The organism is Cohnella ginsengisoli (assembly GCF_029525555.1).
GTDB classification, from domain to species: domain Bacteria; phylum Bacillota; class Bacilli; order Paenibacillales; family Paenibacillaceae; genus Cohnella; species Cohnella ginsengisoli.
The window spans coordinates 453,710-511,380 of the sequence record NZ_JAPDHZ010000006.1 but is presented as its reverse complement, the minus strand read 5'-3'; the positions used below and the strand labels follow the sequence as shown (position 1 = coordinate 511,380).

Genomic DNA, 57,671 nt, shown 5'->3' with positions numbered 1-57,671 from the left:
CAGTCCGATCGCGACGTCGGCGCCGTAGATGAGCGGGTCCCCCGTCACGAAGAAATCGGATAGCTTAGTAATCTTCAATCGGGTCCCCTCCTTAATGTTGATGCGCGGCGCCGCTATCGCCCGCGTCGGACATGTCCATTTCGCTCATGTCCATCTCGCTCATATCGTGTCCGGCTTGACCGTCCGTGACGGCCGCGCCTTCGCTTGACGAAGCCGCTTCGCCGCCATGATGATGGCCGGATTCGCCTGCCACGACGTACTTGTTGACGATATTGTCGAACATTCCGTTCGGGAAGGAAGAGAACGAACGCACCAGCGAAGTCGCGGGTTTCGCGAGCTCGTTGTAGCCTTCCTGGTTCATCGCCGGGTACGACTGCTTGACGTCCTGCACCCATTTTTCGAAGTCGGCCCGCGACGTCGCCTTGGCGTTGAAGGTCATCTTGCCGAAGTATTCGCCGCTGAAGTTCGCGCCCGTGCCGAAGTAATCGCCCGGCTCGTCTGCGATCAAATGCAGCTTCATCGCCATGCCCGACATCGTATAGATCTGGCCCCCGAGCTGCGGGATCCAGAACGAATTCATCGGCGCGTCCGCGGTCAGCTGGAATTGAACCGGAACCTTCTCCGGGAACTGTACGTAGTTAACCGTTGCGATGCCCTGCTCCGGATAGAGGAACAGCCATTTCCAGTCGAGCGCCACGACTTGAATCGTGATCGGCTTCTCGTCGGAAGCGAGCGCCTTGGAAGGCTCCAGCTTGTAGCTGTACTGTACCGTGACGATCGCGATCAGCAGAATGATCAGGATCGGGATCCCCCCACCAGACGGCTTCCAGCTTCGTGCTGTGATCCCACTCGGGCTGGTACGCTTCTTTCTTTTTGCTCTTCGCCCGGTACTTCCAGGCGATCCAGAACGTCAATATAAGGACAGGTACGATAATGATGAGACAAAGCCCCGTCGTAATGTAGATGAGATCAAGCTGCTGCTTGCCGATCTCCCCTTTGGGATCAAGGACGACCACATCGGCGCAGCCCGACAGCAGGAACGTCATCAGCGCCAGCGGCAGGAACGCCGCCGCCCGCATGAACCACCCTTTGTACTTCATTTGCTCACACTCCTTGATTGCGGCTTGGCGCCGAGCCCACGGCTGCTCTCGTCAGAACGCCGCGCTATGTCATTAACATATCAAAAACCGAAGGCCGCGGCGCTGCTGTTAACAAATGCGTCAATGTTTGTTTGATATTTAGCAATAAATTGTTCACCAATTCGACCTTTGTTCAAACAAATGCAACAAAAAAAACTGCCTCGCGCGGAGAAGTCTCTCTGCACAGGCAGTCTTTGGCTGAATATAATCCTTCCGGCGGGCGCCGTATCAGGCGAGGTCTTCGACCTTGTCGAGACCTTCGGGCTCGAGATCCGACTTCTTCATCATCAGCGGCGCGGCTACGCCGAACAGCAGAATCTGCAGGCCGCCCACGAGGAAGCCGATGCCGATCATCAGTCCCAGGTTGCCGTCGTTGAACTCGCTCATATTCAATGCGCTGCAAATGACGCCGAATGCAATAATAACAGCCGCCGTCCATTTCAACGCGATCGTCATGTCTTTTCTCATCGTGAACAGCTCCCTTCAGTGGAAACGCTATCTGTGAACATTCTATCACAGAAATGTGACAAAATATAGTCTAAATCGGCCTAGATTCAAAATTCTCCTGGCGCAGGACGGCTTCGATTCAAATTTCAAGCTGCGTCATGCTCGCATTTTCCTCTTACCCGACCGAAAAGGCTTCCAAACGAAATATATTTCGCATGCTTCCCAGATCCCGCCATATTCCTGGACCTGAGGCGGAGCCGCCGTCCAACCGGCGTCCGTTCCCCAGACGCGCCTGTTCATTCTATAATGAAGCGGCAGGCTTGGAATTATGCAGGCCGCTTAACGCGCAGAAATGGGGAACGAAAGTGAACGACAACAACAGATCGGCTCATCCGGCGGCGGTCGCGCTGCTCTCGCTGCTTGGCATCTTCGCCATTCCGCTCGGACTTGCGCTTTGGGCCGTACTCTCCGCCCTGGCCGCAGCCAATATCGCGCTCATCGCCGCCCCGGTTGCGGTTCTGCTGGATTGGACGTTCAACGGCGACCGCTACCCGGCGACCCTGTTCATCAGCTTGGCGGTGACGGGCTTCGGCATGCTCGCCGCGCTCGGCACGATCGCCGCGTTCAAAGTCGGCATTCGCTTGACCGCCGGCGTGCTGGCCTGGTCCGGCCGTATTCGGAAAGGAAGGTCTTCATCATGAAAAAAGTATCCTGGGTGACGATCGCGATCGGCCTCATCCTCATCGGCTTGGGCGGCGCGGCTTATTACAAGTTCCACTTCTCGGATTCGCTGAAGGCGCATTCGCAGACGTGGACGTTCGGCGAGGGAGAGCTTCGGTCGTTCGAGATCGAAGGTGAAGCGAAGAGTTTGGACGTCCGCTTCGTCGCGAGCGCGGACGGCAAAAACAGCGTCACGCTGAACGGCGAAGAAGAGCAGGAGGTCATCGACCGGCTGTCCGACGTGACCGTGCAGGACGGCAAGCTGAAGCTCGATCTCGACGCCAAGGACAGATGGTTTAACATGGACTTCGACTTCGGCAGCCACAAGCAGACGATCGTCGTCGCGCTGAGCGGGAACGGCAAGCTGGACGAAGTCACGGTCAAGTCGGATTCCGGTTCCGTGACCGTGGACGGTCCCAAAGCGCAGCAAGTCGAGATCGGATCGGACTCCGGCTCGCTGCGGGCTTCGAATATCGACGCCGGAACGGTCGAGCTCAAGTCCGACTCCGGTTCGGTGAGGCTCGCCGCCGTTCAAGCGGAGCAGCTGAAGGTGAAGACGGACTCCGGCAGCATCCAGGCAGACGGCGTGACGGCCGAAGCGACGGCCTCGTCGGACTCCGGCTCGGTCCGGTTCGCTTCTTTGGCCGGCACAGCTTCGATCAAGACCGATTCCGGCAGCGTCCGGCTGTCCAAGACCGACACGTCCTCCGCCGACGTCTCCAGCGACTCCGGCAGCGTTCGCATCGAAGTGCCAGCGGCCTTCGCCGGTCACTATGACCTCCGCTCGGACTCCGGCTCGATCCACTCGCCGGATTCGCCGGGTCAGTCGAACGACACGATCAAGGTGCGTACGGACAGCGGCAGCATACGGGTATCGACGGCAGAGTAAAGCACTCCAATACGAAAGGCTGTTCCCCGGTCATGAAAATGACGGGAAGAACAGCCTGTTTTTGTACGCATTAAAGCGTTTGAGCGATCGCGCGAAAAGCGGCTGCGCGCCATCATGCCGGATACGGCTGCGACGGCGACGGCGCGGACGCCAGCGCTTCCTCGGTAATCTTGCGGATGTCGACGGGCGACATCGACTCCTCGCTCACGAGGTCCGGCAAGATGCTGTCGAAGAAGTAATCGACGCACTTGAGCGGTATGCTGCGAATTTTGAGGAGCGCGTGCCGGTACATCGAGACGAATTCTTTTTCCGTGTTGCCCCGCTGGAGCTCGGAAAATGCCTCGTACACTTGATCGAGTTTGTCGGCCGCCTCCAGGATCAGTCCCTCGATCGATTGGTCCTTCCCTTCGCGCAGCTGCTCTTGGAAGATCGCCTTGAACTCGCGCGGGATATGTTCCTCGATAAAATTATGAATCATGCCCTCCTCGACGCGCTGCAGGAGCGTGCGCAGCTGCATGGAGGAATGCTTGACGGGCGTCTTGATATCTCCGATAAAAATTTCTCCGTAATCATGGCTGCTCGTGATCCGGTAAAGCTTCTTCCAGTCGATGACCGCGCCCTGCTGCTCCTCGATATCCGCGAAGGTCTTGGCATACTGAACGACCTTCCAGGAGTGCGCGGCGACGCTATGCTCCTCGAACTTGAATTTGCCCGGGCAGCGAATGATCCGGTCGAGCACGTCCAGCGATCTGAAGTAGGCGTGAATTCCCATGGCGGGCTCTCCTTTTTTTGATCGGCGATTGTCCGGCTTTGCGTAAAATGACGTCGGGCCGCAACTCTATTGTAGCCGGACGTTGTAAAGCGTGAATTAACGGAGCGTTAAAACGCCTGCCCGTTCATCCTCGCGAGGACGATATTCGCCGAACGGCAAAAAAAACCGCGATGCGGCATCGCATTCGCGGTAAGCATGGGCGGTCATGGGGGGCCGCTCCCGTCAACGGGACGGGAGACGCGCTCTTGATGTCAATGCATGGCAGTCTGGTGGCTCTCGCCCCATTCCTTCAGCATCAAGATGACGGGCACCAGCGTATGGCCGTAATCGGTGAGCCGGTAGCCGATCTTCGGCGGCGTCTCCTGATAGACGATGCGCTGCACGAGGCCCTCGCGCTCAAGGTCCCGCAGCTGCAGCACCAGCATGCGCTGCGTAATGCCGGGAATCATCCGGCGAAGCTGATTAAACCGGGCTTCCTGCTGGATGAGCTGATAGAGAATGACGCCCTTCCACTTGCCTCCGATGACGCTCATTGCCGTGCCCACGGGATTGGTTGCCGTTTCGTTCGCTTCGAATTTGATCGTTTGCAGCATGATGGTGCCTCCTTGTTTCGGTACTCGGCCGTTTACATACTCTTTTTATATCACTTGTTACTGAACAAATTCTGAAAAAGTCGGCGGATGCGAAGTTTGGGTTTGTTGCATACTATTGTCAACGACCGCGGACAAGGAGGAGGCACCACCGGCATGCTCAAACGTCTGATTCGGGCCTGGCTCCGGCATTCTCTCCAGGGACGTCCATCCGGGCCCGCGTCGGGCGGCTTCAGCTTCGGCACCCGGCCTGCTGCGCAGGGCGGCGTCCGCCCTGCTTCGGGCGATCCGCTGGCCGCCATTCTGAAGGCATTCCGGCATTCCGAGGATCTGGTATGCCAGCCGATCTCGGCAGGCGGCGTAGCCTGTACGCTCGTGTACTTCGAGACGATCGTGGACAAAAAAACGCTGTTCGCGCATCTGATCCGGCCGCTCCGGGAGTCGTCTCTCGAAGCAAAGGATCTGCTCGACGGACTGCTCGGCGGCGGACTCGTCTCTATCCAGGCTACCCGTTGCCAGGATACCGACCAAGCCGTCTCGGCGATGCTGCAGGGTCAGGCCGCGCTGCTGATCAATGCCGGCCGGGACGGCGTCTGCCTGTTTCCCGTAACGCAATACAACGACCGCGCCGTCACGGAATCGCAGCACGAGACGGTCATCGTCGGGCCGCAGGAAGCGTTCGTCGAAAATATCAGAACCAATCTCGCGCTCGTGCGCCATAAGCTGAAGCATCCCGATTTCAAAGTCGAAAAATATACGTTCGGACGGTTCACCAAGACGGAGACCTACCTGGTCTACATTCAAGGCGTCTGCAACGAGAATGTGCTGCGAGATGTAAGGGAGAAGCTCGCCCAGACGGACGTGAGCAGCGTGCTCGGGGCCAGCTATATCGCGGAACGAATGCAGGATATGCCGTTTTCTCCTTTCCCCATGGTCCAGTATTCCGAACGTCCGGACACGCTGGCCGCCGCGCTGATGGAAGGGCGAATCGGCATGATGATCGACGGCACGCCCCAATCGCTGATCGTGCCCGTTACTTTTTTTTCGCTCATGCAGTCGGCGGAAGACTACTATCAGAATTTCATGGCCTCGACATGGATCCGGTGGATCCGCCTGTTTTTCGTCGCGATGTCTTTCCTCGTGCCTTCGGTGTACGTGGCGGTCACGACTTTCCATCCGGAGATCGTGCCCGCGAACCTGCTGCAGACGATCACGGCCGCGAGAGAGAACATCCCGTTCCCCGCGCTCGCGGAGGTTCTCATCATGGAGCTGATCTTCGAAGGACTCCGGGAAGCCGGCATCCGAATTCCGAGACCGCTCGGTCAGACCGTATCGATCATCGGCGCGATCGTCATCGGACAAGCTACCGTGCAGGCCGGCATCGTGTCCGCGCCGACCGTCATCGTCGTGTCGATAACGGGGATCGCCTCCTTCGTCATTCCGCACTTTGAGCTTGGCCTCGCGTTCCGCCTGCTGCGGTTCCCGCTGCTGCTCCTGGGCGGACTGCTCGGCATGGCCGGCCTCGTGACCGGGCTGTTCATCCTTTTCTGGCACCTGGTGTCGCTGTCCTCGTTCGGCGTGCCTTACATGCATCCCGTCGCGCCGCTGTCCATACGAGATTGGAAGGATACGTTCATCCGCATCAATTGGACGCGGCTGAACCTGCGCCCCGAAGCTTATCGCAAGGCGGATGACGCGGAGAGGCTGCCCGGCCATGAATAAAAGCGCCCGGACGATGCTCGCCGCCGTCTTGCTCGTTCTGCCGCTCGCCGGCTGCTGGTCCAAGATCGAACTTAACGATCGCAGCTTCATCACGAGCGCTTATCTCGATCTGGGCGAACGGCCGGGCGAGATCGTGCTGACGATCGGCTCGCCGCTGCCCAACCGGATCGGAACGATCGGCAATACAGAATCCGCCGCCCAGCAGGGCAAGTCCTACACGTCGAACACCGCATCCGGCTTTACGATTCCGGAAGCGCTCGACAAGATTCAGAACGATCTGACGCGCAAGCTCACCTGGGGACAGACCCGCGCCGTCGTCGTCAGCGCGGACTTCGCCGCGCAAATGGGCCTGCAGGACTTGCTCGAATGGGCTTCGCGCAATCCCTATTTCCCGTTTCGGACGTTCGTGTTCGTGTCCGAAGGCCCCGCCAAGGACGTGATGGGGCTGACGCCCGTCTACGAGAGAGCCCCCTCCGAGGTGCTGCGCAAATACGGCAACCGCAAGTTCGTCGGACAAGCGACGATCAAAGACCTGGCCGTCGACAGCGCCGCCGGCGTCGGCACGACCGTTCCGCTGCTGCGGACCGGCAAAAAATCGCTGATCAGCGAAAATGACAAGGTCAGTCCCTGGACCGGCATTGCGGGCACCGCGATGATTCAGGACATGCGCATGAAGGGCAGGCTGAGCATTGAAGAGGCCAAAGCCGTCAGCTGGGCGGAGGGCAATCTCTCGGAGCCGATGTACGACGTGCTGTCGGAGAATGGGAAGTTCGACTACAGGCTGAACCGTCTGAAATCGAAAATATCTCCCGTCATCTCTCCGAAAGGCGATATCTTGTGCCGGGTTCGGCTCAGCGCCGAGGCCACGCTCGAATCCGCATTAACCGACGAGGATATCTCCGTCTCCGCTGCGCTGCACAAGCTGGAGGGGAAAATGAGAGAAGCCGTCTCTTCAAATCTGCAAAGCGCGCTAGAAAAATCCCAAGCGGCAGGCGCGGATATTCTGGAATTGGGCCGCCTGTTGGAATGGCGCTATCCCCGCTTATGGGCACGCCTGGAAAACAGATGGACGCAAGCGTACGGCAAGGAAGTTCGTTTCAAAGTAGAGACCGACATTCGCGTGACCCATATGAATGCGGAACATAAACCGCTGTGGACGATCCGGGAGGCGAATACCCCATGAAGGCGGCATGGCTCATCATGGCAGGAATCGCAGGCTGCGAACTGTACGGGCTTCGCTCGGGCAACAAGCGGGCCCGTTTGGCTACGACGGCCGTATGGCTGCTAAGCGTCGGCTACGCAGCAACCGCGGTATTCGCCAATTGGTTCCCGCTGCCGGTCTGGATCATCCGGGTATTGTTCGGTTGGGCGGACGCGCTCTCGCGGTCCAGTTAAGCAGTTGGGAGTCGAACGAAGCATGAAACCCCTAAAATTCGTTCATCTTTGGCGCATATACGCCTTGTACCTGATCGCGGCGCCGATCGTCTTCATGCTGAGCCCGATGTACGTGCTCGGCGGATACTTGGGCTGGCTCGCCATTCCCTGCGCCAGCCTGTTCAGCATGCTGTTCGCTTTCTTTTCCATCCGCGTCGCCTATGCCTTCAAGGGACGGGAGTGGGCCGAATACGGCGGCGTCATCGTCGGCCGCTGGCTTCACTTCTTTTTTTTCCGCGCTTGTGCTGCTGTATTGCCTTACGGTCGCGACGCTTTGCGCTTCCGCTTATTCGGACCTGTTCATCTCGGTCTATCTGGAGGGGACGCCCACGCCGGTGATGCTGGGATGTTTTCTGATTTGCGCCGCGCTTGCCGCGCGCTCCGGCATTCGCTCGATCGCGCTGCTCAGCGACGGTTTTTTCCTCTCCGTATTCGCGACGATGGTGCCCGTCCTGTTCGTACTGCTGTTCAAAATGGATTACGGCATGACGGTCGCGCTTTTTTACGCATTGGTCGGCAGCCAAATTGGTTTCTTCCACGTTTTTCGCCATCGGCTGGCTGAACGATCTGTCCCTGCTCTTCTTGCTCGCTCCCTTTTTTGAATCGGCGCCGAGGCCCCTTCGCAAGCTTGGTTCCATGCAGGCGCTCATCGTCGTCGTCCTGGTCGCCTATTGGCTGTCCAGCCTGCTGTTGTTCGGCCCGAAGTTCGCGGGCAACATGGCCTATCCGCTGCTTGAGGCCGTCCGCTTCATCTCGTTCGGAGAGGTCCTGGAAAATCTCGATCCGCTCCTCATCGGCATCTGGTCCGCTACGCTCCTCATCAAGACCGCCGTCCTGCTGTTCATGGCGAGCCGCATCGCCATGCGGTACGCAGGTCTTCAGTCACACCGGCCGCTGACGTTTGCTTTGACGGCTTTCGTTTTTTCCTGCGCCTACCAGCTTTCCCGCTTCCCGGCGGAATTCCAGGAGTTGACGATGATGCCTTCGTTTCTGGCATTCACCTGGCTGGTCTTTCTGACGCCGGCGATTCATTGGACGATCGCCAAGCTCAGAGGGATGCTCGGCGCGGGACGCGCGGAGGGCGGGGGAGCCGGAGAAAAGCAACACGGAGGAAAGCAACGCGCAGGACGGCAGCCGCGCCAAGACCCGGGCGGGTGAAAAAAAGCCCCCGCCGGCCGTGATCTGCGGCTGCAGGGGCGTTGCGGATTTAGGAAAAGCGATTAGTCGCGCTCCTGTTCGAGTCTGAGCTTGCCGAGCGCCTCGGCCGCCCGCGAACGCGCTTCGAGCACGGTGTCCGCGGATGCCAGCGCCACGGCCATGCGGCGGCCGGGCTTGGTCACCGGCTTGCCGAAGATGCGCAGCTGCGTGTCCGGCACGGCGAGCGCTTCCGCGGCGCCCGCGAGGCGATATCCGTCCCACGCCTCCAGCGCCTTGAGCGGACGGCTCGCGCCCGGCGACGCCAGCTTGATCTCGGGGATCGGCAGGCCGAGGATCGCCCGCACGTGCAGCGCGAACTCGGACAGGTTCTGGCTGACGAGCGTGACGAGGCCCGTGTCGTGCGGGCGCGGGGACACTTCGCTGAAGTAGACTTTGTCCTCGGCCAGGAACAGCTCGACGCCGAACAGGCCTACGCCGCCTAGCGCGTCCGTGATCGCGAGCGCGATGCGCCGCGACTCCTCCAGCTGCGAAGCGGTCATCTCGTGCGGCTGCCACGACTCGATATAGTCGCCGCCCTGCTGGACGTGGCCGATCGGCGGGCAGAACTGCGTTCCCTGGGCGGTACGGACGGTCAGCAGCGTGATCTCCGATTCGAACCGGATGAATTCCTCCACGATGACCCGTCCCTGCTGAACCCGGCCGCCCTCCATGGCGATCCGCCAGCTCTCCGCCAGCTCTTCCTCGGAGCGGCAGACGCTCTGGCCCTTGCCCGAGGAGCTCATGAGCGGCTTGACCACGCAAGGGAAGCCCATCGCGCGCGCGGCTTCGGCAAATTCGTCGAACGTGTCGGCGAAGCGATACTTCGCCGTCGGCAGGCCCAACGTCTCCGAAGCAAGCCGGCGAATGCCCTCGCGGTCCATCGTCAGCTGCGCGGCGCGCGCCGTCGGGATGACCGTGAAGCCTTCCTCCTCCAGCTTCACGAGCTCGGCCGTCGCGATCGCTTCGATCTCCGGCACGATCAGGTCGGGCTTCTCGCGCAGGATCAGCTCCCGCAGCGCCTGCCTGTCCAGCATGTCGATGACGTAGCTGCGGTCGGCCACGTGCATGGCCGGCGCGCCCTCGTACCGGTCGACGGCGATCGTCTCGGCGCCGAGGCGCTGCGCCTCAAGTATGACCTCTTTGCCCAGCTCGCCCGAACCGAGCAGCAGCACCTTTTTCGTATGGAACATCTTCTTCATCCAGCTCCTCGCACCCTCAGATGTGCCCATTATACAACAAAATGAAGGGCGGGTTGAACGCGCGGTGCCGCAACTTAAGCTAGCTGCACGAACCGCTGCGTTCGGCGGTCCGCCCCGAACCGAATCTGGCGCGTTCGCGCATCAAGCCTCGTCGAACCTGCGCAGCACGATGACCGCGTTGTGTCCGCCGAAGCCGAAGGAGTTCGACAGGCCGACTGTCAGGTTCTGGCCCCAGCGCGCCTCGTTCGGCACGTAGTCCAAGTCGCAGGCCGGGTCGGCGCGATCGAGATTGATCGTCGGCGGGACGATCCCCTCGCGCAGCGTCTGGACGAGCGCGATCGCCTGCGCGCCGCCGGAGGCGCCCAGCATATGCCCGGTCATCGACTTGTTGGCCGTCACGGGCACTTCTCCCGCGCGTTCGCCGAATACCTGCTTGATCGCGAGCGTCTCCGTCGCGTCGCCGAGCTCGGTGCTCGTCGCATGCGCGCTGACGACATCGACGTCCGCAGGCGCGATGCCCGCGCTGCGGAGCGCCGCGCGCATCGCCAGGACAGCCCCTCGCCCCTCGGGATGCGTGGCGACCTGGTGATAGGCGTCGGAGCTTGCGCCGTAGCCGATCACCTCGGCGAGCGGCTGCGCGCCGCGCGCCAGCGCGTGCTCGAGCGACTCGAGCACGACGATGCCCGCGCCCTCGCCGAGCACGAAGCCGTCGCGGTCCGCGTCGAACGGGCGGCTCGCCCGCCCGGGCTCGTCGTTGCGCCGGGACAGCGCCGTCGCGTTGCCGAAGCTCGCGAGCGACAGCTCCGTCACGGCCGCTTCGGCGCCGCCGGCGATGACGACGTCCGCCTCGCCGTCGCGGATGAGCCGGAACGCCTCGCCGATCGCCGTGTTGCCGATCGAGCAGGCCGTCACCGGCGACATCGTCGGCCCGTACGTGCCGTACCGGATGCTGATCTGCGCCGCGGCCATATTGGCGATCATCATCGGCACGAGCAGCGGGCTGACCCGGTCGGGACCGCGCTCGCGCAGCAGCGACTCGTTGTCGCTCAGCGTCCTCAGGCCGCCGGTGCCCGATCCGACGTAGACCGCGACCCGCTCGCGGTCCGTTTTTTCCATATCCAGTCCCGACTGGGCGATCGCCTGATCCGCCGCCGCGATCGCGAACTGGGTGAAGCGGTCCATGCGCCGCGCTTCCTTGCGGCCGAACATCGCCTCCGCATCGAAGTCCTGCACCAGTCCCGCGATCCGCGTCTTGTAACCCGACACATCCATATGTTCGATCGTCCGAACGCCGGAGCGTCCTTCGACGAGCCCCTTCCAAAACGAAGCCACGTCCGCGCCAAGCGGCGACACGACGCCCATTCCCGTGATGACCGCTCTTGCCATGCCGATCTCCTCCATTCGGTGTACCCTGCTATAGTCCTATCATTTCACATGCCAATATCCTAGTACAAGTTATAGGTTATACTGGTATAAAGAGCACCTGAATAACAGGCGACGCGAGGAAGGACGGGGGAGCTTGAACAAGCACGCACGATTGCAGGCGTTGTCGGCTTTTTTTGAAGGCGCGTCGGGCGAAGCTGTCTCCAGGGGGAAGTCGGCTTGCCGGATATCGGCAGGCGGCGGACGCCGGGTCTGCGGCGGGAAGAAGTGGCGCAGCTGGCGGGCGTGAGCAGCACGTGGTATACCTGGCTGGAGCAGGGACGCGACATTCAGGCTTCGCACGCCGTGCTGGAGTGCGTGGCCGAGGCGCTGCGGCTGACGGCCGACGAGCGCAAGTACTTCTATTCGCTGGCCGAGAACGGCGGCGCGTCGGGCGCGGTCGACTACGAGCAGGAAGCCCCGCCGGTCATGACGCCCTCGCTGTCGCGCGTCGTAGACGAGCTGCGCCAGTGCCCGACGATCGTATCGGACAGGCGCTGCCAGATCGTCGGCTGGAACGAGGCCGCCGCCCGCGTCTTCGCCGACTTCGGCCGGATCGCGCCCGAGGATCGCAACATGATCAGGCTCGTATTCACGCGCAAGGAATTCAGAAGGCTGGCCGTCAATTGGGAGTCGTTCGCGAGCGGCTTCCTCGCGATCTTCCGGGCGTACTACGGACATTACGTGGAGGACGCTTGGTATGAGGCGTTCCTGGCTGAAATGAAAGGCGCGCATCCCGACTTCGAGCGCCTCTGGAACGACAGCCGGGTCAGCAGCGCGCCCGAGGTCGCCCTCGAATTCAGGCACGCCAAAGCGGGCAAGATGCTGTTCCACCTCACCTCGCTCCAGGCGCACGGCAGCGCGGATCTTCGTCTGAGCGTCTATACGCCGGCGGCCGACTCGCGCACCGAGGAGAAGCTGCGGAAGCTGCTGGATGCCTAGGAGCGGAGCTCCGGCACCTCGCCCAAGGATCGGCAGCGCCTATCGGGCGTCAGCGGCAGGCGGCCGTTTACCCTCCGGCAGCCGCACTCGCTCGCCGAAAAAAAGGACCGTCATGGGCTCGCCCTGACGATCCTGTTTCTGCTGCAAAACGATGCAACTTTATTGCTCGAAACAGCGATATGGCACATGCCTTATTCGGACCGAGAGCGATCCCCCTCGCGAGATAACGATGCGCCACATCCTTATTACGACTAGACACACGACCCATCACCGAATAGCGATGCGGCACATCCTTATGTGCGACGGTGTCGGGGCGGATACGACACGTCTGCACGGACCGCGCACTCCCCGGGGTGAAGCCGATGAATGGCAGAACAGGCGCTCCTCAGCCGATCGTGTACAGCCGGCACGTCTCTTCCCAGACCTCGCCCGGCGACAGGGCGAACAGTCCCGCCTGCTCCTTCTCCTCCGCCGTCAGCGCGATGTTCGGCGCGTTGACGAGGTTAACCTGCGGTTCCGGGCAGAAGTACCCGCCCTTGGCGCCGTCGTTCCAGATCATCCACTGCTTGTAGCCCGTGCCCACGTCGTAGACGAGCTTGACGCCCGTGCGGTTGTCGGTCAGCTCCATGCGGTTGCGGCCGTTCTGCGGCACCGCCGTGTAGTGATTGTCCAGCGACTCGAAAAACGGCGACTGCGTGCCGTCGCGCATGCGCGCCTCGGCCTCCGTGAGCGGCAGCTTGCGCTTCGTCGGCAGCATTCGGCCGTCGGCGCCCATCTCCCAGCGTTCGCCGACCGTCAGCTTGAACGTGCAGTCGTCCGTCGAGCTGCCCGGCGCGAACGGCGCATTGACCGCCGTGTGGAACGCGAGCAGGCACGGCATCGTGCCCTCGCCGTCGTTGCGGACGCTGACGCGCTGGTGAAGGCCTTCGCCATTCAGCGTATATTCCAGACGGACGGTGAACGCGAACGGAAACCGCGCGTACACCGCGTCTCCTTCTGCCACCTTCACGCTGAATACCGCACGCGCGCCAAGCGCGTCGGCGCTGAAGCCGTCGACCTGCCAGGGAATGTTATAAAGGAAGCCGTGCAGATGGTTATTCCGATCGGTCTCGTTGACGGGCAGTTCGAGCACGCGGCCTTCCCAAGGAAACTTGCCGTCCTCGAAGCGGTTCGGCGGGAAAAGCACCGGAATGCCGTGCACCATCGGGCGTTCCGTGAACCCCTGCAGTTCATCCGCGGCCGGCTCCCGCAAGAAGGCGTATCCCCGCTCCGTGTCCCGGAACGCGATCAGGTTCGCGCCGATCTCCGGCAGCACCGCCGCCTCGTAAGGGCCCGATTTCAGCCATACTGCCTTCAAACCCTGGTATTGACCTTCGTAAGCTTGCGCGTTCGCTGTCATCGTATCCTCCTAGGCTATGATCATGACTTTTACGTATATTTATCCTAGCATATCATACACCCCTCAGCGGGGAACAGAAGCAAGAACGGGGCAACGCTTCCTCGCTAGAGTGAAGGACTGAATAAATTCAGCCCCTCCTCATCAAACCGTACGTGAGGTTTTCCCTCATACGGCTTTCCGATGTTCGTCATTCATGCGCGTGCGACTTTCAAGAGTGTTTTGAGTCCATGTACTTGGCTTAGAATCTTAATTTCGTTTCCGGAACCGCGCCAGCGCCTTCGTTGGCGCTTCTTTGCGTACCACTTCGTCAGCCTTTGCCGGATGTACCAATCGAGCTTAGCCATCCACTTCGTGCTGTAAGGCGTTGTGTAGTAATTCTTCCAGCCTTGGATTTTCGGATTGAGCCATTTCACGTGTTCTTCAAACGATGCGCTCCGCATACTTGGCGGTGCCAGTCGCTCTTTCACCACTTCCCGGATGTGCATCTCTGCTTTCTTGCAGAGCCATTGCCGGGTCGTGTAGTACACTTGGCTTCGTCCCGTTTCGGCTTTCGTTTTCCGGTGGTGCATGCCGAGGAAGTCAAATCCTTCTTCTCCCGTCCATAGCCCCACAATCCGCGTCTTCTCCGGGTGCAACGTTAATTCCAGACGCGCCATAATCGCCTGAATAAGCTTATGCGCATGAAGGGCATCCTTCCTTGTCTTGCACACCACGACGAAGTCGTCGGCATACCGCGTTAACGCTCCAACCGCTTTCCCATGCTTTTCCCATAGCCCGTCGAAGTAATTCAGATAGATGTTGGCGAGCAGAGGCGAGATCACGCCGCCTTGCGGCGTTCCCAGATCGCTTCTTCTCACCTTGCCTTCCTCCATGACTCCGGCTCCGAGCCATTGCCGGATCAGCTTGAGTACGCGTCTGTCGCTGATTCGCATTTCCACCAGCTTCATCAACTTCTCCTGGCCCAGGTTGTCGAAGAACCCTTGAATGTCGACGTCGACCACCCAATTGCCCTTGCGGTTGCACGCTTTGCGGATTCGCTCCAGCGCCTGTTTCGCGCTGCGCTTCGGCCGAAAGCCGAAGGAACAATCCTGAAAATCCGCTTCGAAGATCGGTTCCATCACCAGTTTTAACGCCATCTGTACGACCCGGTCCTGAATCGTCGGAATGCCGAGCGGGCGCTTACGCCCGTCTTTCTTCGGGATATAGTGGCGTCGTACGGGCTGAGGACGGTATCGTTTCTGGAGTAGACGTTCTCGGCATTCCTCGACGAAAAGGGACTCGCCCTTTTTCTCGATATCCGCCAGCGTTTCACCATTCACGCCTGCTGCCCCCTTATTGGCTCGTACGCTTCTCCACGCTTCCCACAGCACGTCCAGCCGACATACCTTGTCGTACAGCGCATGGAATCTTCTCCTCTTGTTTGTCTTGGCCGCATGACCTAGCTTTTCTCGGAGTTGTTGAACTTTTTCTTTGGGTGTCGTTAGCCGGTTGGCATTCACTCACTCGTACCTCCTCCAAAAACTTGAACAAAGCAGGGCTCCTTCCCTCCCGCAGGTTGTGTTGTCCTGCGTTCTCAGGTACTATGAACCCCTCGGACTCCCTTCCTGCAGATGGCTCGCTTCGCCTTTTGACTTATAGAGCATCTCGCTACGAAAAAAAAACTTCGTGCAGGGGAGGGTCTCCCCAGTTCACTGCATCTTCTTTCAGACCATGCCGCTCCCTCTACGCCGGAGGATTCTTCGCTGCCGCTCCAAGTTCTAAGCAGCTTCCTTGGCCTTCGTCCAGCTATGCAAGACTCGGCTTCCTCTTTTCCCTCTTGCGAGGCCTTTTTGACGACGCGGCAGGATTCACTTCATGTTACGGCCTGGCCTGTTGCTCGCACCGTCTCTGACGGTTACTTTCGTCGATGCGCTTCTGCGCACAGATTTCGCCGTACGCAGGCATCCTAGCTACGCGGGGGCTTGGCCCCTCCCGCGACCGGACTTTCACCGGCAAGAAAATACGTGCTTACCTGGGCACGCCATCGTGAAAAGGCGCCCGCCCGGATTACCGGGCGAACGCCAGCGCAACGATAAACCTCTTTAACGATCATTCCGCATACCATACTGTCCGCAGCGGGGCTATCTCCTTTTTCGCCGCGCCACGACGTGCCCGACGGCTCTTTTCATCATAGCTCCCGCCCTGCCCCAGCTAAGACGGGCGGCATCCAGGCGGGCCCGCCTTCCCTTTTGCCGGCACAGCCCCGGGTTCAGATAGGCTCTGCGCATCTGCCGCACCAGGCTTCCCTCGTCCGCCTCGGCCCACCGTTGTCCGGAACCGTTGAACAAATATCGAAACCGGCGGGCGATCGCGGTCGGCTTGTTCATGCTCGCCGCGGGGTGACGCAGTCGGTACCCGACCTTGAACCCGTTGCGATCCGTCACAAAGTCCATATGGCCGCCCCAGCCCGTCGCGATGACAGGGGTGCCGCTGGCCAGAGACTCCAGGAAGGGCAATCCTACGCCCTCTCCCCCTTGTTGGCAGCACGAAAGCGTCTCCCAGCGTATAAATTCCCCCGCAGCCTGCGTTCGTCCATCCGATGCGCGAGCACCGTGAGGGGCGCCGTGCTTTTGCGCAAACCGAGCCTCCGCTTCAAACCGCGAATCCGCGACTCGATCCACTGCTTGTTTTCATACGGCGCGTATCCGTTCGTCTTGATCACCAGATGAACCTTGTCGCGGGCCGAGAACGCCCTCCAATACGCCTTGAGCAGCGTTTCCGGATTTTTGCGATGCTGGAACCCGAACACGGACACGAATACGAACCTGCCGGCCGTACCCGGCACGCGCAAAGGCGGATTGCCGGGGCGGTAGAAGAAGGCGTTCACGCCGTGCGGCACGATATAGATCGGCACGGTCACGCCGCTTGCCCGGAAGGCGGCTTTGTTCTGCCTTGACGGTACGAAAACCGCATCGAACCGGTTGATGTTTTTCAGCCAACGCCGGGGAATTCGGGTCGTCTCCCAGACTGCGTTCAGGATCACGCGATCATAGCGCCGCTTCTCCTCGCTCAACCGGATCCGTCCGGGCGGGTAATGGCATATGAGCACGCGGCTCCCCGAACCTCGCGGTTTGCCATCCCTGCCGATCGCTACCCGCACGCCCTGCTTCCTCAAGGCGCCGACATAATGCCTGCTCGCGATGCCAAGACCGCTTCCGTGCCGTATCGGCCCCTTCCAAGTTACGGAGTATCGCTTCTTCATATCTCCCAAAGCCCCCAGGCATTTTATTTTCAAGAACGATCGCCATATCGTATTCATCCCGGCCGCGGACGGCACGACTTGAATGCGTGTTCAGCTTCGAACTTCAAGGCGCGGCCGGCAATTCCATTTGGAACCTTGAAGACGAGCCATTATAATGGAAGACGTGATGTTAAAAACGGCCTCGCGGTCCGCTACGGCGAACGCGGCCGCTTTTATCGGAAGACGGTCTGGCCCAAGCCGCGGAGGTTTGTCCCGCCAGGGCGGACCGCATAACTCATAAGGGCGCAGGAGGAGAATCAGCAATGGAATTCCGGATTGAACGCGATACGATGGGCGAGATTCAGGTGCCTTCTACCGCTATGTGGGGCGCGCAGACAGAGCGCAGCCGCCAGCACTTCAAGATCGGCACGGAGCGGATGCCGAAGGAATTGATCACGGCGTTCGCCCAACTGAAGAAGGCGGCCGCGCAGGTCAACCACAAGCTGGGCAAGCTCGACGCCGACAAGAAGGACGCGATCGTCGCCGCGGCGGACGAGATCGTCGCCGGCGAGTGGGATGCCGAATTCCCGCTCGTCGTCTGGCAGACGGGCAGCGGCACGCAGTCCAACATGAACGTCAACGAAGTCATCGCGCGGCGCGCCAATCAGCTGCTCGAAGCGAAGGGCTCGGACAAGCGCGTTCACCCGAACGACGACGTGAACAAGTCGCAGAGCTCCAACGACACGTTCCCGACAGCGATGCACGTCGCGAGCGTCGTAGCGGTTGACGAAGTTCTCCTCCCGGCGCTCGGCGAACTGAAGGAGACGCTGAAGGCCAAGTCCGAAGCGTTCATGGATATCGTCAAGATCGGCCGTACCCACTTGCAGGACGCGACGCCGATCACGCTCGGCCAAGAGATCAGCGGCTGGCACGCGATGCTGGAAAAGACCGAGCAAATGATCCGCAGCAGCGCGCAGACGCTGAAGGAGCTGGCGATCGGCGGCACGGCGGTCGGCACAGGCATCAACGCGCACCCGGCGTTCGGCGACGGCGTCGCCCAGGCGCTGAGCGAAGCGACCGGCGGCAAGGGCTTCGTGAGCGCGCCCAACAAGTTCCACGCGCTGACCAGCCACGACCAATCCGTCTTCGCCCACGGCGCGCTGAAGGCGCTCGCGGCCGACCTGATGAAGATCGCCAACGACGTGCGCTGGCTCGCGAGCGGTCCCCGCAGCGGCATCGGCGAGATCACGATCCCCGAGAACGAGCCCGGCAGCTCCATCATGCCCGGCAAGGTCAACCCGACCCAGGCCGAAGCGATCACGATGATCGCCTGCCAGGTCATGGGCAACGACGCGACGATCGGATTCGCGGCCTCCCAGGGCAACTTCGAGCTGAACGTGTTCAAGCCGGTCATCCTGAACGCGTTCCTCCAGTCGGTCCGCCTGCTCGCGGACGGCATGCGCTCCTTCAACGAGCACTGCGCCGTCGGCATCGAGCCGAACCATGAGGTGCTGAGCCGCAATCTGGAGCAGTCGCTCATGCTCGTCACGGCGCTCAACCCTTACATCGGCTACGAGAACGCCGCCAAGATCGCCAAGCTGGCGCACAAGGAAGGCCTCACGCTCCGCGAAGCCGCCCTCAAGACCGGCCTGCTGACGGACGAGCAGTTCACCGAGTACGTGAAGCCGGAAGATATGATTCATCCGAAGGAATAGGGATTAGCTCACATCAGCCGCCCGACGGCCGCAACTGCGACCGCGGGCGGCTTTTGCTATTCAACGATGGGCAGAGTTCCCAGGGGCATCTATTTCGCAGTTAATTTACGTCGTTCGTTTCCAATCGAAGCATCGATAGCCAAGCAATCGCCAAGCCGGCAACCCCAAGCGTCAATTGAATCGCGAGGGCAGCGTCAATAGACACCAACGGTCCGTCAAAACCGGAGCATACGATAAGCACTAGCAGAACGGACGAGACCATGGTCGCCGTAACCGAATGCTTGCGCATACTGAATGCAAGAGGAATCAGGGCCATCGCGGCGGCCGACAACGAACTGACGACGTACGCGTTCAGCATCGATTGAACCTGTTTCATTGCCAGCGAATCTTCAACGAAGGGATGGTAGCGATCAGCGGCAACCAGAATGGAACCCAACAGGATGTCCGAGAACAGAATCACGCCGAACGTAAAGGCGAGGATGACGATTAATTTGGCCGCGATCAGCTTGCGGCGTTTGATCGGGTACGTAAAGAGTACGCTCGTCGTTTGATTCCTATATTCCCCTACGATCATTCTTGAGAGAAGTCCCCCCGGCGAAGATCATGAAGGTTGCCCTGACGAAGGTATCGATCAGCTCGAACGACTCCGGGTACCCGGAATAAGCGTAATCTTCGGCTCCATAATCGGTAAATCCTATTAAGGCCAGGAACAGGAGGAGTGCCAGGTCAGCCATGGCGGCATAACCAATCATACGGGCGAACCGGTACTTCCGAAGCTCCAATGAGATCAATTTAAACAACGTCACCCTCCCCCCCCTTCATCAGATTCATGAAGTATTCCTCCAGAGAGTGTGCCCGTTTGAAGACCGATTCGATCGCGACGTCGTGACGCACCAGGGCCTTGATTAGCTCCGAAGGATTCGTGCCTGAATCGTAAACCCTAACCGTCTGCTCGTCGACCAACTTATAATTGGTTAGTCCGAGGTGATGCGCGAAGACGTACGCCGCCTTGCGAACATCGAATGTCCGGAGCTCGACGTATTCATTGAACTGCTCGCGAATGTGATCCATCGATACTTCCTCGATCAGCCGCCCTTGCCGAAGGACGCCGACCGTATCGGCAATCTGCTCGATCTCTCCGAGAATGTGGCTCGACACGAGCAGCGTGATCCGGTATTCGGCGCTGAGCCGTTTGAGAAGAACGCGCAGCTCTTTGATCCCCGAAGGGTCCAGGCCGTTGATCGGTTCATCCAAGATGAGAAGCTCCGGCGTCGTGATCAGGGCGCGGGCGATACCCAGCCGCTGCCTCATGCCGAGGGAAAATTCCCGGACGGGCTTCCTGCCCGTATCCTGCAGGCCCGCCTGCTCCATCCTGGCGCCGATGACCCTTTTGTCCGGAAATCCCATATAATCGCAGTGCAGCTCCAGGTTCTCCCGGCCCGATAAGTCGTCGTAAAAAACGGGAGAATTAATTACGCTGCCCATGCGCTTCAGCACCTCGTACGAACGAGGCGTAAGCTTCTCCCCGAACAGCTCGATCTCGCCGAAGGTCGGTTTAATCAGGTTGGTCAACATCTTCATCAATGTCGTTTTTCCGGCTCCGTTGTGCCCGAGTAATCCGTAGATCTCCCCTTGTCTTATGTTCATGCTGACATCGGACACGGCTTCCGTCCCCTTGTATAGCTTCGTCACTCCGATCGTGCGGGCTATGTAGGTCATCGCTCCATAAGCTCCTTTGCTAGCCAGACTTCAGGACAACCGTGAACACGGTCCGCTCCCAGGGCACGCTATGCAAGACAATGGTGCCTCCCATGCGTTCGATGAGCCGCTTCGTAATGGTCAGGCCGAGGCCGCTGCCTTGGTAGAGACGATTGCGCGAATCCTCGAGCGTGTACATTCTCTCGAAGATCCGTTGGTGCTCCGTCTCCGGGATGCCCTTGCCCTTGTCCCACACCTGGAGGAGAATCTTCCCCTTCGTCCTTCCGCTCTAACGTCAAGCCCAGCAGTTTGCCATCGATCCCATACTTCATCGCATTCGTGATCAGGTTATCCAGCACGCGTTCCAGCGCCTCCGAGTCAGCCATGACATACAGGTCTTCGTCCGGCATAGACAACGCCAGCCTTATCCCAAGGCTTGCAAACATGTCGTAAAAAAGACAACAACTTCAAGCGGCACAACTCGCTGGCGTTCACGCGAGTCAGCACAATCTCGGTGTCGCCCGCCTCCAGCTTGGCCAGATCGAAGAAGGAATGAACGAGACGGAGCACTTCTTGCGCCTTTTCGTGAATGTTCGCCGTCATGGCTTCCCGCTCCCGCTCGGCTAGGCTGCGGTCATGAAGAAGAATCTCGCTGTAGCCCAGAACCACCGTCAGCGGCGTCTTCAGGTCATGGGAGATATTGGACAGCATGCGGCGGATCTCAATCTCCTGATTGGTATAGCGCGCGCCGGCCCGATGCGCGTGGTCAAGCAGCCGGTTCAGGTCACTCAAAAGCCGCCCTACCCGATTGCCGCTGTCGAACATCAGCAGCCTTTCGTTCGTGCCATTTTCCAAGATCGCGTTCAGCTTGACGTGAAGATAATCGAGCTGTCGGCTTCGTTTGCGCAGGAGCGCCGCCAATGCGATTGCGGCTATTCCGAGCAGCGCGGCGAAAGCGGCGAGAAACCCGATCATGACTGGTCCGCTTCCAGCTTGTACCCGAGGCCCCACAGCGTCTTGATGTACCTCGGGTCGGACGGGTCCTCTTCCAGCTTCTCGCGCAAGCGTCGCATATGCACGTTAATAATGTTGTCGTCTCCGATAAAAGCGTCGTTCCAGACCGACGCGTAGATCTGAGCTTTTGTATAGACTCGGCCCGGATGCTCCGCGAGCAGCTTGAGGATGCCGAATTCCTTGGACGTCAGCTTGATGGGCAGGCCTTCCCGCTCGACCCCGTACGTCTCCAGGTTCATAACGATCCCCCCCGACCCGGATGATCTCAGCCCGTTCCGGCGAACCTACGGCCTTCGTCGATGACACGGAATAAGTTGAGCGGCGAATGGCCGCCCGCACGCGGGCGATCAGTTCGATGAGCGAAAAGGGCTTGCTGACGTAATCGTCCGCGCCCCATTCGAGGCCGAGCGCCTTGTCCGCCTCGCCGTCCTTAGCCGACAAGACAAGTACCGGTACCAAGCTAACGTTCCGAATCGAACGCAGCACCTCCAGACCGCTTCGGAGCGGCAGCATGAGATCCAGGATGACAAGATCGTACCGGAGAGGCTGCTCCGCGAACAGGCGCTCCGCCTCCATGCCGTCATAGGCATAGGTGACGCGGTAGCCCTCTTTGACCAGATAAGGACCCACCATTCCGCTGATGGCTCGATCATCCTCGACAAGAAGTATGTGATTGCCCGACATGGATGTCCTCCGCGAACGTTTTGCATCTATTACCTCACAGTTCGGGGACATTGACAACCCGTCTCCCTCCCCTCTTCGTAAACGTAAGCTTTTTTGTAAGAACCCATTAAGAAAAATGCAGGGTTTAATCTCTACAATCAAGTTATACCGACTAGGGTTCATTACGATAAGGGGGGAGCAAGTTGAATGAGAAAAACGAAAAGGATCGGGACGTTTGTCCTCGGCGTTATGGCTTTATCGGTTGTTTTGGCGGGATGTACGGATGCCGACGATGAGAACAAGCCGTCCGGCATGAAGCAGACGCTCGCGATTGAGCATGCGACAGTCGTGGACGTAAAAACCGGCAAGCTGGCAAACGATCAGACGATCACCATTGCGGATCATAAGATCACTCGTATCGGCAACAGCGCGGACATCGATCTTCCCGATGATGTACAAGTAAGGGACGCCAAGGGACAATACGTCATTCCCGGCCTGTGGGACATGCACGTGCATCTGGAGGATAATTACAAAGAAGCATTTCCGCTTCTCCTGGCGAACGGAGTGACCGGAATCAGGGAGATGGGAGCGGCGCTTCCCCGGATCGATGAGTGGAAAGCAAGTATACAAGCCGGTATGACAGCGCCGCATCTCGTCTACGCGGGTATGACCTTGAATGGAGGTCCGGCCGATGATGCCCCTCACATGCGTTACTTAAAAACGGAGGAAGAAGCGCGCGAAGCGGTACGGATCAATGCAGAGAAAGGCGCGAGTCATATTAAGGTATACTCTTGGTTGCCGCGTCCTCTGTTTCTCGCGGTCGTGGATGAAGCCAAGAAATACGGCTTGCCGGTAGTCGGACATTTGCCGGTGGAGGTTCGGGCCGAAGAAGCGGTCCAACTTGGTTTCAAAAGCATCGAACATATGCACGGCTTGTTTATTGCCACTTCGAGCATCGAAGACGACATCTTCAAAAATGCCGATATGAGCGATTTGGCCGGTTATTCGGTGGCAGAGATCGAGGCTTCCCAGCATTATGACGCTCAAAAGGCAGACAAGCTCTTTCGCGAATTCAAAGAAAAAGAGGTTTGGCCTGTGCCCACCCTCGTTACTTATTTTAATATGGGCAAAACGGAAATCGATCCTCGGTCCAAATACGTACCGACCGCCGTGCAGGAGCGATGGGCCGAGACGATTCGCGCCGTTCCTCCCGAACAGACGGAATTGGTCGCTACGATTAATTCCTTGAATCCGGGCATGGTCAAGAAATTGAACGATGCCGGCGTGCCGATGCTGGCGGGCACCGATTCCGGATACGAGCTGACGAACTTAATCTACGGCGTTTCTCTCCATGACGAACTTGAATTGCTCGTGAAGAGCGGCCTTACGCCACTGCAGGCCTTGCAGACAGCAACGCTGAATCCTGCGAAATATTTCGGGAGAGAAGAGGAGACGGGCAGCGTGGAAGAAGGAATGCAGGCCGATCTCGTGCTGCTGGACAAGAACCCGCTGGAGGACATTCGAAACACGACAAGCATTTCCGCAGTGGTGCTGGACGGCAAGCTCATGGAGAAGCAGACGTTGGACCAAGCGGTTAAAACGTATCCCGTGATCAAGGTTAACGGCTGAACTCCTGCCCCATCAGACCTCTCGCCGGTTACGAGCTGTCCGTATGCCGCATGACCGAGCCGGAGAGATGATTGGGCCAGGTGAAAAACAACCGGGCATTCCGGCGTTATCTGCTTCGAGGCTTGGACAAGAAAGAGTCGTCGGCCAAAAACGCAAACGGGACGAAGCAGGAAAATTTCTCTGCTTCGTCCCGTTTGACGATTTCGGCTTCGTTTCAGCTCTTTGCTTCAAATTCGAGTTCTGCCTCCGATTATCCCTCGTGCGACGCCACGCGCACTTCGGCGGGCGTGGCGCCGACGGAGGCCGGCGATCGCCGCCCCATGAACGGCCACCAGTTCGCCTCGCCGAACGTGCGCACCATGACCGGCACGAACAGCGGCAGCACGATGACCGCGTACAGGAACAATCCGCACAGCACCATCGTCGCGATCTGAAGCAGCGACATGACGCCCGACGGCAGCATCGCCGCGAACGTGCCGCCCAGGATGAGCGCGGCGGATAGAATGACGGTGCCCATGTTCCGCATTGCCTTCAGGATCGCCTCCTGCGGCGGCAGGTCGCGGTATTCGCGGAACCGGTCCATCAGAAAGATGCTGTAGTCGACGCCGAGCGCGATCAGCAGCACGAAGCCGAAGAACGGAACGGTCCAGCTCGTGCCCGAATGCCCGAGGATCCGCACGAAGATGAGCTCCGTGATCGCGAGCGACGTGTAGTAAGTCCCGAGCAGGGAGATGACCAGGTAGATCGGGATCACGATCGACCGGAACATGAAGATCAGAATCAGGCCGATGCCGATCAGCATGAGCACGACCGTCCGCGAGTAGTCCGCGGAGGAGATCTCGTGCAGGTCGTTGTTGGCGCTGGTGACGCCGCCGATCTCATGGGTCGAGCCTGCGTCGTATGACGTGCCCTTCAAACCGCGGTCGATCGCTTCCTGCAGCGGATCGATGAGCTTCATCGTCTCGAGCTCGTACGGGTTGCCGGAGAAAATGACGTCGAACGTCGTGATCTTGCGGTCCTTCGAAGCGTATACGTCCAGCGCCTGCTGGAAGTCCGCGCGCTGAATCGCGTCGGCCGGGATGAACCAGCCGCTAAGGTCGCTGTCCGATGCCGAGGACAGCTCGCCGATGTAGTCTTGGGCCGACTTCAGGCCGCCCGACACCTGGTCGAGGCCGTTTACGCTTTTATTCAGCCCGCTCGTGAGCTGGCCCAGCTGGTCGTTCAGCTGCGCGAAGCCGTCGCCGAGCTGCTGCTGGCCGTCCGCCAGTTTGTCGAGGCCGCCCGTTACGCCCGGCAGCTGCCCGATGATCTGCCCTTGGCCGTCGGCAGCCTGATCCAGCCCGCTCTGCAGCGAACCGATGCCGGACGCCAGCTTCGCAAGCCCAGCCGACAGCTGCGCCTGCCCGTCCGCCGCTTGGGCCAGACCGGCGTTCGCCTGCTTCAAGCCCGCGGCCGCGCCGTCCAGCTTGGCATTCAGCTGCGACAGTCCGCCCGCCAGCTGCGAAGCGCTCGACTGCAGCTGGCCGAGCGAGGCGACCGCGCGCTGGTAATCCGCATCGGAAGCCAGCTCCGGATACTTGTCGCCGAGGCCTCCGACACCCTTGCCTAGGTCGGCAAGGCCGTCTGCCAGCGCCTTCTGCTTGGCGGCGATGTCGCCGTACCCCGCGCCGAGCTGATCGAGCCCGCTTGCCAGCTGCTTGTAGCTTGCCTCGAGTTTGCGGCTTGCTGCCAGCAGCTGATCCGCGCTCTTCTTCGCCTGGGCCGCGCCCTGGCGCAGCTCACCGGCGCCGGCCGTGCCTCTTTCAGCCCGTTCTGCACCGCCTTGAGGCCGCTCTCCAGCTGCGCGATGCCGCTCTTGAGCGACTGCGTGCCGGCCACGAGCTCGTCGGCGCCTTCGGCCGCCCCGCTAAGCTTCGATGCGTTGGCGCTGAGCGACTTGCTCGCGTCGGCAAGCCCCTTGGACACCTGGCCGATGCCTTGCGCGCCCTGGTCCAGTCCGCTGCCGAGCGTGTCGACCTGCTGCGTCACCTGAAAGTCCTTCGGCGCCTCGCCCGTCGGCCGCGTCGCGCTCCGAACGGCTTTGACGCCGTCGACGCCTGCCAGCTCGCGGCTCACCCGCTCGATCATCGCGAGTCCTTCCGACGTGTCGATCGCCTTGTCGGTCTTGAGCACGACCGTCGTCGTCAGCGACTCGCCAGGTCCGAAGCTGTCCGCGATGACGTTAAAGCCCTTGACCGAATCGTAGCGGTCGCCGATCTCGTCCAGCGAGTTGAAGGAGATCGCGCCTTTATAGATGGAAAGGAACGGCGCCAGCACGACCGCCAGCACGAGCAGCGACCAGAGCGGCCGCTTCAGGGAGAAGCTGCCCATCGCGCCCCAGAACCGGCTCGGTTTGTGCTCGAGCGAGCCGCGCGTCGGCCAGAAGATGGCTTTGCCCAGCACCGCCATGAAAAACGGCACGAGCGTCACCAGCGCGATCAACAGCACCGCGACGCCGACCGCGACCGCGACCGCCGATTGATACAGGCTGAACGCGGAAAACCCGATGCAGGCGAAGCCGACGAGCACGGCGAGACCGGCATACATGACGGTTTTCCCCGCGGTCCGGTAAGTCGTCAGAATCGCCCCGACCTTGTCCCCGCCGTTATGCGCCAGCTCTTCCTTAAACCGGCTGATGAGCAGGATGCAGTAGTCCGTGCCGATGCCGAACATGACCGCGACCATGAAAATCTGCGTGAAGTTCGACAACGGAAAATCGAGATATTTGACCAAAAAAAGAAACGACCGATTGCGCCGCGATGTAGCTGATCCCGACCGTCACGAGCGGGATGAACGGCGCGATCGCGGACCTGAACACGAGGAACAGAATCGCGAGAATAAAGATGACGGTGATGTACTCCGTCTTGTGCAGACCCTCTTGCGAGCTCTCGACGACGTCCTCCTGGATGATCCAGTTGCCCGTGTAGTAGTGGTCGACCTTGACGTCGGATATGGCGTTCGTCAGACCCTCTCGCACCTCGGACAGCTCGCGTCCGGCCGTATTCACGGTGAGGAGCGCCAGCACGGTCTTGCCGTCCTTGGACACCATCTGGTCCTTCAGCTCCGGCGTGTCGAAGTGGGTCGTCACCGAGCCGATGCCCAGCTTTTCCTTCTCCGTCTTCAGTTTATCGATGCCCGCCTTGATCTCGGACATCTGCGCGTCGGTAAGCGCCGCGTCGCCGTGGAAGACGAGCACGGTCGCGTTGCCGCGCCCGTCTCCGCCGTCGTTATCGCGCTGTGCATCCCGCTCGTGCAGCAGCTCGCCCGCGTTGGTCGACGTATAGCCGTCCGGCACGGTGATCTGCCCTTTCTCACGAACCAGATCCGCCATGTTCGGCGCCGTGAGCACCAGCCCGGCCACGACGACGAGCCAGAGCGCGAGTACCGCCCACCTGAATTTGACGATGCTTTTCATGAATCCCCGCCGCTCCTCTCCCCCGGAAGCTTCTCCGCCGCCCTGAATGATGACGCGCGCCAGCTTCTCGTAGGTCTCTATGAATTGATCGGCCTCGGCCTCGTCGAACGCCGACACGTACGCGCCGAGCAGCGATCCGATCCGCTCGTTCAGGTCGATCGCCATGCTCCCGCCGGCCTCCGTCAGCCGCAGGTACGTGACACGCCGGTCCTTGCCGTCGGGACTGCGCACGATCAGCCCCTTGTCCACCAGACGCGACACGATGGCCGTAATCGAACTCTTGCCCACGCAAAATACGTCGGCCAGCTCGGTCGACGTGCAGTCGTCGCGCGTCCCTACGTATTGAATGATCGCGAACTGGTCCAGCGTCAGATCGCCGGGCATCTCGTCCCGCAGCAGCGCCGTCATTCGCCGGTTCACGGTGAACATGGCCGCCTTGTAGCGTTCGATGAGGCCGTTAAGCTTCGGTCCCGTCAGCAATCGTATCACCCTCTAATCATTCGATGATTGAATTGTTTCACTATCGAACTATATCATTTGTCTTTTTTTAACGTCAATTACGCATCCAGGGCGTTCCGCCTTTCCGACCGAATTACCAAATTGTTCAACGTTACGAAATCCTAGGTTTCATCTAAAATATTCTTTATGGCAGACAAGTAGGCATAACGAATCATTTTTAAATCCAATTTTCACACCTATAATCTCTTATAACTATTTATTCGCCATTAATATACATAATCAGACTTTATTCACGGTTATTTAAGCTTTCTAAATGAATATTTGTCGAATCATGAAAAAATGATTCCGAATGCCGTCGCACAGGCGGGGAGTGCGTGGTAATTATTGTAGAACAACCTTGCGACCATTCGTATCAAGACAGGAGCGATGCGACGAAAATGAGGATTCGACTCATCGCCGTCCTCGGCGCATGCGCAGCTATACTCGTTGCATGCGGACAGAGCGCGATACCATCGGATGACGCGGCCAAAAACGCGCTGCCGCCCAACCGGTACGGCGCCTCGGCGGCTTACGACGAAGGGCGCGCCACGCTCGAAGCATTCATCGCGGACCGCATGACAGGCAGGTACGGCATCTACACGAATCTCATCGATACGGCGCAAGACGGCACAGCCGCAAGCGGCCACGAGATCTTGAGCGAGTCGGCCGGACTCTTGATGCGATACTACGCGCTGAGCGGGCGGCGCGATTCCTTCGAGACGTCATGGAACCAGGCCCGCGCCGTATTCGACATGGACGCGTCGTTCAGCTACCGCTACAGTCCGCTGTCGGACCGACGCTATCCGGTCAACGCGGCCGTCGACGACCTGCGGATCATCCGCGCGCTCTACGAGGCCGGCGCCTCGTTCAAGGACGCCGCTTATACGTCCGAGGCCGACCGCTATGGGCAGCGCTTCTACGCCTATAACGTCAAGGACGGACGTCTCTACGACTTTTACGACGAGACGCACAAGACGACCAATGATTTTCTCACCTTGTGTGATATCGATCTCAAGACGCTCGGGATGCTGAGCCTTCCGGAAAACGACAAGAAGCGGTTGCTCGAAAACGCCCGTCGCAAGGCTGAAGGCGGCTACCTCGGCGACGCGTTTCCTTTTTTACGAGACGCGCTACGATTACGGCAAGGGGGAATACGCGTCTCCCCCTGGACATCCGTACCGTGGAATCGCTAGTGACGATTCTGCACCTGTCCGAGGCGGGGATCGCGCATCCCGAGAGCGTCGCGTACATCAAAAAGCTTGTTGACGCCGGCACACTGTTCGGCACATACAGCCGGACGGGAGAGCCCAAAGACGACGTGCGCTCGACCGCCATCTACGCGCTGGCTGCGATGATCGGATCGGCCGCGGGCGACAAGGAACTGTATGAACGAGCGATCGCGAGAATGAACGAGTTACGGACGACGGGGACCGGCGGACCGCTGGACGGCGGCTTCGGCGACCCTGCGACGGGCCAAGCCTACTCGTTCGACAATTTGACGGCCCTGCTGGCTTACGCTTACTAACTGCAGCTTGAACGACGGGGAAGGAGAGGAGAATATGAACCGATCGGACATGTCGAGCACGGGGGCAATCGCCGACTACTGCAAGCGCCTCTTCAAAGCGGCAGCCCGTTACGCCTCTCCCTCTTTGCTCGCCGCCGCCGCGGTGCTCGCGATCTCGGCGGCCGCCTTGTTCGTCAAGCCTTACATCGGCATGGCCGATAACGGCGACTATTTTCGCATCCTTTACAGCAACGGTATTTATTTCAGCGCGCCGGACTACAGCAAACAACAATTCGGTTACTTCATAAAGGACTATGGCATTTTTCAATACTATAACGACGCAGGCGTCTCGCTCTATTCATCACAGTCGCTATTCGTGCGCCAGGCGCTTCAGCTGAACATCTGGTTTTTGGACGCCCGGACGTTCGATATCCGCACCCAAGCCGCGATCTATTTGATACTTTACACAGTCGCCGTCTATATGCTGGTCGAGGCGCTGACCTGGAGAGCGCCAGCCAAGCGCGGATACATCATTGCCGCGCTCGCGGTCTTTATTTTCGGAGACACGGCCTACACCGCTTATTTCAACTCTTTTTACAGCGAAGCTTTAATGTTGATTATGTCGCTGTTCATGCTGGCCTCCGGTCTGCTGATCTATCGCGGGCGGTTCAACGACTACACCATGCTTGCCGTGTTCGTGATCAGCTCGCTGCTGCTCGTCACGAGCAAGCAGCAGAATGCGCCGTTTGGCATCCTGATCGCCTTGTTCGGAATCTGGTTGCTGCTGGCACGCAGCAACCGCCCTTACAGGCTCAGCGCAGCCGGGGGCTTGACGCTGCTGCTCATCGTCAGCATCGCTTCCTACGCGCTGATTCCGCAGGAATTCGTCAACATCAACAAATATCATGCCATGACCCGAGGCGTGCTGCCGGATTCGAGCGACCCCGAGCAGTCGCTGAAGAGCATGGGCATCGACGGACAATATTCCCTGCTCAGTGGCACGACCTATTACGACCCTTATACGACAATCGACGTGAACTCCAATAAGATGCTGACGGAGTTCTACGGAAAATTCGGTTTCGGCAAGGTGCTCGCCTACTATGCGACTCATCCGGATCAGGCCGGACGGATGCTGAACCTCGCCGCACAAGGCGCGTTTACGACTCGGCCGGAGACCATGGGCAATTACGAAAAGTCGGAAGGCCTGGCTTTCGGCGCGCAGACGCATTTCTTTTCCTTGTACAGCATGCTCAAGAAGGCGCTGACGCCCAAAACCTTCGGCTTCATCTTCCTCTGGGCGATCATCGTCGTCGGGCTGTATATGCCCTCATTCGTTTCCGCCGTCAGGACCAAAAATCGAAGACAGGCGGTCAGGCTGCCGCTGCTGCTCACGATGATCCTCCTCGGTCTCGCCGGAATCGCCATCTCGATCGTCGGCGCAGGGGATGCCGACTTGGCGAAGCACGAGTTCATGTTCACGATCGTCTTTGATCTCGTAACCTTCATTACGGTATCCGACGCCTTGTCGGGATGTCTCTGGCGCAACGTACCGACGCACCTGAACACGGCGCCATCGGCGACGACCGCCGCCTAGCCCGACCATCAAGCGAGGAGGAAGGACCATGCGAAAAAAAATCGGTATCCCCGGGACTACGATACTGATGATGTTGGCGTTCTTGCTCGCATGCCCGACCGTCGCCCCCGGATCTTCTGCCGCCGCCGGCATTCCCGCTTCGGCTGACGGTCCGGCGCTGCTCCTCTACGATAGTCTGGCCTTGTCGACACCGCGGGAGAGAAACGTCGAAACGCTCGAGCGGCTGCTTGCCGCCTACGGCATACCCGTCGCCGCCATGGCCTTCGACCGTTATGCCGAGGGGACGCTGAAGTCCTACCGGCGGGTCGTGGTCATGCGCAACGCGCCCGACCTCCCTCCTAACGGCGCGCTTGCTTCGGAATTGGCGGCTTACGAAGGAGACTACCTCCAGATCGGCGGCCAGGAGCTTCCGGACCGCGTGCGGGCCGGCCTGGACCTGAAGCTGGCCTCCGCGCCGCCGGACACGGTCCGCCTCAAGGCGGGGGAATACAGTCAGACGCTGCCGGACGTCGGGAACCTGGACTATATCGCAGGGGCTTCAAGCGCTGCCAAGCGCTATGGCACGCTGACTTTCGCGAGCGACGGGAAGCGCTCGCCCTATGCGGTATCCGCGGGCGGCTACGCTTATGCCGGCTATCTGTCCGCGGGCAGCTTGGCCGAGCTGGCGCTGGCCTACGTGTTGAAGGACTGGCTTCACGCCGAGGACGAATTCGGCGCGTACTTGTTGATTAGAGAGATCTATCCGTTCTCCGATCTCGAGCTGCTGAAGACGCTCGCCGACCGGCTCTACGATGCCGGGGTCCCTTTCGCAGTCAGCGTGAAGCCCGTTTTTTTATAACACGAACTACCCGGCGATGCAGCGTTATGTCCAGGCATTGCAGTATGTGCAGTCCCGCAACGGCAGCATCGTCGTCGACGCGCCGGCCGTCGCCGCCACTTCGACAGCCGGCGACGACTCGCTTCACGGCAAGATGAGCGGCTTTATCGAACTGCTCGCGGCGAACGGCATCGCACCGCTCGGCATGGGCGCGAGCTTGTTCTGGACCTACGACAAGGTTTATGCCGCGCAGGGCATGTCCTTTTTCGACTCCGTCTTCCTTGCCCCGAACGCAGACGGGCAGCGCGTCCAATCTACGAACAAGTCCGCGCCCTTCGTATTCTCGCCCTACGTCATCCCGTTCGCGCAGCTGCAGGACTACGAGCAACCCGACACGGCCCTGAGAACGCCGCTGCCGTTGAATCTGGCGTTCTCCTTCGACCTGTTCCCGGACGAGGACGCCATGGAAGAGGCCGTGGACGCGATCTCCCGCAGCTGGATTCCTTTCGCGGATCTGAAGAACGGGTCGCACGAGGTACGCACGGACAGGGTGGCCGTTCAGTCTTCCGGTGGCAGCCTCCTGATCGACGGCAAGCCGCTGGATATCGGCAAACACGAGCAGACGGTGGACGAGAATTATGCATACACCGCAGCCGCGAAGATCAGTTTTTCCAAACTATTCGGCATCCAGAACCAGATCTTGATGGTGATCATCGGCGCTTCGCTGACGGTGTTCGGCCTCTTTCTGTTCATTGGCTATCGCCGCTACAGACGAAAATTCCTTTATCGGGGAGGCCGCCATGACGCCCTTTGACATCCTCATGCTTATCTCGGTTATCTGCATCTGGTCGCTGCTGCTCGTGAACGTCGCGCTGATCGTCGCCGGCTATCTCTTTTTATTTGCAGACGGATCGCCAGCCCGTGCCCGCGCTGCCGGAGCTCCCTCCGTTCGTCTCGATCATGGTGCCGGCCCACAACGAAGGCATGGTCATCGTCAAAACGGTGGAGTCGCTGCTCGCCTTGAATTACCCGCAGGACCGGTACGAGATCATCGTCATCAACGACAACTCCTCGGACAATAGCAGCGAGCTGCTGTCCGGCCTTCAGCGACGGTATGCAGGCAGGAACCTGATCGTCATCAACACCGACAAAGTAACCGGCGGCAAGGGAAAGTCCAATGCGCTCAACATCGGCTTCGCGCAAAGCAAGGGCGAGCTGATCGCGATTTACGACGCGGACAATACGCCGGAGAAAACCGCGCTGACCTACCTCGTCGCAGAGATCATGGCCGATGCCAAACTCGGCGCGGTCATCGGCAAATTCCGCACGCGCAACCGGAACGCGAGCCTGCTCACGCGCTTCATCAACATCGAGACGCTCTCGTTCCAGTGGATGGCTCAGGCGGGCAGGTGGAAGCTGTTCAAGCTATGTACGATACCGGGTACAAACTTCATTATGCGCAGACACATCGTCGAGGAAATCGGAGGCTGGGACGTCAAGGCGATCGCCGAGGACACGGAGATCAGCTTCCGGATCTACATGATGGGATACCGGATCAAGTTCCAGCCCAAATCGGTCACCTGGGAGCAGGAGCCCCAGACGGTCAAGGTATGGTTCAAGCAGCGGTCGCGCTGGGCGAAGGGCAACGTATACGTCATCGTCAAAAATTTCCCGTTGCTCTTCAACCGCAAAGCGGCCCGCATCCGTTTCGATATCTTATACTTCGTCGCCATCTACTTTCTGCTGGTCAGTTCGCTGATCGTATCCGATTTACTGTTGATCTTTCACGCGCTCGGCTATGTAAAGACGACCATCGCCGGTTTCAGCTCGTTTCTGTGGATGCTGGCGATTACGCTTTTCGTCGTCGGGACGTATATCACGCTGATCACGGAAAAGGGCGAGATGAAGCTGTCGAACCTGTGGCTCATCCTGCTGATGTACGTCACCTACTGCCAATTATGGATGGTCGTCGCCGCTTACGGCCTTTACAACTACTTCAAGGATCAGATTTTCAAGCGCGAGGTTAAATGGTACAAGACCGAAAGATTCTGAGCGAGGAGGAAGCCGTGTGAAAATAGGCCTCATATTGTTCATGCTGCTGTGCCTCGCCGCTGCCGCCTCGGCTCCCTATGCGGCCATGGCCGCGGAGCCGGGCGTCAATTCCGGCGTCGATTCGGGCGCCACGTCCTACACGACGCCGATCGCCGATACGGACACGACGTTGGACGGCAACGTCTCGTACAAACAGCAATTTTTCCAGGTGCCCGTCTATTGGAAAGTCGGACAGGTTAAAATCGCCCTGGATTACAAGGCTTCGCCGTTGGCGCAAGATAAGCTGTCCAGCGTAACGGTCAGCGTCAACGGGACCGCCATCACGTCGTTCCGCCCGGTCGCGAGCGAGAGCGCCAGGCAACGAATGGTCTTCGAGGTTCCCGTCTCGGCACTGATCCAGGGCACCAATACGCTGACGATCGAGGGCCATATCGTGTCCGGGGACGAGCAGGTGCAGATCTGCACGCCCACCTACGATGCGGATAAATGGTTCCAGATTTACAAAAGCTCGAGCATCATCGTCGGCTACTCGCCGCTGCCGCTCGCGAATGCCATCGCGGACTTCGCCGCCCGGTTCACGGGGCTCGACACGTTCGCCCGGCAGGACAACGCGATCGCCGTGCCCAAGGATGCCGATGCCTCCGAGCTCGAGGCGGCCGTCTATGCGCTGTCCGGCCTTGCCAAATCCGGCGGCGCAGGTACGAAGGGCATCCCGCTGTTGGCCTACGGAATCGACGACAGCGATATCGCGGACAAAAAGCTGGTCGTGGCCGTCGCCATGCGCGACCGGCTCCCGGCCTCCCTCCGAAGCCTGATTCCGGATGCCGCGCTCGGGGACAAAGCCGTCATTCGGCTGGTAGACGCGAAAGGACAGCCGACGCTCGTCGTCACCTCCGACAATGCCGCCCTGCTCGTCAAGGCGGGCAGGCTCGTCGCCAACGCCGCCCTGCTCGATCAACTCTCCGGCCCCGTCAAGGAAGTGACAGAGAATACGGAAGTCGCCTCTCCGGTCCCGAACATCACGAAGATCGTGAGCCTGACCGACGCCGGGGACCAGGTCACGGGCATCAACCACCGGACCAAAGATTATTATGTCGCGCTGCCGGCCAACCGGTCGATCGCCGAGGCCAGCAAGCTCAATCTGCGGTTTCGCTACGCCAAAAATCTGGACTTCGACCGGTCGCTGGTCACCGTCCTTGTCAATGGCAAGCCGATCGGCAGCAAGAAGCTGACCGAGGCGTTAGCGGACGGGGACAGCCTGAACCTGACGATACCGAAAAACATGAATTTGTCGGGCAACTTTACGATCACGGCTGCATTCGATTTGGAACTGAAAAACAATGTCTCCTGCGTGCTGCCGCAGGATCAGATGCCTTGGGCGTTCATCGACGCCGACACGGCGCTGCAGCTGAATACGAAGGACCGTACCGAGCTGCTGTTTAACAACTATCCGTATCCGTTCCTCCGGGACGGCATCTACAACCAGGTCGGCGTCGTGCTGCCGGGGACGCGCGATGCCGATACGTACCGGACGATCGGCAACCTGTTCAACCTGCTCGGACAATACGCGGAAGGCAATGCCGGCGAAGTCCGCTTCTTCGGCACGGACGTTACCTCCGACCAGCTGAAGGACCGCAACGTCATCGCGATCGGCTCTTATGCGGACAATCCGGTCATCCGCGACGCGAACAAAAGCCTTTATTTTAAATACAATGCCGCGGGCACCGGGTTCGTATCGAACGAGAAGATGAGCATCGACGAGGAATACGGCAAACGTATCGGATCGCTGCAGCTGATCGTATCCCCCCTACGAATCCGGCCACGGACTGCTGGCGGTCACCGGCGCCGAATCCCGGTATGCGTACCTGGCTTCCAAGCTTATCGCTAGCGAATCGACACTCTGGAAGGTGTACGGAGACGGAGCGGTAACGGACATGGACGGAGAAATTCACGCTTACCGCTTCAAGATCGCGGCAGCCCCGGATCAGCCTTCCGCCGTAGCCGACATTCTGGATCGCGGCGACGTGCTGGCCTTTACCGTCGCGGCCGTCTCCGTGCTGCTGCTCGTCCTGCTGTCCCTGATTCTGCTGATTCGCAAGCACCGCCGGAAAAGGAGAGATGTAAAATGAGACGCGACCAGAGCAGCCTCATGTCGGACGGCGCCTATCTGCTTCTTTTTATATTCTCCTTCGTCGCCATCGTCTACATGTCGGGCGATCCGGACCGTTATATGTACAACATCATCTTTCTGAACGCCGCTTTCCTGATCGCGATCATCACGTATTTCACCAACGTCACCGCAGGGTTAATCCTGAACATTCTGTTCATCTTCGGCTACGGGACGTTCACGCTGTACCGCACGGTCGTCGAAGGCGCGACGGTCAGCGCCCAGAACTACGTCTGGCTGGTGCTGACGCCGCTGCTGACGCTGATCACCTGGATGATCACGATGGCCAACCGGCGGTTGCAGGAGGACAACGAGCGGCTCCAGAAGCTGAATCGATCTCTCGCGACCATGGACGAGCATACCGATCTGAAAAACAACCTGTCGTTCCAGAAGGACGCGACGGTATTCATGGCCCTGTCCCAACGCTACAAGATGCCGCTCACGCTGTTGATCGTCAGCGTGAAGTACTGGGACGAGATCAAGCGCATGATCAGCCGAGAGCAGATGACCCAGACGATTTACAACGTGAGCCAGCTCAGCCAGACCAGCATCCGGACGAACGACTCGCTGTATATGCTCAATGCCGACAATCCGACCTGGGGCATGCTGCTGTTCACGGATCGCGAAGGCGCCAACATCGTGATTGACAGGCTTCGGCAGCGAGCGCGAGAACTGAATGAGACCGCGGGGGGATCTCGCTTCAAAATAGAGCTGATTCTGAAGATCGGCGCCATCGAATACAGCGCGGAGGAGACGCCCACGCCGCTCGAGTTGATCGCTCAAGCGCGCAAGCAGCTCGAATACGACGTTTAGGCTTCCCGAGAAGACGTCATCCGTATGGTGTCGGGACTCAGGTGCCGCGCGAGAAACGACAGCACCTCTCCCTTATAAGCCTCCGGGTCCGTCGTATAAGCGGTTCCGTGCTGCGCGCCCGGCACGATGAGCAGCGGCTTGTCCGCCGGCGCGGCGGCTTCGTGCAGCTTGTGAACCATCGCCGTCGGCACGAAGCTGTCGCTCCCCCCCGTGGATGAACAGGATCGGCTTCTCCGCCTTGGACACCTGGCGTACGACGGACGCTTCGCCGAAGAAGTAACCCGCTCGGATCCGGCAGACGAGACTGGTCAGGGGCAGCAGGGGAAAAGGCGGCAGCTTGTACATCCGCTTCAGTTGGTAGGTCAGGATGTCCGTCACCGAGCTGTACGCGCAATCGGAGACGATGCACCGCACCTGGGGAGGCAGCGGTTCTCCGCTGGTCATCAGGACCGTCGCGCCGCCCATGGAGATGCCGTGAAGCACGATCTGCGCGTCCGGGCCCATCCGGCGCACCAGCTCGTCGATCCAGCGCGCGTAGTCCTTGCGCTCGTGCCAGCCGAAGCCGATGTAACGGCCCTCGCTGTGCCCGTGTCCGCGGGCGTCCGGCATAAGGATATGGTAGCCCGCCGCATGATACTCGCGGGCGAAGGCGGCCATGTCCTCGCCTTGGCCGTTGTAGCCGTGCGCCAGGACGACGGCGCGGCGAGACGGCACGTCCGCAGGCAGATAATGCCCGCGCAGCTTGAGGCCGTCGAACGACGCGATCTCGACCAGCTCGAACGGCTGACTGCCGTACCAAGCCGCCGCGGAATGCCAGCTGGACGCTTCGTTCTCGGGAAGACTGGGATCGGCGCCGAGGAAAGCTTTGCTGTTCCGCGCGATGGCCACCCTGTAGAGGTAAAGACAGACGAGCGCTAACGCCAGCGCGAGCACGGCGCAGACGGCGACGACGGACCAGAGAACGACATAGGTCATGCGGACGCACGGCTCCTTTCCGGTTTCGCATGAAGCGGATGAGATAAAGAGAGCCTCGTCTCCGAAGAGACGAGACTGACGTCTGTGTGCGAATGAGCAGTGTATAGGTGCTGGGCGGCGCCGCTTCCAGCTAGGGCCGATAGCGGTCGTTTAGACCGCTATTTGCCGGCCAAGCCTCCGCACTTCCACAATTATAACTTACGGTTTTAAGGTGCGCGCGCGCCCTAATAAACATACATCCGCCTTCGACGACAGATCCCTGTCCCAACCGGCCATGCCTGCTGCTTCAATGGCAACCTTTCGCCAGTATTAAGGCAGCAACAAGCAAACAACAAGCGTCGATTTACCCCTCGATCCAGCGCGTCTTGTCGGACACCGGAATCCGGGATGCAGCCGGCGCCGTCATGTCCGGATAGCCGATATAAATAAAGCCTACGATCTCTTCGCTCCCCCGTCAGCTCGAACGCCTTGACCATTTCCGGATGCCCGAGGCCGTCGCCGGTACGCCAGACCGCGCCGAGGCCGGCGCCATGCGCAGCCAGAAGAAGGTTTTGCACGGCGGCGTGCGCGGCCGCCCGCTCTTCCCACAGCACCGCGCGCGGATGGTCGGTTGCCGGCGAGCTCACGGCGACGATGACGACGGGCGAGCGCAGCGCCTTCGCTTCTTCGCGAGCGAGCCGATCCGCGCGGTCCTGCTCGCTCATGCCGGCGACCGCGGACTCGGCCATCGCCGCATAGACGCCGCCAAGCACGCGTCTGCCCTCGCCGCTCAATACGACGAATCGCCATGGCTCGGTCTTATGATGGCTAGGCGCCCATGTTGCCGCCTCGATCACTTGCTCGATCAATTCGCGAGCTACCGGCTCGTCCTTTACTTTGCCGATGCTGCGGCGCCCTTTAATCGCTTCAAAAAGCTCCATATGTCGATATGCTCCTTTTGCGTTCCATACGATGGAATCCAAGTTATTTATGCCACCTTGATCATAACCCGCGGCGTGCCTTCGCTTCAAATCGCTATCAGCCTCAACCGGCCCCCGCTTCCAAACCGCACGCAAGCCCGCCCCCTGCAGATCGCCCCTGCAAAGTCTAATAAGAGTACCGAGCAACGCCCGCTCTTTTATTGTAAAATGGGAAAAGACCCGTAGAATCGGAACGATCGGAACGACCGGATCGGAGCGGTGTCGGGAGGATGGAGATCGATGACCATGCCGGATCAAACGTCCGCGCTGTCCAAGGAAGAGCTGAACGGCCTGCTCGGCGCAGGCCGCAAGCATGCGGAGGACGCTCAAGATAGCCATGGCGGCACGATGGGGACCGCGCCGAATGCGCCAAAGACCTCATCGCCGCAAGCTTCCGCCGCGGCGGAAGCGGACACCGCGGCCGAAAACCGGGCCGACGATCTTCAGATGGTGCTCGGCCATTGGGAACGCACGGTCGCAGGCCTGCAGCAAGAGCTGATCGAGCTGCGCAGCCGCGTGGCCCGCCTGGAACAGCAGCTTGGCGAGGAGACGGCCCGGCAGACGCCCCCCTCCCGCCGCCGGCCCGGTCGGCCATGCCGGACGCGCCGTGACGGCTCAGCCGCCGGCGTCTGGCGCTTTGCACGCCGAAGACGAGCCGTCAGCGCTGTCACGCGTGCGCACGTACCGCTCGAAACGCGGCTGGTTCTAGCGAAGCCGAGCGTCGTCACCATCCTGTCGCCAAAACCATGTCGCCAAAACGCCGGACTCCCCCCTTTCGCCAATCTACTTCTTGAGGTCGCAAAACCGTTCGATCCTTGGCGGCTTTTTTCTGCTATTGGACGTTCGATGGACCGACCGCAAGTATCTACACGACATTCAAACGCCCCCGCCGCCGGCTCGCTTCCACTGACCGCGCCGCGGTGTGCGCCAAGCGCGCCTACGTCGCGGTCAGCGCGCTGCGCGCCGCCAGGATAAACTTGGCCTGATCCAGCGGATTCACGCCCGAGCGCTTGCGCTGAGCCGCTACGTTCTCCGGTGCTTCCTGATAGCCCGCGAACGAAGCGGACAGCACGCCGCGCCCCTTGGTCAGCGACCCCAGCCGCGCCGGAAAGTCCAGCGAGTCGGCCACGGGCAAGCGGCCCTCGATCTCCATCCGCTCCCCCCCCCCCGCCGGCTCTGGCGCGCCGATGACCGCCCGCATCAGCAGAAGCTCGTTCATCAGTTTGCCCGCGAATTCTGCCGGGACCGACAGCTTGAAATTGAGCACGGGCTCGAGCAGCCGCGTGCCCGTACGCGCCAGGCCGTCCATGATGCCCATCGGCGTCGCGATGACGAAGTCCAGCGGATGCGTGTGCCAGACATGGTGCTCCCCTTCGATCAGCGTCACCTTGAGATCCGTGACCTCCCAGCCCAGCAGGCCTTGCCTCAGCGCCTCCGGCACCCGCCGGGCCACTTCGCTCTGATAGCTGTCGAGCAGACGCTCGCCGCGCTCCTTCGATTCATAGACGAGCCCGCTGCCCCGTGGAAGAGGCTCGATGAGGAAGCGGAGGATCGCCCAGCACGGCTTCGGCGCCAAGTACGCGACGAATCCCTCGCCTGCGCTGGCTGGCGTTTCTTTGTAAATGACCGACGGCGGACCGAACGTCACCGCCAGGCCGAACCGGCTCTGCAGCACGCTGGCCAGCACCTCCGTCTGGATCGGCCCCATCACCTTCAGATGCAGCTCGCGCTCGTCCTGCATCCACTGGAGCGCGAGCGCGGGATCCTCGTCCGCCAGCTCCTGACAGGCCGCGACTACGGCGGGATACTCCGCTTCGGATCGCCAGAACGCCTGCACCGTCAGCAGCGGCACCGCCAGCTGCCGCGCGCCGGGCACGCCCTCTGGCGAGCCGACGATGTCCCCGATCCGCGCCCGGCTCCAGCCGCATACGGCCGCAATGTCCCCGGCCTCAAGCACGCCGACGTCCGCCCACCGTTTCCCGTCCGCTTTGCGGATTTGCGTGATCTTGTCGCCCGTCCCCTCGGCGCCGCCCGGGATGACGTCGCGGTTCGCGATCGTCCCGCCGTAGAGCCGGACATAAGCGATCCGCCCCATGGCCGGATCGCGCTCGAGCTTGAATACGACGCCGGACACGTCGCCCGCAGGATCGCCCGCGGGCGGCGGCAGCAGCTCGACCATCGCGTCCATCAGCTCCCGCACGCCAACGCCCCGCGCCGACGCCCCGAACAGAACCGGATACAGCTCGCCGCGGCGCGCCCCCGCGACTATCGACGCCTTCGTATCCGCGGCGGGCAAGCTCCCTTCCTCCAGGTAACGCGTCAGCAGCGCTTCGTCGCGTTCGGCCGCCGCCTCGGCCAGCATCTGGCCGAACGCATCGGCCCACTCGGACCGCTCGCCCCGACCGCCCCCCCGCTTCCAGGAGGTCGACCGTCCCCCTAAAGCCGTCCTCGGTCCCGACCGGCGCTTGAACCGGCACGGCCGCGGTAGAGAGCAGCCGGCGGATCTGCTGGAGGACGCCGTCCGGATCCGCGCCTATGCGATCCATCTTGTTGACGTACAGGATCGTCGGCAAATTCAGTTCCCGCAGCGCTTGCCAGACGACCTCGGTCTGCGCCTGGACGCCTTCCGCGGCCGACACGATCAAGATCGCGCCGTCCATGACCCGCAGCGAACGCTCGACCTCCGCCAGAAAATCGACGTGCCCCGGCGTGTCCACCAGGTTCACGTCGATGCCCTGCCACGCGAAGCGCGTAACCGCCGCACGGACCGAGATGCCCCGCGCCCGTTCGACTTCCAGCGAATCCGTCTGCGCGGTCCCGTCGTCGACGCTGCCCGCCGTTCGGATGCGCCCGCTCGCGAACAGCATCTGCTCGGTCGTCGTGGTCTTGCCTGCGTCGACATGCGCGAAGATGCCAATATTGCGTCGCCCAGCAGGCGTATTTACCGATGCCTTCATCGTGAGATCGTCTCCTTGCGCCTCGATGCCTTAGCGCCAAAAATTCCTTTCACCATTGTACCGCAAGCTCCGCACATCTGCCCGCCGCGGACCGGCAGCCTCTCATACAGACCCGCCATACGCCGCAGACGAAGCGCGCAGCCGCGCGCTGGCATGGAATGGGCCGCGCGCGGGCAATATGAGTACACATTTCCTCGCGAAGGAGCCTGCGCGCATGAAGCCCGTCCTCGCCATCTACTGGCGCGATCTCCGCCGCGCGTTCACGAATCCGGCGGCCGCCGTCATCATTCTCGGACTCGTCGGACTGCCCTCCCTCTACGCTTGGTTCAACATCGAGGCGTCCTGGGATCCTTACGCGCAGACCGGCGGCATCGCCATCGCGGTCGCGAACGAAGACAAGGGCACGACGATCCGCGGACAGCCCGTCAATGTCGGCAAAGAAATGACAACCAAGCTGGCCGACAACCCTAGCGTCGGGTGGACGTTCGTCGACCGGACCGAGGCGATGCGGGGCGTGAAGCACGGCGACTACTACGCGGCCATCGTCATTCCGGACAACTTCTCCGCGAGCCTCGCCACCATCCTGGCCGCCGAGCCTTCGCCTGCGACGCTCGACTATTACGTCAACGAAAAAATCAACGCGATCGCGCCGAAAATCACTTCCAAGGGCGCGAGCGGCATCGTGCAGGAGGTAAGCCAGCGCTTCGTCGAAACGGCGAGCGGCATCCTGTTCGGCTTGTTCAACGAAGCAGGCAGCGAGCTGGAGGCTAGCCTGCCCTCGATCGAAAAGGTGAAGACGCTGCTGTTCAAGCTCGAAGCCGCCTTCCCGGAGATCAACGCCGCCGCGGATACGGCGCAGCGGGACGTCGGACTCGCGAGCGGCGTCGTGGCCAAGGCGCAGAAACGCCTGCCCGACGCGGCCGCGCTCGCGAAGGAGGGTCAGGCGCTGACCGAGAAAACCGGCGCGCTCCTCGAACAAAGCCGCACGGCGCTTACGCAAATGGGGCCGCAGATCAAGCAGGATCTGCTGAACCTGCAGCAGCTCGCAGGCGCGGCCCGCTCGGTCACCGCGCTGCTTCAAGCCGCGGATCCGGACCTGAACGCCGCGGCGACGGCGGCGACCGCCGTCGCGAAGCGCCTGCGGACCGGCGCGGACGTCGCGGGACGTGTCGCCGACCTGCTGTCGCAGCTGGACGCCATGTCGGGATCGTCCGCGCTGTCCGCGCAAGCGGCGAAGCTGAAGCAGACGCAAGCCGGCATGCTGGAGCAGGCGAAGCTGCTCGAGGACATCGCCGACGCGGCCGGGCGCGGCGAACGGCCGGCGGAGGCGGTCGTCGACCGGCTGAACGCGCTGGCGGGCGAGGGAGAGACGCGGCTGGGCGAGGGACTCGGCGCCTATGACGGAGAGATCGCGCCGCGCATCGATGCGGCGCTCGGCAAGGCCGCCGAGGCGGCGAGCACCGCGCAGGCCTTGCTCAAGGACGCGTCCGATGCGATACCGGACGCGAAGCGCGTCCTGACGGACGCGGCGTCGGCGCTGGCCGTCGGCGGAGCGGAGCTGGCCAAGGCGAAGGCGGAGCTGCCGGCGGCGCAGCGCAAGATTGTCGAGATCGCGGACAAGATTCGCGCCTTCGAGAAGGAAAACAACCTCGCGGACATCATCAAGCTGCTGCGCCACGACGCGCAAAAGGAAAGCGCGTTTTTCGCGGCGCCGGTCGAGCTGAAGGAAAACAAGCTGTATCCGATCCCCAACTACGGATCCGCGATGTCTCCTTTTTCACCACGCTGTCCCTTTGGGTCGGTGCCGTATTGCTCGTATCGGTCATGACGGTCGACGTCGACGAGCCCGGCGTCTCCTACCGGAGTCGCCACGTCTACTTCGGCAGATACCTGACGCTGGGCACGCTTGCCGTGCTTCAGTCGCTGTGCGTCACCTTGGGGGACATCTATATCCTGGGCACGTATGTCTCGCGCCCCGGGTGGTTCGTGCTGTTCGGGATGCTGCTGTCGGCGGTATTCATGCTGATCGTCTACACGCTCGTCTCGGTGTTCGGCAACGTCGGCAAAGCGTTCGCGATCGTCATGCTCGTGCTGCAGCTCGGCGGTGCGGGCGGGACGTTTCCGATCCAGATGGCGCCGCCGTTTTTTCAGAAAATCCATCCGTACCTGCCGTTCACCTACGCGATCTCCATGATGCGGGAGGCGGTCGGCGGCATTCTCTGGGACATCGTGCGTCGATGCCTGGCGTTCATGGCCGCGTACGCCGCCGCCGCGCTCGTGCTCGGGCTCGCGCTCAAGCGCCCCATCAACCGCCTCCTGGCCGGTTCGACGCGCAAGGCGAAGGAGAGCCGGCTGCTGCACTGAAGCGCCGGATCAAGCCTCCAAAATTTCAATATAGCCTTCGGTTCCGTTCACGCGGATTCGCTGCCCGTCTTGAATCAGCCTGGTAGCGCCTTCTGCCCCGACCACCGCCGGGAGCCCGTATTCGCGCGCGATGACCGCGCCATGCGTCATCAATCCGCCCACTTCGGTGACGAGTCCTTTGATGGATACGAACAAAGGCGTCCAGCCCGGATCGGTGAAAGCTGTGATCAGGATGTCCCCCCTCCTCCAGCGCGGCATCCGCCATATTCAAAATGACTCTTGCCCGTCCTTCGATCACGCCGGCGGATACGGGCAGGCCTGCGATAGCGCCCTCCGGGAGCCGATCGCGCTTATATCGGCCCGTAACGATCTCGCCGTCGGAAGTCATGACGCGCGGCGGCGTCAGCTTTTCGTACCACTTGTAGGCTTCCTTCCGATTGCCGACCGCCTCATGATCCAGGAAGCCGGTGCGCGCGACGTCGCGCAGTTCTTCGAAGGTCAGGTAGAAGATATCCTCTTTTTCATAGATAACGCCGGCCAGCGACAGTCTTTCGGCTTCTTTGAGCAAAGCTTGTTTGTATATAAAATAACGGTTGATCATGCCGTATTTGGGATATTCGCGATAACCGATGTAGTGGCGGAGCAGGTCGATCCATCGCTTGGTCTCCTTCGCCTTTCGGTCGCCATCCGGCAATGCGCGCAGCCGCTCCAGGAGCGCTCGTTCTTTTTCCTGCGCCTGCCGCAGCCCCTGTTCGAATTTTCGTTTGCCTGCATTCGGCGCTAAATTTTGAATATGGCCCAAAATAACCGGAACCAGCTCAATCGGCCTTTCGCTCCAGCGCGCTCTTGTGATATCGATCTCGCCGGCGCACCGCATCCCGTATTTGACCAGATAAGCTTCGATCGCATCCCGCGCTTCCTGCCCGCCCGCCAGCCGAACGAGCCCCTCCAAAAAACGATCGTCGGTCGCATGCCTTAAATACTCGATGACCTGCGGATAAGGGCGAATCGCGTCCGCGACATCCAGCAGCGCAAGCCCCATCTCCGAGGTGATATTGTTAGGCACGGATAGAGACAGGACGTCCGCGGCGTTGCGCTCGCCCAGCCACAGCTCCATATGCTCGTTGATCCAAGCGGCGGCATCCATGGCGGTCATGAACGTTTTCGTGCTGCGCGGGTCGAACAGCAGCCTCTTTAATTCCTCGAGGTCTTCCAAAATAAAGTCGAATAGCGCCGGCCCGGACTTGGATTGGATCGCTTCCTTAAGCGCTTCGAGCGAGGCTTGCCTCTCCGCGATCAGGTCGGATACGATCGCAGGATCGAGCGCGGGAGGCGACTGCACCGGAGCCGGTATCCCGACGCCGGCGCTTTGACGGCCCTCCTGTTCGTCCGCCTGCGCCAGGTTCAAGAAGCCTTCCCGCTCGACGATGGTCGCGAGCGCGTCCTTGATGATCGGATCGGATTTCCCCAAGGTGTCGATCATCATCGCCCTGCCGGCCGGCGTAATCAGGCGCGGCGTCGCGTCGACAAACAACCGGCCGCCGGCCGCAAGCATCGGCGCGCGCGTCGTCAACAGATAGAAGGACAGCCCGAGCGGCTTGATCGGATCGGTCATCATCTGTTGATGGCCGACGGACAGATAGACACGATTTTCATGATCGGGCGCATCGGGGATCGGATATAAAGTCGTGATCGGCCGGCTCTGCACGATATAAAAGGCATCGTCCGACCAACACCATTCGATGTCCTGGGGACTTCCGAAATGAGCCTCGATCCGTCGCCCGATTTCCGCAAGCTTTAATATTTGCGCTTCGGTCAGCACTTGCGTATTCTGCCGGCCGGGATCGATCGGCCTGGTCTCCGTTCCTCCTTCTTCCCGTCCGCGGATCTCCAGCTTCTTGGTCGCGATGCGTTTTAGGACGATCTTACCCTCCCGGACTTGATACAGATCGGGAGAAACAAGGCCGGACACCAGCGCCTCTCCAAGCCCGTAGCCCGCATCGATGGACAGCAGCTTGCGATTGGACGTGATCGGATCCGCGGTAAACAGAATGCCTGACGCTTGCGGACGAACCATGCGCTGAACGATGACGGATAAGTAAACGCGGCCGTGATCATACCCGTTTTGCATCCGGTATATGATCGCGCGATCCGTAAACAGGGACGCCCAGCAGAGGCCGATATGCCGGAGAATGACATCCGGTCCGATCCTATTCAAGTAGGTGTCTTGTTGTCCGGCAAACGAGGCATAAGGCAAATCTTCGGCTGTCGCGCTCGACCGTACCGCATAAGCATGCGCTTCTCCGAGCCGGGAGAGCTGCCGTTTCACGCCGTCCGAGACTTCGTCAGGAAGCGATAGGCCCGTCAGGATCCGCCTGATCTCTTGGCCGACTTTGCCGATTTGCTCACGGTCTTCTGCATTTAACTGCTTCAATCGATCCAGCTGCGCTTGATACGCTTCATGGCTTGCGACTGCTTTTTGGAAACCTAACGTGGTGACGCAAAATCCTTCGGGCACCTTCACGCCTTCGATTTTCGATAGTTTCCCCAGATTCAAACCCTTTCCCCCTACAAGCGCAAGCTGCGAGGGATCCATCTCCTGAAAATCGAGTACGAAAGCATGCATGCTGCATCTCTCCTCTACCTTTGTAATAAAAAAAGTTTGACAAGAGCTTGCCGACATGATACATTTAAGATGTAAGATGCGTTAACTTTGCATTCATATAAAAAAAGCGGAACAGATTGATTCTATCATCGCATCTGCCTTTCCGCAATACAAAAGAACCTGGCGATTGGCGCCAGGTTCTTTTTTGGTTGAATCCATACAGCCTTATCCTGCGTCGCGCCTTACTTCTTCGCGCGTCCCGTGAACAGCAGCAGCAGAAACGATATGCCGACGATCGCCGCCGTCCAAGCCCATGCCATCCCCGTATGACCGGCGTCCACGGCCACGTAGATCGCGGTCGGCACGGTCTGCGTTCGCCCCGGAATATTGCCCGCGATCATGAGCGTCGCTCCGAATTCGCCGAGTCCGCGCGCGAAAGCCAGCACGAACGCCGTCAGAAACGCATGCCCGGCAAGCGGCAACGTGATATGCCTAAAAACTTGAAGCTCGCCGGCCCCCGCGACCCGCGCCGCCTCCTCCGCTTCGCGGTCGACGGAGGCAAACCCGTTTTTCATCGTCTGGTAGACGAGCGGAAAGGCGACGACGACGGACGCGATCACGGCCGCCCACCAGGAGAAGACGATGGGAGCGCCGGTCAGCCATTCGATGAAGCGGCCCGCTCCGCTGCGCCTCCCCAGCAGAACGAGGAGGACGAATCCGACGACCGTCGGCGGCAGCACGAGCGGGAGCATGAAGGCCGTCTCGGCCAGGGACCGGCCTCTGAACGCGCGGCGGGACAATAGATGCGCCGCGACAGTGCCGAGCGCCAGCGCTGCGACGCTCGAGAGCAGCGCGACTTGGAGCGAGAGCCGAATCGGCGGCCAGAACGCTTGCCAATCCATCCGGACCGCGCTTACTCGGCAGCCGCTGCCGAGAATCCATATTTAACGAAGACGGCGATCGCTTCGGGCGTTTGCAGATAAGCGTAGAAGCGCTCGGCAGCTTCCGCATGCTTCGTCGCCTTGACGACGCCGATCGGGTAGACGATCGGTTTGTATCGCGACGGATCGACCGCGAAGGCGACCTTGACCTTGCCGGACGACAGCGCGTCCGTCTTGTAGACGAAGCCCGCGTCGGCGTTGGCCGTCTCCACGTACTGCAGCACCTGGCGCACGTCCTTGCCCTGCACCAGCTTGGCTTGCAGGCTGTCCCACAGCCCGGCGGCCGTCAATGCGTCCTTGGCGTAGCCGCCCGCGGGCACGCTCTCGGGAATGCCGATCGCGACCTTCTTGACCGCTTCGCCCGACAAGTCCTCCAGCTTGGCGACGGCGGTCCGTGCATCCGAGGGCACGACGACGACGAGCTCGTTTTTCAACAGATCGCGCTGTTCCTGCATCAACCCTTTATCAGCGAGCGCCTGCATGTTTTTGGTTGCGGCGGAGAGGAAGAGATCGGCGGGCGCGCCTTGCTCGATCTGCTGCTGCAAGGCGCCGGAAGCGCCGAAGTTGAAGCTCAGCGTCACGTCCGGATGCGCTTTTTCGTAAAGCGCCTTGAGCTCGCCGAGCGCGTCCGTCAGGCTGGCCGCCGCGGATACCGTGAGCTCGGTCTCCTCCGCGGACGGCGATGCCGGCGAAGAGCCGTTGGCATTGTTCGCCCCTCCGCAAGCGGACAACCCGAACAGGATGGCAACACAAACGATCCAAATCGCACTTAATCTCATTACTTTGTTCATAGCAGCCCCATCCGCCCCTATCATTTATATCTATTTATAATTAAAAATCATTATATATAACCAAACATTAACTGTAAACGTCTATGGCGGCGGTTTGTTCGAACGTTATGTTACAATAGACAAATCTAAGATCCTCGCCCATAAGGAGCTTGCCCGATATGACCGCCAGTATCTCATATACGACCGAAGAGATCGCTCAAATGCTCAAAATATCGAAGCTGACCGTCTACGATCTGATCAAAAAAGGGCGAATTGCCCTCCTACCGGGTAGGCAAGCAGATGCGCGTAGACGCCGCCGACCTGGAAGCCTACAAGCATCGCATGCGCTCTCCGGCTTCGCAGGAACAGTACCCGCACCGTCCGATCGCAGCCGGTTCAGCGGAAGCGGGGACGCGCGGCGCGGCGCCTGCGCGGCAGTCCGTCGCTTCGGCGACCCGGCCGCTGGTCATCACGGGCCAGGACATAAGCCTCGACCTGCTCGCCAAGCATCTCGAGCGCAATCCGAACGCCGGCGGCGTGCGGCCGCTGCGCGCCTACGCGGGCAGCCTCGACAGCCTGATCGCGATGTACCGCGGCGAAGCGGACATCGTCAGCACTCATTTGTACGACGGAGACACCGGCGAGTACAACCTGCCGTACATACGCCGCATCCTGATCGGCGCGCCTTATATGGTCGTGCGCCTGCTCAGCCGGACAGCCGGCTTGTACGTCCAGCAAGGCAATCCGCTCGGGCTCGCGGACTGGGCGGATCTGGCGCGGCCCGGCCTCCGGCTGGCTAACCGCGAGCGAGGCGCAGGCGCTCGCGTGCTGCTCGAGGAGCAGCTCCGGGTGCGCGGCATCCGGGCGAGCGGCCTTGCCGGATATGCGGACGAGCTGACGAGCCACATGGCCGTAGCCGCGAAGGTCGCGTCCGGGGAAGCCGACTTCGGCGTCGGGATCGAGAAGGCGGCTGCGATCGTCGGACGCATCGGCTTCATCCCCCCTCATCCAGGAGAGCTACGACCTGGTCGCGCTGAAGACGCCGGCCAACTTCCCTTGGATCGAAGGGCTGCTCGCCGGTCTGCGCTCCGACTTGTTCCAACGGGAGCTGGCCGCGATTCCAGGCTACGATCTGTCTCGCACGGGCGAGATCGTTCACGAAGAATAGCTTGATTGCGCGGCGCGCCGGCTTATAATAGGCAATAAGGATTCATGGGGCGCGCGACTGGCGAATCGACGCAGCGTACTGCGGGGGAGCGCGTCCTTCATAGGCCGATCGCCTGGGCGAAGTATTTGATCATAAGGTCAAATGCTTTTTTTTATTTTTCGAAAAAAGGAGCTGGCGGAGGATGAAGCGTGCGAGGAACGTGGCGGTACTGATTTACGAGGGCGTCGATACGCTGGATGTGGCGGGTCCGCTCGATGTGTTCGCGGTTTCCAGCGATTGGGGGGAAGGATCTGCACGTTTATACGGTCGGAGAAAGCGGCGCATCCGTAACGACCGTGAGCGGCGTGGTCGTCGAGCCACGGTATAGCCTGTCCGATTGCCCTGCGCCGGACCTCCTGGTCGTTCCCGGCGGCCTGGGCTCGCGGAAGGAGATGCATAACGAGCGGCTCGTGAATTGGATCGGGGCGTCCGCGCGGTCCGCCGAGATCGTCCTGTCGGTCTGCACCGGCGCGCTGCTGCTCGCGAAGGCCGGCCTGCTGGAGGGCATGCGGATCACCACGAACCGCAGGGCATTCGATCTGCTTGAGGCGGCCGCGCCGGCGAGCGCGACGATCGTGCGGGACGTCCGATACGTCGACAACGGCAAGTTCGTCATGTCCGGCGGCGTCACGACGGGAATGGACGCGGCATTGCACGTCGTCTCCCGGCTATTCGGGATCGAGCGGGCGCTCGCTTCGGCGTCGATGCTGGAATATGCGTGGCAGCGGCAGCCGTCCGAATCGCTCGGCGGGGCGGAATCCGATTCGGACGGCGAAACGGCGGCTTCGCCCGAACTGGACATCCGGCCTGCGACAACGGACGACGCCGAAGCGCTGCGGACGCTGTATCTTGGAGCCGTCGAATGGATTCAGGACGCCAAAGGCATCCGGCAGTGGCACGCGGATATGTTCTCGCCCGCGAACATGGAGATGCTGTTCCGCGAGCAGAATGTCTACGCTGCGTATCTGCAAGGAAAACTCGTCGGCGCGTTTTCGATCAACTGGGACCATGAAGAGGGGATCTGGGGACCGCTGTTCCATATGGACGCGGGTTACGTCCACCGCCTGGCCGTGGCGCGAGACTGCAAGGGGCTCGGGATCGGCCGTCTCCTGCTGCTGCACGCGGAAAGCATCATCTCGCAGAAGGGGAGAGCCTGGCTGCGTCTCGACTGCATGGCCGACAATCCCTCGCTGAACGCGTACTACGCGCGTCAAGGGCTGCAATATTGCGGCCGCTTCGACGGCCCGAGCTGGAGCGCGAGTCTGTACGAGCGAAAGGTCGGCAGCGGTGACTAGTCTTGTCGACAGAAACGGAGCTGCGCCGTCCGCAGTTCCGTTTCACGCTATTTTGATTCTACCTTCGTCCGTGCATCTAACCGCAGAATTCGCGCTTACCATTCGCTCAAAGGCGCCAAGCGAGAAAAGCGCGGTTACTGTAATGTGATTCTAATCAGACACCAACGCTTGCGCCGCCGCCGTGACAAAAAAAGTGACCCGCGTCGCCGCGGGTCCAAGGGTTCTTGCTATATCAAAGGGGGGGGGGTTGAGATCATCTTATCCTCCCCTGCTTAAGCGTTCATGAGCGCAACCTGAAGCTCCGCTTAAAATTGAGGCCGAAGAGCGGCACCCCGCCTTTGCCGGCAGCCGCTCTCTTATCCCCGTTTCCGTACCCTCAAGCCCTCGTACAGGCTCACCGTCATGTCCGACGCCTGGATCTGCAGCTCGTCGAGCCTGCGCTCCATCTCCTCGTACACGCGGTACACCTCGTCGTGCTTGCCGCTGCCCGCGTAGGCTTTCATCAAAATACGGTAGGCTTCCTCGTTGTAAGGAGAATGCTGCAGCAGCCTGCGCCCCGCGGCGATCATCCGTCCGTAATCCCGCTGCTCCTCGTAGAGCTGGGTCAGCCTGAGCAGTTGCGCTTCGATGGCCGCCTCGGTATGCCGGATCTCGTCGTCCGCCCATTGGTAATCTTCGCTGCGGAACAACCGTCCGCTGTACAAGTTCACCGTGCGCTCGAGCTGCTCCGCGTTGCTGCCGCCCGGCTGCAGGAGACCGGCCGCCGCGTCGACGAACTCCCGGTAGTCCGAGCGCTCGAGCTGCGGCGCCAGCGAGTACTTCTCGTCCTCGTAGATGACGGCGTCCTCCATGCCCAGTTGGCGGAAGTCGCGGCGCAAGTAGCTTACGCACGTATGCAAATAGACTTTGGCCTTCTGGTAATGCTCGTCGGGCCACAGCTCGTCGAGCAGCACGTCGCGATGGATTCGACTGCCGTAGTGGACGGCGAGGTAGGCGAACAACTCTTTTTCCTTGGAGGTCCGCCACTTGAGCCTTCCCCGGCCCTCTACGGATACTTGAATCTCGCCGAGCAGCTGCACTTGCAGCTCCGCGGGCGGCTTGTCCGCCGCAACCTTCCCCGCGTCCGCCTGCTCGGGCGCTTCGGACTTCTTGCGGGCGACCGCCCGCTTCACGCGGCCGACGGTCCGGTTGAGCCGATCCACTTCGAGCGGCTTGAGCAAATAATCGAGCGCGTCGTTTTCGAATGCGGAGACGGCATACCGGTCGTAGGCCGTCACGAATACGACCTGCGTATCGCAAGCCGACGAGCCTAGCCGTTCCGCCACCTCCAGTCCGTTCATGCCGGGCATCTCGATATCCAGGAAAGCGACGTCGGGCTTGAGGCGCGCGATCTGCGCGATCGCATCGATGCCGTTGCCGCAGCGTCCGATGACCTTCACCTCGCCCGTCTGGTGGAGCAGCAGCTCCAGCAGGCTGAGCGCATGCGCTTCGTCGTCCGCCAACAATGCGGTGATCATGATGATTCCCTCCTCTCGCTAGTCGTCTTTGATCGGCAGCCTGATGGTGATTCGCGTCCCGACGTCCGGTGCGCTCTCGATGAGCGGCCGGCTGCCGTTGAGATGGCTGAGGCGCTTGGCGATATTGGCGAACCCGACGCCGTCAGACGCGTCCATGGCGGCATCCATCAGATCCCGCACTTGTCGCTCGGCCATGCCGACGCCGTTGTCCTCGACGACGATCTCCACCTCAGCGCCGCGCCGCTGTACCGACAGCAGCACCCGTCCGCCGTTCAGCTTCTTGGCGACGCCATGACGGATCGCATTCTCGACGAGGGGCTGGATCGTCAGCGGCATGACCTTGAAGGACATGAGCCGCTCGTCCACGTCGATCTCGACGGCGAGGCGATTGCCGAATCGTTCCTTTTCGATGTCCACGTAGGCGCGAACCAGCTCGATTTCCTTATATAGCAGAACGCTTTCTTCCTTATGATCCTCGTGGAAAATAATCCGCAAATACTTGCTGAGCACCGCCAGCAGCTCGCCCGCGCGCGGGCCGTCCGTATAACAGAGCGACATGATCGTGCCGAGCGCGTTGTAGAGGAAGTGCGGCTTGATCTGCGATTGAAGAAACGCCATCTCGCTCGCGGTCGCTTCCTTCGCGAGCCGCTTCATGGCCAGCTGGGTGCGGATGCGTACCCGGACCTCCGAAGCGTCGAGCGGCTTGGAGATGAAGTCGTTGCCGCCGGCAGCCAGCCCGGCTTCGACGTCCGCCGGCGTCGTCCGCGCCGCGACGAACAACAGCGGGAGCTCGATCGGCGTATACTGCCGGCGGATCTTGCGGCTGATCTCATAGCTGCCGCCCCCGTGCAGCAGCACGTCGAGCAGCACGATGTCGGGCCGGGCGCTGCCTTCAAGCCGCTCCATCGCCTCTTCGCCCGAGCGGGCGGTCAGCACCCGGTAGCCTTCGCTGACGAGCAGATTCACCATCAGCTCCAGGTGAAGCGGCTCCTCCTCGACGACGAGGACGGTATAGACGCCGCCTGCCGGCCCCTGCGAGGTCGGTCCGGACTGCGTCCGCTCCCCCGATCTCCCTTAAGATGGCGCCGTCGCGGTCGGGGTTCGGCGGCTTGGCCATCGGCAGGACGAGCTCGAAGATGACGCTGCCGCGCTGCTGTTCGCCCGGCAGCAGGCGCATCTCGCCCCCCATCAGCCGCGTGAGCTCGATCGCCGCGGCCAGGTTGGCGCCGTAGAACCCCGGCTGGCGGGACTTCGAGTCCGCCGTGATCCCGGCGCCCCAGACGATCGCTTCGATCTGAAGCACGGACATATCGTTCCGCCTGTGGCCGCTCACCAGGATCGCCGTCAGATCGTCGAACTTCATGCTGTAGTCGAGCAGATTGGACAGCACCTGCATGAGCCGATTCTCGTCCGCCGTCGCGTAGCGGCTCTCCGGATTCAGGCGGTGCTCGAGCCGCACGGACTTCTCCCGCGCCAGGAACCCGTTCACCTCGAAGGCGATCGCCACGCAGGCGACCAGATCCACCGGCTTGAGCGCGACCTCCAGGTGGCCGTCCTTGATCCGGGTAAGATCGATGATGTCGTTGACCAGGTTGGACATTCGATAGGCGGTATTGCGGATGATCTGGAGCTTGTCCCGGCTCCCGACGCGCCTGTCCTTCGGCAGCTGCGCGGAGCTGTCGAGGAGCGACTGGGACAGGTTCATGATCCCTTGCAGCGGCGTGTTCAGCTCGTAGGACGTCCGCAGCAGGAATTCGTCCTTCAGCTGGTTGGCCGCTTGCAGCTCCGCCGTGAGCTTGGCCATCGACTGGTAGGTCGAGAAATAGTTTTGCGCGAGCATCGCCACGATAAAGATGACGAACGAGAGCCCCAGCACGTCGGACAAAATGGACGGCAGGAACGTGCCGTCGCCCTGGTTCAAGAAAGCGGAGCTGATCAGCAGCATCAGCAGAGACACCAGCGCCATCAAGTACATCTTGATCTCCCGCTTCGAGCTTGCCGCCGACTTGCGGTATTGACCAAGCGTGAACAGGACAAGCGCCATGAGCAGCAGTATGAACGCCAGCATGATCGCGCCCAGCGCAGGCGCGTACATGCGGTACGGAACCCAGACGATGAAGAGGCAGAACAGCCCGATCGCCCCAGCGGGATAGAGCAGCAGACGCCGGGCGAATCCGGTCGCGTAAGCATACGCCGTGTACACGTTAAGAAACGGAATCGCGAGCAGGACGGACAAGTCCTTGATTTTCCACATGATCTCGAAGGGCATGTCGGACAGCAGCTGGAACAGCATGCGCTGTCCGTTCATGACGATCAGCACGGCAAAGCACAGGAAGAACAAGCCGAACGATAGAAAGGGCAGACGCCGCTGAAAAAAGAAATACAGCAACAGCGAAAAGATGCCGAACAGGAGAAAAATGATCGCGCCCGCCCACTCGAACATCGTCTGCGCCGCCCTGGACATCTGAACGTCGTCGGACAGTCCGAGCCGCAGGGGCAGCGCGATGCCGCCTGTCGGATAGTCGTAGTTCGCGACTTGGATCAGCAGGTCGATACGATCGTCCGGCACGACGAACGAGACGGTGTAGGGGAAGTTGCCAGGCTCGTAGCCCTTGCGGGACATGCCCGGCGAGCCCGAGGATGCCAGCTCTTTGCCGTCGACGTACATCCGGTCCGCGAATCGGATGACCTGCTTGTGTATGGCCAACGTCCGATCGGTCGGCTTGATGCGGATGGACAAGCGATAGGTCGCGTAGCCGTAGCCCTTCATGTCCTCGCCGTTCCATACGCCCGGAACCTGGATATACCGCTTGCCCGCAGGCTGCCTGCCGCCGGCGAAGTCGGCGGGCGTCAGCAGCCGGTCCGGATAGAACTCCCACTCTCCGCTCAGCCTTACCGTTCCGTCGGACCGGAAGTCCCAATCGGACAGGTCGAGCGTTCCCTGCTTCGCATGCCGACCGCCATGGCTGGACTGATTCATTTCGAACATCGCGGCGCCCAGGAGAATGACGACGATCGCGAGGCCGATGAGGAACCGGTCGAGTCCGCCCGTTATGTTCTTGATGCCTTGCACGCTCACGTTCTTCACCGCGCCCGCCGTCGAATTTAATCCGTTGTTTAACAACTTTGTCGTTTATACTCTATTGTAATTCCGATCGACTATTATAGGTAGCCTTTTATCGCTTCTTCCCCCGCGCGCCGGTTCCCCTTCCGGCCCCCCGCGGTTTCCTTCTCTATTTTGCATCATAGCGCTTAACAGCCGCTTAACCGGATTTTTACGCACGAAAAAGGCCGCCTGCGGCCTGTTGTTGGTACACTCGCGCGTAGCGGACGGACTGAGGAGCCCTGTTATTGCGGGATATCCCGCAATTCCCGTTTGCGCCAACCCGCTTCCCCTTCCGCCTATCGTTGCCGAAGGGTTGGCATGCGAAGCCTGTGGCCGAGCGCAAAAAGACGAAGCAGCGAGCCGCTTCGTCCTTGTCGATGCTAGACTGTGTTTTAGTTCAGTCCCTGGCCGTTCCAGAACGTGATCTCCTCGAGCGGCAGGCGTGCCGTCGCTCTGCCCGGAGCCGTTCCCTTGCCCACCGCGATGAGCATGACCGGCACGAGCGTCTCGGGGATGCCGAACGCTTCGACGAGCCGCACGGCGTCAAAGCCGCCCATCGGCACCGTGTCGTAGCCGCGCGCTTTGGCCGACAGCATGATTTGCATGCTCACGAGCCCGGCGTCGACGAGCGCGATCTGCGTCTGCTTTTCTTTGCCCAGGCTGCCGTACATCCCGATAGCGCGCGCCGTGTATTGATCGGCGAATTCGCGGGTCATAACGCCCTTTTCAACCGCGAGATCGTTGATTTGTCCTAGCCGCTTAAAGCCTTCGCGATCCCCGAGCACCGCGATGACCGCAGACGCGTCGGCCACCTGCTGCTGGTTGTTCGCGATCGGCAGCAGCTTCTGTTGAAGCGCCTTGTCGTGGAAGACGAAGAATCGCCAGGACTGCGTATTGCTGCTCGACGGCGCCAGCGACGCCTCGGCGAGAATCTCTTTCAGCTCGGCCTCGGAGATCGTCCAGTTCGGATCGTATTGCCGTACGGAATGACGTTCCCGGACGACGCTGGCATAATCGGCGACGCGGGTAATCGTTTCGCTCATGATATTCCCTCCACTATGTGATCTATGTCTAATTTAAACACAGTTAACGTCGCGAGCCGGCTGGAGCGGTATCGGCGACGGCTTTCAACTGTGTTCCTTCCAACACAGTATACGGCCGCCCCTCGGCAACTGTCAACATGCGAATTACAGTTCGTATGCCGGGATCGTCAAGGTCCGATTCCGATATCGTCCAGCATCACTTTGCCGGGGCCGCCGACCAGAACGAAAGAAAGCCCGCCGATGGCATCCGGCGCAAATGCGGGATTCGCCTCCGCCCATGCGTTGAGGGGCAAGCGATAGGTTTGGAACACCGGCTCGTACGGCTCGCGGTATTTTCCGTCGTCAACGAGCGGCTCTAGCGGTCCCAAGCGGGTGATCGAGGCGCGGAAAAGCGGCTGCGGCGACGCAAAGTCCGCCAGCGACAGCTCCGCGTAAGTCCCACTCGCGTCCGTAAGGCCGATTCGAATGTCCCAAGCGTCATGCGCCTCATCTTGCCCCGACAGATCCAGCGACAGATCCGCCATCGCGAAGGAGAGCACAGCCTGGTCGTTCGCAGATGCGCCCGTCGCAAAAACGTTAGCCCAAGTCATCGTATATTTGCCGTTGGCCGCCCACTGCAGCGAGAGCCCGTGCGTGCCCTTGCCGTGCCGCTGCCTGTCGAGCGCCTCGGCGACTTCTGCGGTCACGCCCGTGGACGAAGTCCCGGCTACGCCTTCGCCAGGCGTCTCGGGGACGGCATTCTCGTCGTCGAACCGGGCCAAAGCATTGAAGGCGCCGCTCTCGTAACGGCTGACGTACCGCGTGGCCGGGAGATAGGCGCCCGCCGAGCGGTAATCCTCGAAAAGCGGCTCGTACTCGTCGTCCCCCTTGAGCGTCGCCTCCATGAAGGCGGTCAGGTAGCCCTTGGCGATCCGCCGCTGCTCCTCCCCCCCCGGAGTGCGGGCTTGCGGAGGAAAAGTCCCGCCGGAAGCGAGCTGTCGCGCCGGCCCCAGCTCTCGTTAAATTGCCCGTGGTTGGCGCCCTCTATGTAGAGGGACGCCTTAAACGCAAGACCGGCTCCTCCAGTCCCGCCGGTAGCAAACGTCGTCCGCGCATACTGCCTGTCCCCGAAAAAGTCGTTGATGTCGGCATCGGACGCGCCCTGCAGCGTCAGGTAAGAAATGCCGCTAAGGCGTGCCTGTTTGCCGTCCACGACCGTATCGGTCGGCGCGATCGCGGCTAC

44 protein-coding genes, 11 pseudogenes and 1 riboswitch (2 of these 56 running past the window's edge) are annotated in these 57,671 nt (G+C 60.8%); of the genes and pseudogenes, 24 read left to right on the top strand and 31 right to left on the bottom strand.

The window, feature by feature from the left end:
- From OMP38_RS28915 to OMP38_RS28905, 3 genes and pseudogenes are all read right to left on the bottom strand, one after another.
- Positions 1-78: pseudogene (locus OMP38_RS28915) on the bottom strand (cbb3-type cytochrome c oxidase subunit I); its annotated part reaches 1,866 nt to the left of the window's first position; the annotation flags it as partial.
- A 13-nt stretch (positions 79-91) separates the two neighbouring features.
- Positions 92-1,100 (bottom strand): annotated as a pseudogene (gene cyoA, locus OMP38_RS28910) (ubiquinol oxidase subunit II).
- A 267-nt stretch (positions 1,101-1,367) separates the two neighbouring features.
- Positions 1,368-1,607 carry a hypothetical protein gene (locus OMP38_RS28905; RefSeq protein ID WP_277568158.1) on the bottom strand — a complete coding sequence of 80 codons (240 nt, stop codon included), beginning with the start codon at positions 1,605-1,607 and terminating at the stop codon, positions 1,368-1,370.
- A gap of 299 nt (positions 1,608-1,906) precedes the next feature.
- Here OMP38_RS28905 and OMP38_RS28900 point away from each other — a divergent pair, with 299 nt between their 5' ends.
- A complete protein-coding gene (locus OMP38_RS28900; RefSeq protein ID WP_277568157.1) occupies positions 1,907-2,287 on the top strand; it encodes a DUF1700 domain-containing protein in 381 nt (126 codons plus the stop codon).
- Positions 2,284-3,195 carry a DUF4097 family beta strand repeat-containing protein gene (locus OMP38_RS28895; protein ID WP_277568156.1) on the top strand — a complete coding sequence of 304 codons (912 nt, stop codon included), beginning with the start codon at positions 2,284-2,286 and terminating at the stop codon, positions 3,193-3,195. Before OMP38_RS28900 ends, OMP38_RS28895 begins: the two co-directional genes overlap by 4 nt.
- Positions 3,196-3,307: 112 nt before the next feature.
- Here the strand turns inward: OMP38_RS28895 and OMP38_RS28890 are convergent, their stop codons facing one another.
- Positions 3,308-3,967, bottom strand: a complete 660-nt coding sequence (locus OMP38_RS28890; RefSeq protein WP_277568155.1) for a YfbR-like 5'-deoxynucleotidase — start codon at positions 3,965-3,967, stop codon at positions 3,308-3,310.
- Between the two features lie 251 nt (positions 3,968-4,218).
- Complete coding sequence (locus OMP38_RS28885; RefSeq protein ID WP_277568154.1) at positions 4,219-4,560, bottom strand: winged helix-turn-helix transcriptional regulator; 342 nt, start codon at positions 4,558-4,560, stop codon at positions 4,219-4,221.
- A 153-nt stretch (positions 4,561-4,713) separates the two neighbouring features.
- Here OMP38_RS28885 and OMP38_RS28880 point away from each other — a divergent pair, with 153 nt between their 5' ends.
- From OMP38_RS28880 to OMP38_RS28860, 5 genes are all read left to right on the top strand, one after another.
- A complete protein-coding gene (locus OMP38_RS28880; protein WP_277568153.1) occupies positions 4,714-6,279 on the top strand; it encodes a spore germination protein in 1,566 nt (521 codons plus the stop codon).
- The gene (locus OMP38_RS28875) at positions 6,272-7,462 is read left to right on the top strand and encodes a Ger(x)C family spore germination protein (protein ID WP_277568152.1); all 1,191 of its coding nucleotides are present in this window, start codon (positions 6,272-6,274) and stop codon (positions 7,460-7,462) included. The genes OMP38_RS28880 and OMP38_RS28875 overlap by 8 nt, the downstream gene beginning before the upstream one ends.
- Positions 7,459-7,674 carry a hypothetical protein gene (locus OMP38_RS28870; RefSeq protein WP_277568151.1) on the top strand — a complete coding sequence of 72 codons (216 nt, stop codon included), beginning with the start codon at positions 7,459-7,461 and terminating at the stop codon, positions 7,672-7,674. The genes OMP38_RS28875 and OMP38_RS28870 overlap by 4 nt, the downstream gene beginning before the upstream one ends.
- Before the next feature lie 64 nt (positions 7,675-7,738).
- Positions 7,739-8,275 carry a hypothetical protein gene (locus OMP38_RS28865; protein ID WP_277568150.1) on the top strand — a complete coding sequence of 179 codons (537 nt, stop codon included), beginning with the start codon at positions 7,739-7,741 and terminating at the stop codon, positions 8,273-8,275.
- On the top strand, positions 8,239-8,871 hold the full coding sequence (locus tag OMP38_RS28860) for a GerAB/ArcD/ProY family transporter (protein WP_277568149.1): 633 nt from the start codon (positions 8,239-8,241) through the stop codon (positions 8,869-8,871). The genes OMP38_RS28865 and OMP38_RS28860 overlap by 37 nt, the downstream gene beginning before the upstream one ends.
- Before the next feature lie 62 nt (positions 8,872-8,933).
- Here OMP38_RS28860 and purT read toward each other — a convergent pair whose 3' ends face one another.
- The gene (gene purT, locus OMP38_RS28855) at positions 8,934-10,100 is read right to left on the bottom strand and encodes a formate-dependent phosphoribosylglycinamide formyltransferase (RefSeq protein ID WP_277568405.1); all 1,167 of its coding nucleotides are present in this window, start codon (positions 10,098-10,100) and stop codon (positions 8,934-8,936) included.
- A 150-nt stretch (positions 10,101-10,250) separates the two neighbouring features.
- Positions 10,251-11,495, bottom strand: a complete 1,245-nt coding sequence (fabF, locus tag OMP38_RS28850; protein WP_277568148.1) for a beta-ketoacyl-ACP synthase II — start codon at positions 11,493-11,495, stop codon at positions 10,251-10,253.
- Positions 11,496-11,628: 133 nt separating this feature from the next.
- Between fabF and OMP38_RS28845 the strand changes: the two are divergent.
- Positions 11,629-12,473, top strand: a pseudogene (locus tag OMP38_RS28845) (helix-turn-helix transcriptional regulator).
- 385 nt (positions 12,474-12,858) lie between these two features.
- Here the strand turns inward: OMP38_RS28845 and OMP38_RS28840 are convergent.
- From OMP38_RS28840 to OMP38_RS28825, 4 genes are all read right to left on the bottom strand, one after another.
- Complete coding sequence (locus OMP38_RS28840) at positions 12,859-13,872, bottom strand: aldose 1-epimerase (protein WP_277568147.1); 1,014 nt, start codon at positions 13,870-13,872, stop codon at positions 12,859-12,861.
- Between the two features lie 191 nt (positions 13,873-14,063).
- Positions 14,064-15,371 carry a group II intron reverse transcriptase/maturase gene (gene ltrA, locus OMP38_RS28835; RefSeq protein WP_277568146.1) on the bottom strand — a complete coding sequence of 436 codons (1,308 nt, stop codon included), beginning with the start codon at positions 15,369-15,371 and terminating at the stop codon, positions 14,064-14,066.
- A gap of 621 nt (positions 15,372-15,992) precedes the next feature.
- Positions 15,993-16,367: a glycosyltransferase family protein gene (locus tag OMP38_RS28830; RefSeq protein ID WP_277568145.1), complete on the bottom strand. Its 375-nt coding sequence runs from the start codon at positions 16,365-16,367 to the stop codon at positions 15,993-15,995.
- A gap of 2 nt (positions 16,368-16,369) precedes the next feature.
- Entirely contained in the window at positions 16,370-17,113 is a 744-nt protein-coding gene (locus OMP38_RS28825; protein WP_277568144.1) for a glycosyltransferase family protein, read from the bottom strand.
- A gap of 302 nt (positions 17,114-17,415) precedes the next feature.
- On the opposite strand from OMP38_RS28825, the gene fumC reads away from it, so the two are divergent.
- Positions 17,416-18,807 (top strand): class II fumarate hydratase, encoded by a 1,392-nt coding sequence (gene fumC / locus OMP38_RS28820; RefSeq protein ID WP_277568143.1) that lies wholly within the window; start codon positions 17,416-17,418, stop codon positions 18,805-18,807.
- Between the two features lie 100 nt (positions 18,808-18,907).
- Here fumC and OMP38_RS28815 read toward each other — a convergent pair whose 3' ends face one another.
- From OMP38_RS28815 to OMP38_RS28790, 5 genes and pseudogenes are all read right to left on the bottom strand, one after another.
- Positions 18,908-19,381: an ABC transporter permease gene (locus tag OMP38_RS28815; protein ID WP_277568142.1), complete on the bottom strand. Its 474-nt coding sequence runs from the start codon at positions 19,379-19,381 to the stop codon at positions 18,908-18,910.
- Positions 19,362-19,607: a hypothetical protein gene (locus OMP38_RS28810; RefSeq protein ID WP_277568141.1), complete on the bottom strand. Its 246-nt coding sequence runs from the start codon at positions 19,605-19,607 to the stop codon at positions 19,362-19,364. Before OMP38_RS28810 ends, OMP38_RS28815 begins: the two co-directional genes overlap by 20 nt.
- Entirely contained in the window at positions 19,600-20,526 is a 927-nt protein-coding gene (locus OMP38_RS28805; protein WP_277568140.1) for an ATP-binding cassette domain-containing protein, read from the bottom strand. The genes OMP38_RS28810 and OMP38_RS28805 overlap by 8 nt, the downstream gene beginning before the upstream one ends.
- Before the next feature lie 19 nt (positions 20,527-20,545).
- A pseudogene (locus OMP38_RS36355) lies at positions 20,546-21,480 on the bottom strand (sensor histidine kinase).
- Positions 21,477-22,203 (bottom strand): annotated as a pseudogene (locus tag OMP38_RS28790) (response regulator transcription factor). Before OMP38_RS28790 ends, OMP38_RS36355 begins: the two co-directional pseudogenes overlap by 4 nt.
- A 186-nt stretch (positions 22,204-22,389) precedes the next feature.
- Between OMP38_RS28790 and OMP38_RS28785 the strand changes: the two are divergent.
- A complete protein-coding gene (locus OMP38_RS28785; RefSeq protein ID WP_277568137.1) occupies positions 22,390-23,811 on the top strand; it encodes an amidohydrolase family protein in 1,422 nt (473 codons plus the stop codon).
- A 250-nt stretch (positions 23,812-24,061) separates the two neighbouring features.
- Here the strand turns inward: OMP38_RS28785 and OMP38_RS28780 are convergent.
- Both OMP38_RS28780 and OMP38_RS28775 read right to left on the bottom strand, forming a co-directional pair.
- A pseudogene (locus OMP38_RS28780) lies at positions 24,062-27,265 on the bottom strand (MMPL family transporter).
- A gap of 183 nt (positions 27,266-27,448) precedes the next feature.
- Positions 27,449-27,649, bottom strand: a pseudogene (locus OMP38_RS28775) (MarR family winged helix-turn-helix transcriptional regulator); the annotation flags it as partial.
- Positions 27,650-28,161: 512 nt separating this feature from the next.
- Here OMP38_RS28775 and OMP38_RS28770 point away from each other — a divergent pair.
- The 9 genes and pseudogenes from OMP38_RS28770 (at position 28,162) to OMP38_RS28730 (ending at position 36,710) form a co-directional block, all read left to right on the top strand.
- A complete protein-coding gene (locus OMP38_RS28770) occupies positions 28,162-28,956 on the top strand; it encodes a hypothetical protein (protein WP_277568136.1) in 795 nt (264 codons plus the stop codon).
- Complete coding sequence (locus OMP38_RS28765; protein WP_277568135.1) at positions 28,944-29,288, top strand: hypothetical protein; 345 nt, start codon at positions 28,944-28,946, stop codon at positions 29,286-29,288. Before OMP38_RS28770 ends, OMP38_RS28765 begins: the two co-directional genes overlap by 13 nt.
- A gap of 34 nt (positions 29,289-29,322) precedes the next feature.
- On the top strand, positions 29,323-30,861 hold the full coding sequence (wsfD, locus tag OMP38_RS28760; protein ID WP_277568134.1) for a glycan biosynthesis hexose transferase WsfD: 1,539 nt from the start codon (positions 29,323-29,325) through the stop codon (positions 30,859-30,861).
- Positions 30,862-30,889: 28 nt separating this feature from the next.
- On the top strand, positions 30,890-31,699 hold the full coding sequence (locus OMP38_RS28755) for a hypothetical protein (RefSeq protein ID WP_277568133.1): 810 nt from the start codon (positions 30,890-30,892) through the stop codon (positions 31,697-31,699).
- Between the two features lie 16 nt (positions 31,700-31,715).
- Positions 31,716-32,492, top strand: a complete 777-nt coding sequence (locus tag OMP38_RS28750; RefSeq protein WP_277568132.1) for a hypothetical protein — start codon at positions 31,716-31,718, stop codon at positions 32,490-32,492.
- Positions 32,479-33,730, top strand: a pseudogene (locus OMP38_RS28745) (glycosyltransferase family 2 protein). The gene OMP38_RS28750 and the pseudogene OMP38_RS28745 overlap by 14 nt, the downstream one beginning before the upstream one ends.
- Before the next feature lie 16 nt (positions 33,731-33,746).
- Positions 33,747-35,618 carry a cellulose biosynthesis cyclic di-GMP-binding regulatory protein BcsB gene (locus tag OMP38_RS28740; RefSeq protein ID WP_277568131.1) on the top strand — a complete coding sequence of 624 codons (1,872 nt, stop codon included), beginning with the start codon at positions 33,747-33,749 and terminating at the stop codon, positions 35,616-35,618.
- Positions 35,619-35,664: 46 nt separating this feature from the next.
- Complete coding sequence (locus OMP38_RS28735; protein ID WP_277568130.1) at positions 35,665-35,859, top strand: hypothetical protein; 195 nt, start codon at positions 35,665-35,667, stop codon at positions 35,857-35,859.
- Positions 35,856-36,710 carry a diguanylate cyclase domain-containing protein gene (locus OMP38_RS28730; protein WP_277568129.1) on the top strand — a complete coding sequence of 285 codons (855 nt, stop codon included), beginning with the start codon at positions 35,856-35,858 and terminating at the stop codon, positions 36,708-36,710. The genes OMP38_RS28735 and OMP38_RS28730 overlap by 4 nt, the downstream gene beginning before the upstream one ends.
- A gap of 72 nt (positions 36,711-36,782) precedes the next feature.
- On the opposite strand, the gene OMP38_RS28725 is transcribed toward OMP38_RS28730, so the two are convergent.
- Together OMP38_RS28725 and OMP38_RS28720 are read right to left on the bottom strand one after the other, a co-directional pair.
- The gene (locus tag OMP38_RS28725) at positions 36,783-37,685 is read right to left on the bottom strand and encodes an alpha/beta hydrolase (protein WP_277568128.1); all 903 of its coding nucleotides are present in this window, start codon (positions 37,683-37,685) and stop codon (positions 36,783-36,785) included.
- Positions 37,686-37,909: 224 nt separating this feature from the next.
- A complete protein-coding gene (locus OMP38_RS28720; protein ID WP_338130690.1) occupies positions 37,910-38,605 on the bottom strand; it encodes a nitroreductase family protein in 696 nt (231 codons plus the stop codon).
- Positions 38,606-38,884: 279 nt separating this feature from the next.
- Between OMP38_RS28720 and OMP38_RS28715 the strand changes: the two genes are divergently transcribed.
- Complete coding sequence (locus OMP38_RS28715) at positions 38,885-39,619, top strand: hypothetical protein (protein WP_277568127.1); 735 nt, start codon at positions 38,885-38,887, stop codon at positions 39,617-39,619.
- Here OMP38_RS28715 and OMP38_RS36350 read toward each other — a convergent pair.
- Together OMP38_RS36350 and OMP38_RS36345 are read right to left on the bottom strand one after the other, a co-directional pair.
- Positions 39,582-40,844 (bottom strand): hypothetical protein, encoded by a 1,263-nt coding sequence (locus OMP38_RS36350; protein WP_420869764.1) that lies wholly within the window; start codon positions 40,842-40,844, stop codon positions 39,582-39,584. The genes OMP38_RS28715 and OMP38_RS36350 overlap by 38 nt on opposite strands.
- Positions 40,845-41,118: 274 nt before the next feature.
- A pseudogene (locus OMP38_RS36345) lies at positions 41,119-41,511 on the bottom strand (GTP-binding protein); the annotation flags it as partial.
- Between the two features lie 304 nt (positions 41,512-41,815).
- Between OMP38_RS36345 and OMP38_RS28700 the strand changes: the two are divergent.
- Both OMP38_RS28700 and OMP38_RS35260 read left to right on the top strand, forming a co-directional pair.
- Positions 41,816-43,429: a YhgE/Pip family protein gene (locus tag OMP38_RS28700; RefSeq protein ID WP_338130689.1), complete on the top strand. Its 1,614-nt coding sequence runs from the start codon at positions 41,816-41,818 to the stop codon at positions 43,427-43,429.
- On the top strand, positions 43,411-43,965 hold the full coding sequence (locus OMP38_RS35260; RefSeq protein WP_338130688.1) for a YhgE/Pip family protein: 555 nt from the start codon (positions 43,411-43,413) through the stop codon (positions 43,963-43,965). Before OMP38_RS28700 ends, OMP38_RS35260 begins: the two co-directional genes overlap by 19 nt.
- Positions 43,966-43,974: 9 nt before the next feature.
- Here the strand turns inward: OMP38_RS35260 and ppsA are convergent.
- The 3 genes and pseudogenes from ppsA to modA all read right to left on the bottom strand — a co-directional run bounded on the left by ppsA (position 43,975) and on the right by modA (position 48,302).
- A pseudogene (gene ppsA, locus OMP38_RS28695) lies at positions 43,975-46,591 on the bottom strand (phosphoenolpyruvate synthase).
- Positions 46,592-46,812: 221 nt separating this feature from the next.
- Positions 46,813-47,472: a molybdate ABC transporter permease subunit gene (gene modB, locus OMP38_RS28690; RefSeq protein ID WP_277568125.1), complete on the bottom strand. Its 660-nt coding sequence runs from the start codon at positions 47,470-47,472 to the stop codon at positions 46,813-46,815.
- An 11-nt stretch (positions 47,473-47,483) separates the two neighbouring features.
- On the bottom strand, positions 47,484-48,302 hold the full coding sequence (gene modA / locus OMP38_RS28685) for a molybdate ABC transporter substrate-binding protein (protein WP_277568124.1): 819 nt from the start codon (positions 48,300-48,302) through the stop codon (positions 47,484-47,486).
- Between the two features lie 158 nt (positions 48,303-48,460).
- Between modA and OMP38_RS28680 the strand changes: the two are divergent.
- Together OMP38_RS28680 and OMP38_RS28675 are read left to right on the top strand one after the other, a co-directional pair.
- Positions 48,461-49,449: pseudogene (locus OMP38_RS28680) on the top strand (substrate-binding domain-containing protein).
- A gap of 43 nt (positions 49,450-49,492) precedes the next feature.
- A riboswitch (ZMP/ZTP riboswitch) is annotated at positions 49,493-49,574 on the top strand.
- A gap of 129 nt (positions 49,575-49,703) precedes the next feature.
- Positions 49,704-50,783, top strand: coding sequence for a GNAT family N-acetyltransferase (locus OMP38_RS28675; RefSeq protein WP_277568123.1), 1,080 nt, complete (start codon positions 49,704-49,706; stop codon positions 50,781-50,783).
- A 356-nt stretch (positions 50,784-51,139) separates the two neighbouring features.
- On the opposite strand, the gene OMP38_RS28670 is transcribed toward OMP38_RS28675, so the two are convergent.
- The 6 genes from OMP38_RS28670 to OMP38_RS28645 form a co-directional block, all read right to left on the bottom strand.
- Entirely contained in the window at positions 51,140-52,300 is a 1,161-nt protein-coding gene (locus OMP38_RS28670) for a response regulator (protein ID WP_277568122.1), read from the bottom strand.
- 18 nt (positions 52,301-52,318) lie between these two features.
- Complete coding sequence (locus OMP38_RS28665) at positions 52,319-53,269, bottom strand: histidine kinase (RefSeq protein ID WP_277568121.1); 951 nt, start codon at positions 53,267-53,269, stop codon at positions 52,319-52,321.
- Positions 53,193-55,388 carry a sensor histidine kinase gene (locus OMP38_RS28660; RefSeq protein WP_277568120.1) on the bottom strand — a complete coding sequence of 732 codons (2,196 nt, stop codon included), beginning with the start codon at positions 55,386-55,388 and terminating at the stop codon, positions 53,193-53,195. The genes OMP38_RS28665 and OMP38_RS28660 overlap by 77 nt, the downstream gene beginning before the upstream one ends.
- 410 nt (positions 55,389-55,798) lie before the next feature.
- Entirely contained in the window at positions 55,799-56,449 is a 651-nt protein-coding gene (locus tag OMP38_RS28655; protein WP_277568119.1) for a nitroreductase family protein, read from the bottom strand.
- A gap of 167 nt (positions 56,450-56,616) precedes the next feature.
- Positions 56,617-57,333, bottom strand: a complete 717-nt coding sequence (locus OMP38_RS28650; protein WP_277568118.1) for a hypothetical protein — start codon at positions 57,331-57,333, stop codon at positions 56,617-56,619.
- A gap of 8 nt (positions 57,334-57,341) precedes the next feature.
- Positions 57,342-57,671, bottom strand: the 3' end of a protein-coding gene (locus OMP38_RS28645) for an alpha/beta hydrolase (protein ID WP_277568117.1). It continues 1,257 nt past the right edge of the window; 330 of the gene's 1,587 nt are visible here — the last part of the coding sequence; the start codon falls outside the window, past its right edge; the stop codon is at positions 57,342-57,344.

Excerpts from the sequence above, each read along its gene's own strand:
- OMP38_RS28905 (WP_277568158.1), bottom strand. The coding sequence starts at position 1,607 with ATGAGAAAAGACATGACGATCGCGTTGAAATGGACGGCGGCTGTTATT.
- OMP38_RS28895 (WP_277568156.1), top strand. The coding sequence starts at position 2,284 with ATGAAAAAAGTATCCTGGGTGACGATCGCGATCGGCCTCATCCTCATC.
- OMP38_RS28890 (WP_277568155.1), bottom strand. The coding sequence starts at position 3,967 with ATGGGAATTCACGCCTACTTCAGATCGCTGGACGTGCTCGACCGGATC.
- OMP38_RS28885 (WP_277568154.1), bottom strand. The coding sequence starts at position 4,560 with ATGCTGCAAACGATCAAATTCGAAGCGAACGAAACGGCAACCAATCCC.
- OMP38_RS28880 (WP_277568153.1), top strand. The coding sequence starts at position 4,714 with ATGCTCAAACGTCTGATTCGGGCCTGGCTCCGGCATTCTCTCCAGGGA.
- OMP38_RS28875 (WP_277568152.1), top strand. The coding sequence starts at position 6,272 with ATGAATAAAAGCGCCCGGACGATGCTCGCCGCCGTCTTGCTCGTTCTG.
- OMP38_RS28870 (WP_277568151.1), top strand. The coding sequence starts at position 7,459 with ATGAAGGCGGCATGGCTCATCATGGCAGGAATCGCAGGCTGCGAACTG.
- purT (WP_277568405.1), bottom strand. The coding sequence starts at position 10,100 with ATGTTCCATACGAAAAAGGTGCTGCTGCTCGGTTCGGGCGAGCTGGGC.
- fabF (WP_277568148.1), bottom strand. The coding sequence starts at position 11,495 with ATGGCAAGAGCGGTCATCACGGGAATGGGCGTCGTGTCGCCGCTTGGC.
- OMP38_RS28840 (WP_277568147.1), bottom strand. The coding sequence starts at position 13,872 with ATGACAGCGAACGCGCAAGCTTACGAAGGTCAATACCAGGGTTTGAAG.
- OMP38_RS28825 (WP_277568144.1), bottom strand. The coding sequence starts at position 17,113 with ATGAAGAAGCGATACTCCGTAACTTGGAAGGGGCCGATACGGCACGGA.
- fumC (WP_277568143.1), top strand. The coding sequence starts at position 17,416 with ATGGAATTCCGGATTGAACGCGATACGATGGGCGAGATTCAGGTGCCT.
- OMP38_RS28815 (WP_277568142.1), bottom strand. The coding sequence starts at position 19,381 with ATGATCGTAGGGGAATATAGGAATCAAACGACGAGCGTACTCTTTACG.
- OMP38_RS28805 (WP_277568140.1), bottom strand. The coding sequence starts at position 20,526 with ATGACCTACATAGCCCGCACGATCGGAGTGACGAAGCTATACAAGGGG.
- OMP38_RS28785 (WP_277568137.1), top strand. The coding sequence starts at position 22,390 with ATGAGAAAAACGAAAAGGATCGGGACGTTTGTCCTCGGCGTTATGGCT.
- OMP38_RS28770 (WP_277568136.1), top strand. The coding sequence starts at position 28,162 with ATGAGGATTCGACTCATCGCCGTCCTCGGCGCATGCGCAGCTATACTC.
- wsfD (WP_277568134.1), top strand. The coding sequence starts at position 29,323 with ATGAACCGATCGGACATGTCGAGCACGGGGGCAATCGCCGACTACTGC.
- OMP38_RS28755 (WP_277568133.1), top strand. The coding sequence starts at position 30,890 with ATGCGAAAAAAAATCGGTATCCCCGGGACTACGATACTGATGATGTTG.
- OMP38_RS28750 (WP_277568132.1), top strand. The coding sequence starts at position 31,716 with ATGCAGCGTTATGTCCAGGCATTGCAGTATGTGCAGTCCCGCAACGGC.
- OMP38_RS28735 (WP_277568130.1), top strand. The coding sequence starts at position 35,665 with ATGGACGGAGAAATTCACGCTTACCGCTTCAAGATCGCGGCAGCCCCG.
- OMP38_RS28730 (WP_277568129.1), top strand. The coding sequence starts at position 35,856 with ATGAGACGCGACCAGAGCAGCCTCATGTCGGACGGCGCCTATCTGCTT.
- OMP38_RS28725 (WP_277568128.1), bottom strand. The coding sequence starts at position 37,685 with ATGACCTATGTCGTTCTCTGGTCCGTCGTCGCCGTCTGCGCCGTGCTC.
- OMP38_RS28720 (WP_338130690.1), bottom strand. The coding sequence starts at position 38,605 with ATGGAGCTTTTTGAAGCGATTAAAGGGCGCCGCAGCATCGGCAAAGTA.
- OMP38_RS28715 (WP_277568127.1), top strand. The coding sequence starts at position 38,885 with ATGACCATGCCGGATCAAACGTCCGCGCTGTCCAAGGAAGAGCTGAAC.
- OMP38_RS28700 (WP_338130689.1), top strand. The coding sequence starts at position 41,816 with ATGAAGCCCGTCCTCGCCATCTACTGGCGCGATCTCCGCCGCGCGTTC.
- modB (WP_277568125.1), bottom strand. The coding sequence starts at position 47,472 with ATGGATTGGCAAGCGTTCTGGCCGCCGATTCGGCTCTCGCTCCAAGTC.
- modA (WP_277568124.1), bottom strand. The coding sequence starts at position 48,302 with ATGAACAAAGTAATGAGATTAAGTGCGATTTGGATCGTTTGTGTTGCC.
- OMP38_RS28675 (WP_277568123.1), top strand. The coding sequence starts at position 49,704 with ATGTGTTCGCGGTTTCCAGCGATTGGGGGGAAGGATCTGCACGTTTAT.
- OMP38_RS28670 (WP_277568122.1), bottom strand. The coding sequence starts at position 52,300 with ATGATCACCGCATTGTTGGCGGACGACGAAGCGCATGCGCTCAGCCTG.
- OMP38_RS28665 (WP_277568121.1), bottom strand. The coding sequence starts at position 53,269 with ATGGTGAATCTGCTCGTCAGCGAAGGCTACCGGGTGCTGACCGCCCGC.
- OMP38_RS28655 (WP_277568119.1), bottom strand. The coding sequence starts at position 56,449 with ATGAGCGAAACGATTACCCGCGTCGCCGATTATGCCAGCGTCGTCCGG.
- OMP38_RS28650 (WP_277568118.1), bottom strand. The coding sequence starts at position 57,333 with ATGGAGGCGACGCTCAAGGGGGACGACGAGTACGAGCCGCTTTTCGAG.